Below are 48,337 nucleotides of genomic sequence, written 5' to 3' on the forward strand. Positions count from 1 at the left end.
GGCAACAACGCCGGGCACACGGTCGTCCTGCCCAGTGGTGAGAATTTCGCGCTGCACCTGATCCCGTCCGGGGTGCTGACGCCGGGGGTCACCAACGTGATCGGCAACGGGGTGGTGGTGGATCCGGGGGTGCTGCTCGACGAGCTGAAGGGCCTCGAGGACCGCGGCGTCGACACCACGAAGCTGCTGATCTCCGCCGACGCGCACCTGCTGTTGCCCTACCACGTGGCCATCGACAAGGTCACCGAGCGCTACATGGGCAACAAGAAGATCGGCACCACCGGCCGCGGCATCGGGCCGTGCTACCAGGACAAGATCGCCCGCCAGGGCATCCGCGTCGCCGATGTGCTCGACCCCGAGCAGCTGACCCACAAGGTCGAGGCCGCGCTGGAACTCAAAAACCAGATCCTGGTCAAGATCTACAACCGCAAGGCGCTGGACCCGCACCAGGTGGTCGAGGCCCTGCTGGAACAGGCGCAGGGGTTCCGGCACCGCATCCGCGACACCCGCCGGCTGCTCAACGCGGCGCTGGAGGCCGGCGAGACGGTGTTACTCGAGGGCTCGCAGGGCACCCTGCTCGACGTCGACCACGGCACCTATCCCTACGTGACGTCGTCGAATCCGACGGCGGGCGGCGCGTGCGTGGGGTCCGGGATCGGCCCGACCCGGATCACCGCGGTGCTGGGCATCCTCAAGGCCTACACCACGCGGGTGGGGTCCGGCCCGTTCCCCACCGAGCTGTTCGACGAGAACGGCGAATACCTGTCCAAGACCGGCGGCGAATTCGGCGTCACTACCGGGCGGCGCCGGCGCTGCGGCTGGTTCGACGCCGTCGTGGCCCGCTACGCCACCCGGGTCAACGGCATCACCGACTTCTTCCTGACCAAGCTCGACGTGCTCTCCAGCCTGGAGACCGTGCCGGTCTGCGTGGGCTACCAGATCGACGGGGAGCGCATCCACGACATGCCGATGACCCAGAGCGACCTGCACCGCGCCGAGCCGATCTACGACGAGCTGCCCGGCTGGTGGGAGGACATCTCGGACGCGCGGGAGTTCGACGACCTGCCCGCCAAGGCGCGTGACTACGTGTTGCGGCTGGAAGAGCTTGCCGGAGCACATGTTTCGTGCATCGGCGTCGGCCCCGGGCGTGACCAGACGATCGTGCGCCGCGACGTCCTGGCGGCCCGCCCGTGACGGAAGCGGACCCCAGAGAACTCGACCCCGAATACCAGCACCACGGCGGCTTTCCCGACTACGGCCCGGCCAGCCCCGGCCCGGGATTCGGCCGGTTCGTCGCGGCGATGCGCCTGCTGCAGGACCTTGCCGTGTCCGCCGACCCGGGCCCAGACCTTCAGGACGTCTGGGACGATGCGGCCGACCGTGCCGCGGCCCTGGTGGAAGTGCTGCGCCCGTTCCAGGCCGAGGAGGGCCGGGCGCCGGCCGGCCGCACGCCCGGCCTGCCGGGCATGGGCAGCCTGCTGCTGCCGCCCTGGACGCTGACGCGCTACGCCCCCGACGGCGTCGAAATGACGGGATATTTCAGCCGGTTCCACGTCGGGGGCAATCACGCCGTGCACGGCGGCGTGCTGCCGCTGCTGTTTGATCACATGTTCGGCATGATCTCCCACGCCGCGGGACGCCCGATCAGCCGCACGGCCTTCCTGCATGTCGACTATCGCAAGGTCACGCCGATCGACGCGCCGCTGGCGGTGCGCGGGCGCGTCACCAGTGCCGAGGGGCGCAAGGCGTTCGTCGCCGCGGAGTTGGTCGACGGGGACGACACCGTGCTGGCCGAGGCCAACGGGCTGATGGTGCGGCTGCTTCCCGGCCAGCCATAGGCTGAATTGGCCGTCCCAGCGCGGGCTGCATCGTCGGCGGCTTAGGCCAGATTGCCCGCCTCCTCCGCAGCCCGCCCCAGCGCGGGCTGCATCGTCGGCGGCCGGGCCTCCCCGGAACCGACCTATCCTTGAGCGGTGACTGACGGCTTGACCGAAGGGCAGGACGACAGGACGACCGCGATCGTCCTGCCCCCGCAAATTTCCCCGCGAGCTCCCTCGCGCGATCCCGATCCCCACGCCGACGGCAGGCCGAAGGTGATGCTGCTCGGTTCCGGTGAGCTGAGCCGGGAGCTGGCGGTCGCGCTGCGGCACCTCGGTGCGCGGGTGATCGCAGTCGGCGAGCCTCCGCCCGCGCCCGCGCGCGGGGCGCCCGACCAGTCGCTGACGTTCCCCCTGACCGACGCCGACGAGCTGTCGCGGGCGATTCGACAACACAAACCCCAGTTCGTGGTGACGGCCGCCGACGCGGTCGCCGTGGGCGCCCTCGAGGCGGCGGGCGCGGGTCCCGAGCACGAGCGCACCGAAGTCGTCCCGAACGCCCGCACCGTGCGGCTCACCGCGGATCGTGAGGCCCTGCGCCGGCTGGCGGCCGACGAGTTGGGGCTGCCCACCGCGCCGTTCTGGTTCGTCGGATCGGCCGGTGAACTGCAGTCGGTGGCCGCACACGCCGGGTATCCGTTGTTGGTGAAGCCGGTGTCCGGCCGGGGCCACTCGGTGGTCTCCGGGCCCGAGGACATCGAGCCGGCCTGGCAGCGCGCGGTCGGCAGCTCGGCGGGGCGGGTGATGGCCGAGACGGTGGTCGACGTCGACTTCGACGTCACCCTGCTCGCGGTGCGCAGGGAGGGTCCGAACGGTCCCGCGCTCGAATTCTGCTCGCCGATCGGCCATCGCGACGCCGACGGAACCGTGCTGGAATCGTGGCAACCCCAGCAGATGAGCGCGGCCGCGGTGGACGCGGCCAAGTCGATCGCCGCGCGAATCATCAAGGCGCTCGGCGGGCGCGGCGTCTTCGGCGTCGAGCTGATGATCAAGGGCGACGAGGTCTACTTCGCCGACGTCACCGCGCACCCGCACCCCAGCGTGTGGGTCACGCTGCGCAGCCAGCGGCTTTCGGCGTTCGAACTGCAGGCCCGGGCCATTCTGGGCCTACCGGTGGACACCATGATGATGTCGCCGGCCGCCGCCCACCTGATCGATGCCGGCCATGACGGCGGGTCGCCGGCCGCCGACGCGCTCAACGGTGCGCTGCAAGTGCCCGAGAGCGATCTCCGCATCTTCGGGCCGCCACGGCGATCCGCCAAGCTCGGCGTGGCACTGGCCACCGCACCGGACGTGGCGGCCGCGCGCGACCGTGCGCGCGAGGTCGCGAGCCGGCTCAGTATGCGAAATCCGCGCGCCTGAGTCCTCGGCCTTTCACCATCCGATCGGCCCCTCGGGCTTGCCTCGCAGCATCTCCAGCTCGGCGGCAACCTGTGTGAGCAGCTGAACGATCTCTCTGCCCATGCCCAGGCTCAGCGGCTCGTCGGGGCAACGAGTCTCCATCTTTGCGAGCAGTGCTTTGACGTCGGCGGTCAGCTTTTCGGACATCGCTCCCTCGCAAGCTCACTCGGGATTTCTTCTCAAGTTACCGCAGTGTTTTCCGGTCGGGCCAATGCCGACGCACCACACGTCGCCATACCCCCACATGGGTGCGGGCACGACCTCGCTACGCTCGAGCCATGAGTGCAAACCACGCACGCTCCTACGCAGGAGACATCACGCCCCTCGAGGCGTGGAAGCTGCTCAGCGACAACCCCAGCGCCGTGTTGGTCGACGTGCGCACCGATGCCGAATGGCGCTTCGTCGGGGTCCCCGACCTGTCGAGCCTGGGCCGCGACGTGGTCTACATCGAGTGGGTCACGGGCAACGGGACGCCCAACGCGAACTTCGCGGACGAGCTCAAGGGTCAGGTCCCACCCGCCGCCGAAGAGCGGCCCGTGATCTTCCTGTGTCGCTCGGGTAACCGCTCCATCGGCGCGGCCGAGGTGGCGACGCAGCTGGGCATCACGCCGGCCTACAACGTGCTGGACGGATTCGAGGGCCATCTCGACGCCAGCGGTCATCGCGGTGAAACCGGTTGGCGCGCGGTGGGATTGCCCTGGAAACAGGGATGAACCGCCAATGACGGATTCCGTCCGCACGCCCAAGGCGTTGCCCGACGGCGTCAGCCAGGCGACCATCGGCGTGCGCGGCGGGCTGCTCCGGTCCGGTTTCGACGAGACCGCCGAGGCGATGTTCTTGACGTCCGGCTATGTCTACGAGTCGGCGGCCGTCGCGGAAAAGTCGTTCACCGGCGAGCTGGACCGTTTCGTGTACTCCCGCTACGGCAACCCGACCGTGACGATGTTCGAGGAGCGGCTGCGCCTGATCGAAGGGGCGCCCGCGGCGTTCGCCACCGCGAGCGGCATGGCCGCGGTGTTCACCTCGCTGGGCGCGCTGCTGGCCGCCGGTGACCGGCTGGTCGCGGCGCGCAGCCTGTTCGGGTCGTGCTTCGTGGTGTGCAACGAGATCCTGCCGCGGTGGGGTGTGGAGACGGTCTTCGTCGACGGCGACGACCTCGCGCAGTGGGAAGAGGCGCTCTCGGTGCCCACGGCGGCGGTGTTCTTCGAGACCCCGTCGAATCCGATGCAGTCGTTGGTCGACATCGCCGCGGTGACCGAGCTGGCTCACGCCGCTGGGGCGAAAGTTGTGCTGGACAACGTGTTTGCCACGCCGCTGCTGCAGCAGGGCTTTCCGCTCGGGGTTGACGTGGTGGTGTACTCGGCCACCAAGCACATCGACGGCCAGGGGCGCGTGCTGGGCGGCGCCATCCTCGGCGACAAGGAGTACATCGACGGGCCGGTGCAGAAGCTGATGCGCCACACCGGACCGGCGATGAGCGCATTCAACGCCTGGGTGTTACTGAAAGGCCTTGAGACGCTGGCCGTTCGGGTCGAGCACGGCAATTCCTCGGCGTACCGGATCGCCGAATTCCTACAGGACCACCCGGCGGTGAGCTGGGTCCGCTACCCCTTCCTGCCGTCGCACCCGCAGTACGACCTGGCCAAGCGCCAGATGGCCGGCGGCGGGACGGTGATCACCTTCGCGCTCGACTGCGCCGAAACCGAGGCCAAACAACGGGCTTTCGAGGTGCTCGACAAGTTACGGCTGATCGACATCTCCAACAACCTCGGCGACGCCAAATCGCTTGTCACCCATCCGGCGACCACGACCCATCGGGCGATGGGACCCGAAGGTCGCGCGGCCATCGGGCTGGGCGACAACGTGGTTCGCATCTCCGTCGGCCTGGAGGGCACCGACGACCTGATCGCCGATATCGACCAGGCCCTCAGTTAGCCGGCTTGCTTTTCGGCCGCTTCGATGCGTTCGGCCGCCGCCAGCGTCCCCTCTTGCGCCTGCCGCTCCACCCAGTCCACCACCGGCCGGGCGTACATCATCTGGCTGGTGATGGCCATCTGGCCGCGGGTGCGGCCCAGGAAGGAGATGCCCCAGGAGAACATGGCGGCAATGCGGTTGCGGAAGCCGACCAAGTACAACAGGTGCAACAGCAGCCATGCCAGCCAGGCGATGAAGCCGCCGAACTCCAGCTTGCCGACCTTGGCGACGGCGCTGTACCGCGAGATCAACGCCATGCTGCCCTTGTCGAAGTACGTGAACGGCTTGCGGTTGGCCGGATCGTCGCGGCCCTTCACGGCCTGCTTGATCAGCGCGGTCGCGTAGTGAGCCCCCTGAATCGCGCCCTGGGCCATGCCCGGTACGCCGGGCACCGACATCAGGTCGCCGACGACGAACACGTACGGGTGGCCCTTGACGGTGAGGTCCGGCTCGACGATCACCCGTCCGGCGCGGTCGGTTTCGGTGCCGTCGGACTGCTCGGCGATCATCTTGCCCAGCGGGCTGGCCTGCACGCCGGCCGCCCACACCTTGCAGGCGCATTCGATGCGGCGCTCGCTGCCGTCCTTTTCCTTGACCGTGATGCCCATGTAGTCGACCGCGGTCACCATGGCGTTGAGCTGGACCTCGACGCCCATCTTCTCCAACCGCCGTTGCGCCTTGAGGCCGAGCTTTTCGCCCATCGGCGGCAGCACCGCCGGCGCCGCGTCGAGCAGGATGACCCGGCATTCGCTGGGCGTTATGGTCCGAAACGCCCCGGCCAGGGTGCGGTCGGCCAGCTGGACGATCTCGCCGGCCAGCTCGACGCCCGTCGGCCCCGCGCCCACCACCACGAAGGTGAGGCGGCGTTTCCGTTCGGCCGGGTCGGTGGCGACCTCGGCGGCCTCGAAAGCGCCGAGGATGCGAGCCCGCAGCTCCAGGGCGTCGTCGATGCTCTTCATGCCGGGCGCGAAGGCGGCGTACTCGTCGTGGCCGAAATAGGACTGCTGGGCGCCGGCGGCCACGATGAGGCTGTCGTAGGGCGCCACGGTCTCCATGCCCATCAGGTGCGACGTGACCGTCTTCGCCTTCAGGTCGATCCCGCTGACGTCGCCCCACAGCACCCGGACGTCTTTCTGCTTGCGCAGGACCAGCCTGGTGGTCGGGGCGATGTCGCCTTCGGACAGGATGCCCGTGGCCACCTGGTACAGCAGCGGCTGGAACAGGTGGCTGGTCGTCTTCGAGATCAGGGTGATGTCGACATCCGCCCGCTTGAGTGACCGGGCCGCATTCAGGCCCCCGAACCCGCTACCGATGATGACGACGCGATGGCGCGACATGGCTACCCCTTTTGTGTTCGTAGTCTCCGCAGCGCATGTTCAGCCTATGTTGTCACAGGCCCCACCTATAGTCGAACCCGCGTTCGACTGTGTCAGCGATGGCGGCGATTTGGCCTGAATCGGTTGGGGCGCAGTGAGATTCGAGCGGCGAGCGCGTGGGTGGCCTGGCAGGCGTGCTAGCCGGGCGGAGGGTTGTCGGTCGGGCACATGGACTTGTCCGGAAACCTCGCGCACGTCGGCGGGAGCGGCTGATCTGGGCCATAACCGTTGGCGCCGTTCGGCACGACGTGCAACCACCCGCGGTCCTGGCACAGGAAGACGTCACCACCGGAACCACCCCGGACGGTGCCGTTGACGCACGGATCGGCGTGCGCCACCGCCGGGACGCTGAGATACACCGAGACGATCGCGGAGGAGACCGCGACGACGATTGCCCTCATAACAGATCGATGGTAGTCCCAAGGCTGCCAAGACCAGTCAGCTAAGCGGTAGCGTCTGTGGTGGCGGCGATGTGAGGGGAGGCAACTATGAAGCGCTGCATCGTCGGAGGATCCGCTGCCCTGCTGATCGCGGCAGGGCTGATCGCCTCGGCGCCGCCGGCGGGCGCCGGCTGCCAGTACGGAGGACCCGTCCTCAGCAAGTGCGATGGACCCGTGCAGCCCGACGGCACCTGGCAGCGTTGCGTGGCATTTACCCGCTTGATTCCGAACGGCGCCAGCTCCTACCTCGTGCCCGACAGGCGCTGCGATGTGATGGGTCCTGACCAGCACCCCTCGGATCCCTCCCTCGCCGACCCGCCGGCGCACATCGACTGAGCCGGGACGTCCTCCGCCAGCAAACCCGGTGGCCGCGTGCACCTTCCGGCGCCGGCCGTCCCGACGGGCGCTCTGCGACCGATCCACCGCACTTCTAGCTGGCGACACGCGGAGTAAAGTGTTGCCTCTCGATGGAGGAGGCTCCCGTGACGGACCAACCGCCCAGCTACCCGCCCCCGCCGCCGGGCGGTTATGGTTACCCGCCGCCCGGGGGCGGTTATGGCTACCCGCCCCCGCCGCCGGGCGGTTATGGCTACCCGCCGCCACCCGGGTATCCCCCGCCACAGATGCCCGGTACCAACGGTTTCGCCGTCGCTTCTTTGGTGTGCTCCCTGTTCGGGTGGATCTGCATGTTCATCGGGGCATTTCTCGGGATCATCTTCGGCTTCGTCGCGCTGTCCCAGATCAAGCGAACCGGTCAAAAGGGCCGCGGTATGGCGATCGCCGGGATAGTCATCGGCACGATCGTGCTCGTCGCCGCCATCGCGTTATGGACCCTCGCGGCCCTCTTACCGCACACCCCGAGCACGGATTCGGGTGCGCCGGCCGTGGTGAAAATCGCTCAGCTGCAAGCGGTTTAGAACGGCCACGCAGCGGCGTTGGTCTTGTACTTCGCGTTGAGTGCGGTGCAGAAGTCGTCGGCCGTGCCGGCGAGGAAGATGTAGTAGGCCTCGGCACCGCTGCGGCGGCTGTCGAAGGAGTTGGGCGTGGTCCAGCCGCTGTTGCACATCGCGGTATCGCTGCCGAGGGTGGGCCGCCGCCAATTGGTCTTGGCGCACGCGGTCAGGGCGTCGACGTTCTGGGTCGCGCTCTTCGCGGCGACCAGCATCGCGCCTCCCCATTGCCCGTCGTTGCGGCGGTAGGCGCGCGCCCCGAACCCGGCGTTGTTGGTCTGGCACGCCATCGCCCGCTTGAGCAGCCCGAAGGGCGCCGCGAGCTGGGGGTTGCTCACCGCCGCCGCGCCGGTGATGAACTGTGCCGCGTCCGCGCCGTCGACCTCCTGGACGTTCGGGTTGCCGAGGCCGATCAGTTGCTGCGAGATCCCGGCGTTGTTGCCGCCGCCGATGATCGGTCCGCCGCCGCCCGTCGTCATCGCCGGCAGCGTGACCGGGTCGGCGGCTGCCGCGGGGGCGCACATCAGGCCGCACGCGGCGACAAGCACACCGATCCGATGGGCAACAGATTTCATGAGCCACCTCCCAGCATGTGTGCATACCCCGCGTGGCGGTGATCGGCAACTAACGAATCGAGCACGTGCCGGGTCCGGAACGCCAGTGCCTGGGCGCCGCAGTCAAAGGCTTCCGGGGCCATCAGATGCCCAGATCTTTGGCGATGATCGTCTTCATGATCTCGTTGGTCCCGCCGTAGATCGTCTGAATCCGGGCGTCGACGAACGCGCGCGAAACGCTGTACTCGCGCATGTAGCCGTAACCACCGTGCAGTTGCAGGCAGCGGTCGGCGGTGCGCACCTGCAGGTCGGTGGTCCACCATTTCAGCTTCGCGGCCCGCGCCGCGGTCAGCTGACCGGATAGGTGCTCGGCGAGGCAGTCGTCGAGATAGCTGCGCGCGATGTCGAGTTCCGTCGCCAGCTCGGCGAGCACGAATTGACTGTGCTGGAAGCTGGCGATCGGAGCGCCGAATGCCTTGCGCTGCCGCACATAGTCCAGCGTGCCGGCGAAGACGCCCTCCGCGGCGGCCACCGCGCCCACCCCCAGCGCGAGCCGCTCCTGCGGCAGGTTGCGCACCAGCTGGTAGAACCCCTCGCCCTCCTGCCCGAGCAGGTTTGCGGCCGGCACCCGCATGTCGATGAAGGTGAGTTCGCTGGTGTCCTGGGCGTGCAGTCCGATCTTTTCCAGGTTGCGGCCCCGGTGAAAGCCCGGCGTGTCCGCGTCCGCCACCAGGAGCGACAGGCCCTTGTGCTGATCGGGTGACGTGCGCACCGCGATGACGAACAGGTCGCCGCACTGGCCGTTGGAGATGAACGTCTTGGCGCCGTTGACGACGTAGTGGTCGCCGTCCCGCACCGCCGTGGTGCGAATCCCCGCGAGGTCGCTGCCGGTGCCGGGCTCGGTCATCGCGATGCCCAGCACCGTCTCGCCGGTCACCACCCCGGGCAACCAGCGTTGTTGCTGCTCGGGCGTCGTCAGATCGGTGAGATAGGGCAGCACCACGTCGTTTTGCAGCGTGAAGGCGATGGCCTCGGCCGCCGCGCCGGCCCGCTGTAGCTCGTCGATCACGATCGCGTTGTAGCGAAAGTCATTGATCCCCGGTCCGCCGAGGCTCTCCGGAACCGAAAAGCCAAGCAGCCCAAGCTTTCCCGCTTCGGTCAACAGCGAGCGCTCCCACTGGCCGCTTCTTTCCCACCCCTCATGAGACGGCACCACTGTCCGCTGCACGAAATCGCGCACCAATCGCCGGAATTGGTGATGCTCGGGGTTATAGGACAGACCGCTCATCAGCGGAAGGCGTCGCTACCGGTGAATGCCTGGCCGAGGACGAGCTGGTGCATCTCCGGCGTGCCCTCGTAGGTCAGCACTGATTCCAGGTTGACCATGTGCCGGATCACCGGGTACTCCAGCGATATCCCGTTGCCGCCCAGTATGGTCCTGGCGGTCCGGCAGATCTTGATCGCCTCGCGGGTGTTGTTCAGCTTGCCGAAGCTGACCTGCTCGGGCCGCAGCCCGGCGCCGTCCTTGAGGCGGCCGAGGTGCAGCGACAGCAGCTGCCCCTTGTGCAGCTCGACGGCCATGTCGACGAGTTTGGCCTGCGTCAGCTGGAATCCGGCGATCGGGCGGCCGAACTGGGTGCGCTGCGTGGCGTAGTCGAGCGCCGCCTGCCACGCCGACCGCGCCGCGCCCATCGAGCCCCAGATGATTCCGTAGCGCGCCTCCGACAGGCACGACAGCGGGCCGCGCAGACCCCTTGCCTCGGGCAGCATCGCGTCGGCGGGCACCCGCACGTCGTCGAGCACCAGCTCGCTGGTGATCGACGCCCGCAGCGACAGCTTGTGGTGAATGGTGTTGGCGGCGAAGCCCGGGGCCTCGGTGGGAACGAGGAAGCCGCGGATCCCGTCGTCGGTCGCGGCCCACACGATCGCCACGTCGGCGACCGACCCGTTGGTGATCCACAGCTTGCGCCCGTTGATCACCCAGTCCGAACCGTCCCGTCGCGCCCGGGTTTTCATCGCGGCCGGATCGCTTCCGGCGTCGGGTTCGGTCAGCCCGAAGCAGCCGAGCAGTTCGCCGGCGGCCATGCCGGGCAGCCACTGCTCCTTCTGCTCCTCGGATCCGAACTTCCAGATCGCGAACATCGCCAGCGATCCCTGCACGGACACCATCGACCGGATGCCGGAGTCGGCGGCCTCCAGCTCGGTGCAGGCCAGGCCGTAGTGCACGGCGGACGCCCCGCCACAGCCGTAGCCGTGCAGATGCATGCCGAGCAGGCCGAGCTCGCCGAACTGCTTGGCGAGCTGGCGCACCGGGAGGTCGCCGATCTCGAACCACTCGGCGACGTACGGGGTGACGTGCTCGGCGCAGAACTTGCGCACGGTGTCGCGCACCGCGAGCTCGTCGCCGGACAGGGAGGCGTCCAGGCCCAGGGGGTCGTCGCGGTCAAAGGCGGGGGGTGCATCGGTGCTCATAGGAGTCAGCCTGCCACTTACTCGCCGCTAACCTGCCATCGTCAGGCCGCCGCTGACGCTGATCACTTGTCCGGTGATGAACGACGCGGCGTCGGACGCGAAGAACAGCACCGGCGCGGCGACCTCCTCCGGGCGGGCCAGCCGGCGAAACGGGATCGCTTTGACCAGCGCTTCTTTCAGCTTCTCCGGTTGCGCGTGGAACAGCGGCGTGTCCGTCGGCCCGGGGCACACGCAGTTCACCGTGATCTGGTGGCGGGCCATCTCGCGGGCCAGCGACTTGGTGAGCGCGATGACCCCGCCCTTGGCGCCGGCGTAGATGGTCTCGCCCGCGCTGCCCACCCGTCCGGCGTCGCTGGCCACGTTCACGACGCGTCCGCCCGCCTGCGCGTCGATCATTCCCGGCAGGAACGCGCTGCAGACGTGCACCGGCCCCAGGTAGTTGATCGCCACCACCTTGGCCGCGAATTCCGGTGTGGCATTGAGGAATTGGTCCGTGCGGTCCCAGCCGGCGGCGTTGACCACGATGGTGGGCACGCCCAGCTCGGCGCGGATCCTTTTCCGCTGGGCGTCGACCCGGGCGGGGTCGGCCACATCGACCGGCAGCGCGGTGATCAGCCCGGGTCGCTTCGCGGCGGTGGCCGCCGCGGCCGCCTCGTCGAGATCGGCGGCGACGACGCGGTCGCCCCGCGCGGCAAACGCCAGGGCCACCGCCCTGCCGATGCCCGACCCGGCGCCGGTCACGACCGCGAGCCTGCCGGGTGAATCGGTAGTCATCGCCTGCCGAATCTAGGTTCACCGCCGCCGCGGGGTCAAGGATCCCCGGCTCGACCGGTACTCTCGCGGCATGCTGAGGCTCCAGCGGCTGGCCTGGCTCGCCATCGACGTCGTCGCGGTGCTGGTGTTCTGCGCCGTGGGACGCCGCAGCCACGACGAAGGGCTCAGCATTGGCGGCGTCGCGACGACGGCCTGGCCGTTCCTGGCCGGAACCGCCGTCGGGTGGCTGGTGTCGCGCGCCTGGCGGCAACCCACCGCGGTGGCGCCCACCGGGGTGATCGTGTGGCTGTGCACCGTGGTGGTCGGGATGCTGTTGCGCAAGGCCAGTTCGGCGGGCGTGGCCGCGAGCTTCGTGATGGTGGCCGCTTCGGTCACCGCGGTCCTGTTGCTCGGTTGGCGAGCGGTCGCCGGGCCGGCCCTGCGGCGCCGCATCGACGGCTGACCGGTGATGGCGCGGGCGGACGGTGACGGCTGGGACCCGGCCAGCGGTGCCGGGGCGACCGCGGCGTTCGGCGCGCTGGCCAGAGCGGTGGCCACCAACAAGGGGCTGATGAACGACACGTTCGCCGACCCGCTCGTGCGGGCCGCGGGGGTCGAGTACTTCATCCGGGTCGTCGATGACGGCCTGTTCTCGGACGACGGCGGCAACGATCCGATGATGACCGGCCTCATCGACATCCTCGCCGCCCACACCCGGTTCGTGGACGAGTTCCTCGCCGACGCGGGCAGGGCGGGCATTCGCCAAGTCGTGATCCTGGGCTCCGGGCTGGACACCCGCCCGTATCGGCTGTGGTGGCCGCAGGGAACAACCGTGTACGAGATCGACCACCCGCAGGTGCTCGACTTCAAGTCGGAAACGCTGCGCGCGCTGGGCGCCACGCTGGCGGCGAACCGTTGCGCGGTGGGCATCGATCTCCGTGAGGATTGGGTGCCGGGGTTGCGCCGGGTCGGCTTCGACGCCGCTCAACCGACCATCTGGATCGCCGAGCAACTGCTCGTCGGCTACCTTCCGCCCGGTGCGCAGAACCGGTTGCTGCAGAACGTCACGGCGGTGAGCGCCGCGGGCAGCCGGTTCGCCGCCGACCACATGCCCACCTGGACCCCGATGCACGTTGAGGCGGGCCGGGCGTTCGTCGACCGCTGGCGTCGGCGCGGCCTGGACGTCGACCTGGCCAGCCTGACCTACCCGGGTGAATACCGCTACGTTCCCGAGTATTTGACGTCCAGGGGCTGGAAAACGGTCGAACGCAACGTCATCGATCTGTTCACCGGCATGGGGCGGGCCGAGCTGTGGCGGGGTGGCCCCGACGACCTCGCCGTCATTCCGGGATTTGTCACCGCGACGCGAACGTAGCCGAGCCAACCTCGCCGTTGCGACTCGTTAATCCAACTTAATGGTTCACTCACTGAAATTTCTCGTTGCTCCCCCATCCGCGCGCGCCGCCGCTCCGAATGACCTGTGTTCCAGCAAAAGACGGCCACCCAGGGCCGCCTGTGACGAAGGAGTCGAAACGCAATGATGAGCATTCGTGCGAAAGCGCTTGCCGCCGCGGGCCTCGCGACCATCGCCGTCGCCGCGGTACCGACGGGTACGGCCACCGCCGATACCCCCGGTGACCTCATCGGGACGGGCTGCGCAGACTACGCCAAGCAGAATCCGAGCGGTCCGGGATCCGTGACGGGAATGTCGCGCGACCCGGTGGCAACAGCGACGTCGAACAACCCGATGCTGTCCACGCTCAACGCGGCGCTGTCGGGCAAGCTCAACCCCAACGTGAACCTGGTCGCGACCCTCAACAACGGCCAATACACGGTGTTCGCGCCCACCAACGCCGCTTTCGACAAGCTGCCGGCGGGCACCATCGACAAGCTGAAGACGGACTCGCAGCTGCTGACCAGCATCCTGACGTATCACGTGGTGCAGGGTCAGTTGAGCCCGGCGACGGTCGACGGCATACACCCGACGGTGCAGGGCGCGCCCGTGACCGTGGCCGGCCAGGGCAATGACCTGAGGGTGAACAACGCGGGCCTGGTCTGCGGCGGCGTGCACACGTCCAACGCGACGGTCTACATGATCGACACGGTGTTGATGCCCCCGGGCCAGTAAGGCGGATCCGTCCCCGGGGTGGAATGGGTGGGCGTCGGAAACGTTAGATGGTTACGTGACGCCCACCACCCAGCTCCGGTTCGTCGCGGCCGATTACGACGACCCGCTGGCGCAGCCGCTCCTGGCCGAGCTGGCCGTCGAGTATGCCCAGCGATATGGCGGCACGCCGGACACCCACCTGGCCTGGCTGCCCGTGCCGGCCGACGAGTTGGCGGCCCCGGACGGCGGCTTGCTGATCGGGTTGGTGGACGGCGTGCCGGTCACCGGCGGGGCGTTCCGGCGTTTCGATGGCCACACCGCCGAGCTGAAGCGGATCTGGACCGACAGCGCCCATCGGCGACGCGGTTATGCGAGGGCGCTGCTGGCCGCGCTGGAGGCGCAGATCGCCGACCGCGGGTACCGGCGGCTGTACCTGATCACCGGCAACCGCCAGCCCGAGGCGGAGGCGCTCTACGATGCGACCGGCTACACCCGCATCGCCGCCGAGCCGCTGCCGGACTGGGGGCCGTTTCGCCCCATCGCCTTCGAGAAGTGGTTGGCGTGACCGGTCAGTTCCATCTCGGCGTCGCGCTCGACGGATACGGTTGGCACCCGCAGGCGTGGCGGACCACGCTGGCCCTGGATCCCGCCACGCCCTCGATGCTCGGCGGCCGCTACTGGGCCGGGCTGGCGGCCACCGCCGAGCGCGGGCTGCTGGACTTCCTCACCATCGACGACAGCCTGATGCCGCAGATCGGGCGAAGCTCGCGGATCCATCCGGATCGGCTGACCGGTCGGGCCGACGCCGCCCTGGTCGCGGCCCGCATCGCCCCCGCCACGACGCACATCGGGCTGATCCCGGTGGCCACGGTCACCCACACCGAGCCCTTTCACGTCTCCAAATCCATTGCCACGCTTGACTTTGTGTCACACGGGCGGGCGGGCTGGCAGCCGCGGGTGAGCGCCACCGCGCACGAGGCGGCCCTGTTCGGCCGCCGCGACGTCTCCGGGATCCCCCTCTTCGACGAGGCCGTCGAGTACGTCGACGTGGTGCGCCGGCTGTGGGACAGCTGGGAGGACGACGCGATCATCCGCGACGTGGCCACCGGGCGCTACGTCGACGTCGACAAGCTGCACTACGTCGACTTCACCGGAAAGTACTTCTCCGTCAAGGGCCCCTCGATCACCCCGCGCCCGCCGCAGGGCCAGCCGGTGGTGGCCGCGCTGGCGCACGTCGGGCCCGCGTACGAGTTCGCCGCGGCCGGCGCCGACGTCGTGTTCATCACGCCCACCGAAGACGCGTCGGTGCAGAACATCCTCGGCGAGGTGCGCGCGGCGGGTGGCGCCCACCTGAAAGTTGTTGCCGACGTGGTGGTTTCGTTCGACGGCGACGGTGATTTCCGGTCGGATGCCCTGGTCTTCTCCGGCGGCGCAACCGAATTGGTGGACATGCTGCTGGGCTGGCAGCGGCTCGGCGTCGACGGGGCGCGGCTGCGGCCGGCGGTCAACGCCACCGACCTGCCGGCGATCGTCGACCAGGTGGTGCCGCTGCTACAGCGGGCCGGGCGGTTCCGCGACCGCTACCGGGATGGTGAGACCCTGCGCGCCCGGCTGGGCCTGCCGGCGGCGCCCAACCGATACGCGGCGGTGAACCGATGACCCCGGTTCCGCTGTCGGTCCTGGACCTGGCCCCGATCAGTTCCGGCGGCGACGCCGCGACGGCGTTGCGCAACACCGTCGAGCTCGCCCAGCACGCCGAGCGGTGGGGCTATCGGAGGTTCTGGATCGCCGAGCACCACTTCGTCGCCGTCGCCAGCGCGGCGCCGGCGGTGCTGATCGGGCGGATCGCGGCCGCCACCAAGACCATTCGCGTGGGCTCGGCGGCCGTGCAGCTGAGTCACACCACGGCCGCCGCTGTGGTGGAGAGCTTCGGCATGCTCGACGCGTTCTATCCGGGCCGTATCGATCTGGGCCTGGGCCGCTCCGCGCAGCGGCGGATCGCCAAGCCGCGATCGCCGAAACCCCCCAGGCCTGAGCCCTCCCGCGAATGGCGCGAGGTCGACGGCGTGGTCATCCCGCCGCCATTCGATTTGCGCAAGCTGCTGGGCAGCGGCCGGGTGCAGGCCACCCAGGCGATCCTGCAGCAGCCCGAGGCCGTCGCGCCCGACTTCGCCGAGCAGCTCGGTGACATCATGGCGATGCTGGCCGGAACCTACGAGGTCGACGGGTTCGACGTGCACGCGGTGCCCGGCGAGGGCGCTGCCCTGACACCGTGGATCTTCGGTAGCAGCAAGGGGCGCAGCGCCCAGGTCGCCGGCGCGCGGGGGCTGCCGTTCGTGGCCAGCTATCACCTCACCCCGGCTACCGCGCTCGAGGCCATCGACGCCTACCGGGAGGCCTTCGTCCCGTCGGCCGCGCTGCGGCGGCCCTATGTCGTGGTGTCGGCCGACATCGTGGTCGCCGACGACACCGCCACCGCCAAGCACCTGGCGTCCAGCTATGGCCACTGGGTGTATTCGATCCGGGCCGGCGGCGGCGCCGTCCCCTATCCCCACGCCGACGACTGCGCCCCGCTGACCGAGGAGCAGCTGGCGGTCGTGATCGACCGGGTGGCAACGCAATTCGTCGGCGACCCCGATGAGGTCGCCGAGCGGCTGGAGACGCTGCAGCGCGCGACCGGCGCCGACGAGCTCGTCGTCACCTCGGTCACCCACGGGCATTCCGATCGGTTGCGCTCGCACGAGCTGATCGCCAAGCGGTGGGGGCTGGAGGGTTGAGCGTTCGAGAGGGGCAGCGCCGCAAGCCGATTCACCTGGCCGCGCACTTCCCGGGTGTCAACAGCACCACGGTGTGGACCGACCCCACCGCCGGCAGCCAGATCGAGTTCGACTCGTTCGTTCACCTGGCCCGCGTGGCCGAACGCGGGCTGTTCGACTTCTTCTTCCTCGCCGAGGGGCTGCGACTGCGGGAGCACCGCGGCCGCATCTACGACCTCGACGTGGTGGGCCGTCCGGACACCTTCACCGTGCTGGCCGCGCTGGCGGGCGTCACGGACCGGATCGGGCTGGCCGGCACCATCAACACCACGTTCAACGAACCCTTCGAGGTGGCAAGGCAATTCGCGACGCTCGACCACCTGTCTGGCGGCCGCGCCGGCTGGAACATGGTGACCTCGTCGGACGCCTTCACCGGCGCCAACTTCCGCCGCGGCGGGTTCCTCGACCACGCCGATCGGTATTCGCGCGCCGAGGAGTTCCTCGCGGTGGCGCGCCAATTCTGGGACAGCTGGGCAGCCGATGCCGTGCTGGCCGACGTCGACGCCCGCGTCTACGTCGATCCCGACCGCATCCGCAGCGTCGCGCACCGCGGTCCGCAGTTCGACGTGCGCGGGTTCGCGACGCTGCCCGCCGGCCCGCAGGGCCACCCGATATTGCTGCAGGCCGGCGACTCCGCCGACGGCCGCGCGTTCGGCGCCCGCAACGCCGACGCCCTGTTCACCCTGCACTCGTCGCTGGAGGACGGCCGGCGCTACTACGCCGACGTCAAGGGGCGCGCCGCTTCGTACGGGAGAGATCCCAACCAGCTCAAGGTCTTTCCGGCCGCGACGTTCGTCATCGGTGACACCGGGGCCGAGGCGCAGGACCGGGCGCGGCACATCCGCCATCAACAGGTCAGCGGCGCGACGGCGATCGCGATGCTCGAGCAGGTGTGGGGCCGCGACCTGTCGGGCTACGACCCCGACGGCCCGCTACCCGATGTCGAGCCGGTGCCCGACAGCGACATCACCCAGGGGCGGGTCCGGCACGGCGACCCGGTCGCGGTCGCGCGCAGCTTCCGCGACCGGGCATCGGCCGACAACCTGTCCATCCGCGAGCTGGTCATCGCCGTCACCAGTCGCCAGCAGTTCGTCGGCACCCCGGCCCACATCGCCGACGAGATCGACACGTATGTCCAGGCTGACGCCTGCGACGGGTTCATCCTGGTGCCGCGCCTGACACCGCACGGGCTGGACGAGTTCGTCGACCGGGTGGTGCCGCTGCTGCAGGAGCGCGGCGCGTTCCGCACCGAGTACACCGGCGAGACGCTGCGGGATCATCTGGGGCTCGCGTCGCGATAGAGCCAGCGCTACTCGTGGTAGGTCTGCAGCGGACGCCCGCGTGCGGCAACCCGCCCGAGTGCATGCCGTAACTCGTTGTGCCTGTGGCACACCCCCGCCCTATCCCGATCGCGGTAGATGCGTTCGGCCGATCGCTCGAGACTTGTGTCGGCAGGCATGACCCTCCTTTCGCTTGCTGCGCAACAAGTACCGGGTGGGCATTCAGGCTGCGGAAAACCGTTCTGCTGGCCGAATTGCCCTTCGGGTCCGTGCGGACCGTCATCTGGGCGACGAAGAATCCCACAGCGCAGAACTTTTCGCCGACACGTTCGGTTCTACGCAGTTGTTTGCGGGCCGCCCCCTGTCGAGCCCGGCCTGCACTGCGAAAGCGGGGCGTAGGTCACGACCGATCAAGGCCCTTCGGCTCTAGGCGGCCCCAGCTGGAGCTGGGGATTCTTGCTGGGAAGCCAGATGGGAGGCCGACGCGTGCGTTTTATCGGTGACCTGCAAGAACGGGCACGCACGCCAATGCTGATCACCGCATTGCGCGACATACAGTGGCGACGGCGACGCTTCATCATCGCGGCCGTTGGCACCGGCATGGTATTCGCGATGACTCTCATCCTCACCGGGCTGACGCTCGGTTTTCGGGTCGAGGCTCGGCGTGTGGTCGACTCGATCGGGATTGACACCTACCTCATCAAGACGGGCGCAGTAGGTCCGTTCATGGGTTCATCGAGGTTCCCGGAGGCCGAAACGCAGGCGGTCGCCCTGCTCCCGGGCTTTGAATCGGCGATCCCGGTGGTCTACGGCAACACGATCCTGCAAGATCGGCGCTCACCGGAAAACCTGAACGTCTACGGTCTGCCCGAGCATGGGCTGGGGATGCCGCCCATCGCGGCGGGGCGGGCACCGTCGAACCCCGATGAGGTTGCCATGTCGAACACGCTGGGGCGTTCCATTGGCGACGACGTCGAGGTGGGCTCGCAGGTGCTGCGGATCGTGGGGCTGGTCGACAGGTCTACCACGCTCGCGGGCCAACCGAATGCGTTTCTGACAGTCGCGGGAGCTCAGCGGTTGATGTTTTCCGGGCAGCCGGTGATTTCTGCTATCGGCCTCCGCGGCAAGCCCACGCAAATACCGGACGGCTTCCGTCTCGTGGATCGCAACGCTGCGGTGGATGACATGGTGCGCCCGCTGCACGGGGCTCGCCTGGCCCTGTCGTACCTGGCAATTCTGCTGTGGGCAGTGGCGGCGCAGATCGTGGGATCGCTGATCTATCTCTCCGCGTTGGAGCGGACCCGCGACTTCGCGGTGTTCAAAGCCCTCGGTGTCGCCACTCACTCGGTGCTCGCCGGGCTCATCCTGCAGGCGGTGCTCGTCGCGTCGGTTGCGGCGATGCTCGGCGGGTTGCTGGCGGTGCTGCTCGGCCCGCTGTTTCCGATGCTCGTCGTGGTGACCACCGCCGCCTTCCTGTCGTTGGTGGCGACCGCGGTGATCATGGGGCTGTTGGCAAGCTTGGCGGGGTTGCGGCACGCGGTAGTGGTCGACCCGGTGCTGGCGTTCGGGGGTTCGTAGTCGTGGGGGATCTGCGCATCAAAGATCTCGTCGTCGAATACGCCATCGGTGGGGAGGCGCTCCGAGTCATCGACGGTCTGAATCTGGAGGTACCGGCCGGGTCCCTCGTGATCGTGCTGGGCCCCAGCGGGTGCGGAAAGACCACATTGCTGTCGTGTATCGGTGGCATCCTCAGTCCCACCGCCGGGCGTATCGAGGTCGGTGACGTCGACGTCACTACGATGGACCGCCGCAGGTTGACCACTTACCGGCGCCATACCGTGGGCTTCGTCTTTCAATCGTTCAACCTGGTGCCGAGCCTGACCGCATTGGAGAACGTGGCGGTGCCGCTGTGGGCGGCCGGCTGGTCGCGGCGCGCGGCGCGCGAACGCGGCGAGGAGTTGCTGACCCGCTTCGGGCTGCAGGATCGCATGACACATCGGCCCGGTGACCTCAGCGGAGGTCAGCGCGAACGGGTGGCGGTGGCCCGCGCGATCGCCTTGGACCCATCGCTGATCCTGGCCGACGAACCCACGGCCCACCTGGACCAAGCCCAGGTGCAAGGGGTGCTGCGGCTGCTCCGCGAGTTGGCCAGCGGTGACCGCATCGTCGTGGTCGCCACTCATGACACGCGGATCTTGCCGTTCGCCGACCACGTGGTCAGGCTGCTGCCGGATGTCACCGCCGTCGATTCCGAGCCCCAAACCGTCAGTCTGGCAAGCGGTTCGGTGTTGTTCGAGCAGGGAAGCATGGGGGACTTGATTTATGTCGTCGCCGACGGCGAACTAGAGGTCGTGCGCGAATCGGCGGACGGGGCCGAGGAACTGGTCAAGATTGTCACCCCCGGCGAGCATGTCGGCGAGCTCGGGCCGTTGTTTCGCATGGCCCGCTCGACAACGGTGCGCGCACGCACCGAAGCGACCGTAACCGGCTACACCGTCGAGGCGTTCCGCAGATTGCTCGAGACCTACACCGAGGGCCGCGTCATCGGACGACCCAAAAGTGTTATAACGCACGGAAATACCGATGCCGACCGCCCACCTGACGAAGCGACGCTGATGGCAGGAGTCCATAAGACAAGTGGCCGCCCCAAGGCCGATGAGGGGAGCGAGATGAGCGCCGCCGACAAAAACAATGCCGAGAGCGCGGAACACCGCATCGAATCAGGTTGGAAAATGGCGGATTACGCGCCGCTCACCGCGCCGACGCTGGTTGGGCAATTGCAGCAGCGAGCCGTACGCTATCGGGACAAGCTTGCATTCACCTTCTCTCGCGATGGCGAGGAAAAAGAAGTCAGCCGGCTGAGCTATCAGCAACTGGATGCCCACGCGCGGCAGATCGCGGCGGACCTACAGGGACTGGGCGCCGCCGGCGAGCGTGTCCTGGTCCTGTGCCCGCCAGGCCCTGACTTTATCGCCGGCTTGTTCGGGTGTCTTTACGCCGGAGCCGTCGCCGTACCGATGCATCCGCCGGTACGCGATCACCTGGTCCCGCGCGTCGAGGCGATCATCGCGGACGCGCAACCGGGCTTCGCTCTGTCCACCGCCGAGATGCAGACGAGAATCAGGGCCACGGTGGACGGGCTGGTCAAGGGGCGCCCGTTGCGCTGGTCCGTCACCGACACGGCGGGCGACGACCGGCCGTGGGTTCCACCGGACATCGACGCCGGCACAGTCGCCATGTTGCAGTACACCTCGGGCTCCACGGCCACACCGAAAGGCGTTGTGCTATCGCACGGTAACCTGGTCCACAACCTGGAAACCATCCGGCAGACGTGGAAGTCGGGATTCGACATGAATGCCCACGGGGTATTCTGGCTGCCGCCCTACCACGACATGGGTCTCATCGGCGGCATCCTCGAGACGCTCTACGTCGGGGGCACTTCCGCCCTAATGCCGCCGGGCGCGTTCATCAAGCGCCCAATGCGATGGCTGGAAGCGATGTCCCGGCATCAGGCCGTGATTACCGCCGCACCCAACTTCTCCTACGACCTGTGCGTCGAACTCAGTACCCCCGAAGAGCGTGCCTCGCTCGATCTGTCCAACTGGTCAATCGCCATGTGCGGTGCGGAGCCGGTGCGTCCCGCGACCCTGCAGGGTTTCGCCGATGCGTTCGCCCCGGCCGGTTTTCGGCCGGAGGCGTTTTATCCGGTGTATGGCTTGGCGGAGGCGACACTGCTGGTCTCCGGCGGGTCGGACGCCCCGGCACCGGTGGTTCGGCACATAGATCGCGTCGCACTACGCGAACGCCGGGTTGCGGAGGTCGCGCCGGAAAATCGAAGCGCGGCAACGTTGGTCGGTTGCGGTCGGCCGCAAGGGGGCCAGCGGGTCGTCATCGTCGACCCGGAGACCCGGCGGCCGAGCGAGGCTGACGAGGTCGGCGAGATCTGGGTCGCCGGACCGAGCGTTGCACAGGGCTATTGGCAAAAACCCGAAGAGACCGAAGCGGCATTCTCGGCGCATCTTGCGGACACCGGGGACGGCCCGTTCTTCCGCACCGGGGACCTGGGGTTCTTAGCTTCCGGGGAGTTGTTCGTCACGGGACGCCGCAAGGACCTCATCATCATCCGCGGCAGCAATCATTACCCCGAGGACATTGAGCTGACCGTACAGGCCTGTCATCCGGCACTGCTGCGCAGCCGGGGTGCGGTCTTCTCGGTCGCTTCCGGACCGGATGCCCCCGAACAGCTCGTCGTGGTGCAGGAGGTGAACCACCAGCAGCTCGGTGAGGCCGAACTCACCGAAATCGTGGACGCAATCCGGACCGCGGTCACCGAGCACCATGAGATCCAGGCAGACGCCGTTGTTCTGGTTGAGCCGTTGCGGATTCCCACCACGTCCAGTGGCAAGATCCAGCGGTCTGCCTGCCGGCAGCAGTTCATCGACAGCCGACTTGAAGCGGTCGCTGAATGGCACGTACCGCGGCCCGCCATCCGTCCTGCGGCCGCCTCGTCGGAACACGGCGGGCGCAGTGCCGCGGAAATCGCGGACTGGTTCGTCTCCCAGCTCTCGAGCGAACTCGGCATCCCGGCCACGGATATCGACCCGTCCCGTCCGTTCGCCTACTACGGCCTCGATTCCGTCCGCGCCATCCGGCTGACCGCCGCACTGGAATCCTGGCTCGGAAGCGAACTTTCGCCCACACTCGCCTACGAATACCCCACGATCGACCTGCTCTCCCGTCATCTGGCCGAGCAGGTCAGCGCCACCGACCGCACCGCCGCACCGGCCGGGGACGGCGCCTCGCGCGCCACGGACGAGCCGATCGCCATCATCGGCATCGGCTGCCGTTTTCCCGGCGCCGACGGGCCGGCGGCCTTCTGGCGTGAGCTGTCGGACGGCGTGGACGCGATCAGTGAGATACCGCCGGACCGCTGGGACGCCGATGCCTTCTATGACGCGGATCCGTCCGTGCCGGGCACCTCGGTGACCCGACGGGCCGGCTTCGTGCCCGGAATCGACAAGTTCGACTTCCGGTTCTTCGGCATCTCGCCGAGGGAGTCGGCGCAGATGGATCCCCAGCAGCGCCTGATCCTCGAGGTGGCCTGGGAGGCCCTGGAAGACGCCGGGCAGGTGCCCGAGCGCCTTGCCGGTAGCGACACCGGCGTCTTCGTCGGCATCTCCACCACCGACTACGCGAACCTCCGGGCCGGTCAGTTCCAGCTCGTCGACGCCTACACGGGCACCGGAAACGCGTTGAGCATCGCCGCCAACCGGCTGTCGTACTTTTACGACTTCCACGGGCCGAGCATGGCAATCGACACCGCCTGCTCGTCGTCGTTGGTCGCCGTGCACCTGGCTTGCCGCAGCCTGCGGGACGGGGAGTGCTCGCTGGCCCTGGCCGGCGGCGTGAACGTCATCCTGTCGCCGGCGCTCATGATCAACTTCACCAAGGCCAAGCTGATGGCGCCCGACGGCCGCTCCAAGACTTTCGACGCCGGCGCGGACGGCTATGTACGGGGCGAAGGCGCCGGGATCGTCGTCCTCAAACCGCTCAGTCGGGCGCTTGCCGACAACGACCCGATCTATGCGGTGATCCGCGGCACCGCGACCAACCAGGATGGCCGGACGAACGGGCTGATCGCACCCAGCCGGCAATCGCAGGAAGCCGTGCTGGCCGCGGCCTACCGCCGTGCCGGCCTTTCGCCCGGCACCGCCCAATACGTCGAAGCGCATGGGACCGGAACATTCCTCGGCGACGCGATCGAGGCGAATGCCCTGGGCACCATCCTGGCGGATGGTCGTCCGCCCGGGAGTCCGTGCCTGATCGGCTCGGTCAAGACCAACATCGGCCACCTGGAGGCGGCCGCCGGAGTGGCCGGGCTCATCAAGGTAGCGCTGGCGTTGAAGCACAAGGCGATCCCGCCGAGTCTGAACTTCGTTGAGCCCAACCCCGAGATCCCCTTTGACAGCCTGCCGGTGCGGGTGGCGCAAACCCTCACCCCGTGGCCGGAGAACGGCGGGCGAGCGGTTGCAAGTGTCAGCTCGTTCGGCATGGGCGGCACCAACGCGCACGCCGTCCTCACCGAAGCCCCGCAGGTGCGGCCCGCCGTTGCTGAGCCCGGCCCTGCGCCCGATCGAGCGGAGTTGCTGCCGCTTTCCGCGCGCTCCCCCGAGGCCCTGGCCGCACTGGCCGACCGGTACGAGTCGGTTCTGGGATCCGGGGTGGGGCTGGCCGACCTGTGCTACACGGCCGGTGCCCATCGCGGCCATCTCGAGCACCGGTTGTCCGTGGTCGCGGACTCTCCCGCCGCGATGTCGGAGTCCCTGACCGCCTATCGGCAGGGGCAGTCGCGGCCCGGGATCTCCGTCGGGCAATGCCGTCCCGGCCAGCGACCCAACGTGGTCTTCGTCTTTCCCGGCCAGGGCTCGCAGTGGCAAGGCATGGGGCAGCGACTGCAGGCCGAGGAGCCGGTGTTCCGCGAAGCCCTGGCGGCGTGCGAGCGCGCGATCCAACCCTATCTGGGAAGCTCGGTGCTCGAGGCGCTGGCCAAGGATGAGGAACTCACCGACATCGGCCTGATCCAACCCGCGATCTTCGCCATCCAGGTGGCGCTGGCCGCCCTATGGCGCTCATGGGGGGCCGAACCCACCGCAGTGGTGGGGCACAGCATGGGTGAAGTTGCGGCGGCGCACGTCGCCGGCGCGCTGAGCCTCGAGGATGCCGCACGGGTGATCTGCACCCGCGCCCTGATGCTCCGCACCGTGCGTGGCCGCGGAACCATGATGGCGGCGGAGCTGAGCCTCGCCGAGGCGGAGGAGCTCATCGCCGGCCGGGAGCGCGAGGTAGCGATCGCTGCCAGCAACAGCCACCGGTCGACGGTGTTGTCCGGGGATCAAACGGTCTTGGCGGAGCTGATGGCGGAGTTGCAGCAGCGGGAGCGGTTCTGCCGGTGGGTCGACGTCGATGTGGCCGCCCACAGCCCGCAGATGGACGCGTTGGTTCCCGCGTTGCGCGCGGGCCTCGCCGGACTGCGGGCCAGCGCACCGGCGATACCCATCTACTCCACGGTGACCGGCGACCTGCTGACCGACCGCTTATCCGACGCCGACTATTGGGCCCAGAACCTGCGCTCGTCGGTGCACTTCTCGCCCGCACTGCGGAGGCTGCTGGACGGTGGGCACGACGCGGTCGTTGAAATCAGCCCGCACCCGGTCCTGCTGACCTCGATCCGCGAGGACGCCGAAGACGTGCGGCGGCGTTGTACCGCGCTGCCATCCATGCGGCGTGACGCTGGGGGCCGAGCGACCGCACTGGCGTCGCTCGGCACCCTCTACACCCTTGGCCAGCCGATCGCCTGGGAGCGGCTGTACCCCGCCGGCAGCCACTTCGTGGCCGCACCGACCTATCCGTGGCAGCGTGTCCATTCCTGGATGGACGTCGGGATTACGGCGCCGTCCGGCGCCGGCGCCGACCTGCTCCGACAGGTCCCCGGTGAAACGACGGAGGCGGCGGGTCTGCGCGACTGGATGTACCAGCTGCGGTGGCAGCCCGCATCCCTGTCGGAACGGGACGGATCGGGCCCGGCGGTCGAACCCGGAAGCTGGCTCGTCTTGGGTGACGGCGGGATCACCACGGACACCCTCAGGGACCACCTCGAATCGCATTTTCAGACATGCGTGTTGGTCGAGCCTGGCCGAGATCATCAAGACTTCGAGCGCCTCACACCGAACAGTTACCGCCTTGACCCAACGCAACCCGAACACTTTCGGCGGCTGCTCGAAGACGCATTCACCGCCGAGCGGCCACCGTGCCGTGGGGTAGTGCACCTATGGAACCTGCTGGCCGCACCGCCGGCCGGCACGTCGCCTGAGTCGCTGGAGACGGCCACCACCCTTGGCCCGGTGAGCGTGCTGCATCTCGTGCAAGCGCTGGCGCGGGCGGGGTGGTCGACCCCGCCGCGGCTGTGGCTGGTGACCGGCGGAGCGCAGGTGACAGGGACCTCAGAAAGGACCTCAGAAACCCGAGCCGAACCCGTGTCGATCGCCCAGGCTCCGGTGTGGGGGATGGCCCGCACCATCGAGCATGAACACCCGGAACTGCGCTGCACCTGTGTCGACCTGTCAGCCGATGGCGGTCCGGACGAGGTCCCGCGGGAGAGCTTGGAAGAGGTCTCACAGGAGATAGGAGCCCTGTTCCAGGAGGTGTGGGCGGATCGCCGCGACGGTGACGTGGCGCTCCGGGGCAGCCGCCGCTATGTCGAGCGGCTCACCCACTACGACGCACCGGAACCTACCGAGACCGCGGCCTTCAAGAAAGAAGCCAGCTATCTCATCACCGGCGGGCTGGGCGCGATCGGACTCGTGGTGGCCAAATGGATGGCTGAGCACGGTGCCCGGCATCTGGTCGTGATGGGGCGCGGCGGCCCCTCGGCACCGGCGCAGGAGACGCTGGACACGCTGCGAGCGGCCGGCACCGAGGTGATCGTCGCGCAGGGAGACGTCGCCAAGGCCGACGAGGTTGCGGGTGTCCTCGAGTCGATTGGCGAGTCGATGCCACCGCTGCGTGGGGTGGTGCATGCGGCCGGGATCGCCGACGACGCCATCCTGCAATGCCTCGACGAGCGGAAACTCCGCAAGGTCATGGCGCCCAAGGTTCAGGGCGCCTGGAACCTGCACGCACTCACCAGAGACGCGGAACTGGACTTCTTCGTGCTGTTCTCGTCGGCCGCGTCCTTGCTGGGCCCGCCCGGGGCGGCGAACTACGCGGCAGCAAACGCTTTCTTGGACGCATTGGCGTGGCATCGACGTGGCGAGGGCCGGCCGGCGTTGAGCGTCAACTGGGGGCCATGGGCTGAGCTCGGCTTCTTCACCCGGTCCGAGCTGCAAAACTACTTCGCCCAATACGGCGTGGAGGCCATGTCCGCGGCTGACAGCCTCCGGGCACTCTCGTCTTTGCTGGCGCGGTCCGCTACTCAGGCCGTGGTCCTGGACATCGATTGGACGCGGTGGCAGCCCGACGTGCAGCCGCCGTTGCTCGCGGAACTGGGCATTGTGCGCTCGGTCGACAAGCAGCAAGGCAAGACGGCGGCCGGGCCGGGAAGCGGTCTCTACGACGCGCTGCAGGGTGCGGCACCGGAGGAGCGCCAACGACTGCTCGAGTCGTATCTGTGCGAGCTCGCTGCCGGCAAACTCGGTCTGACCCCATCGGCCCTGGACATCCAGGCGCCGCTCAACACCCTCGGCGTCGACTCGCTCATCACGTTGGAGCTGCGTATGCAGGTTGAACGCGACCTGGGCCTCGTCGTGCCGGTCACCCGGCTGCTGCAGGGGCCCAGCGTGGCCAGTCTCGCGAAATGGCTTCGCGACAACCTGCCCTTGGTAGCGGCCGGCACATCCGCGACGTCGCCCGACGGGGCGCCGCCGCAGCAGACTGCCCCGGCGAAACCGGCCCCGCAGCAAACCGACGGCGCGCCGTCACGCGGGATCGACCTGCTCACCCGGGTGCCTGAACTTTCGGACGACGCCGTGGAAGAAATGCTCCAGAAGGTCTTGGCCGAAAGAGGGGCTGAGCGACAGCTCGCCGCGAAAGAGGGTAGTGATGACGGATAAGTCCATCGACCTCTCCGGTCTGTCCGCCGAGAAAAAGCGGGCCCTGCTGTCCCAGTTGCTCATGGAGGAAGCGGAGGAGTCGGCCTCGGTGTATCCGCTGTCGTACGGACAGCGATCCATGTGGTTCATCCACAAACTCGCACCAGCCAGCGCCGCTTATACCGTCACGTATGCCGGGCGGATTCGCGGTGAGCTCGACGTGCCGGCGCTCGAACGCGCCGCCCAGGCACTCGTCGACCGGCATCCGACGCTCCGGACCACGTACGGCGAGCGCAACGGGCAACCGGTCCAACTCGTTCATCCGCACTGGCCGGTGCGCATCGCCGGGCACCGCCTCGGCCCCGGTGAGCCCGAGCTCGACGAGTGGATCCGCCGGGAGACCGATCGCCCTTTCGACCTGTACACCGGTCCGGTGTTGCGACTGACGCTGCTAGAGCGCACACCCGAGGAACACGTACTCCTCTTGGGCCTGCATCACATCGCCGTCGACTTCTGGTCCATCGACGTCATTCTCGACGAGCTGCGCCTGCTGTACGCCGCCGAGCACGGTGCGGCCCCGCCTCCGCCGCCCGCGGAAAGCTTCGTCGACTACGCAGAGCAGCAGACCCGGATGCTCGCAGGTGCCGAAGGCGAGGACCTCTGGGATTACTGGCGTGACCAATTGGCGGGTGACCTGCCGGTGCTCCAATTGCCCACCGACCGGCCGCGACCGGCCGTCCAAACCTACCCGGGCACCGTGCACCGCTTCACCGTCGACGACACGGTCACGGCCGGGGTCAAGCAGCTGGGCCGGAGCGTGGGGGCGACGCCTTACATGACACTGCTGGCGGCGTACGCCACGTTGCTGCACCGCTACAGCGGCCAGGGCGACCTGGTCATCGGCTCACCTTTCGCGTGCCGCGACCGGGTCGCGCTGGAGAGTCTGGTCGGCTACCTCACCAATCCGGTGGCGCTGCGCGCCGACCTGCACGACGATCCGGCGTTCATGACCCTGCTCGGCCGCGTCAAGGACACGGTGCAGGGCGCCCTTGAACACCAGGATTATCCCTTCGCGCTGCTCGTCGAGCGGCTTCGGCCGGAGCGCGACCCGGGCCGCACGCCACTGTTCCAGGTCTCGTTCGCCTGGGAACAGACCCGCCGCTTCTCCGACGACCCCGGCCCGGAACGCGGGGGGCTTCCGCTCGAGACACTGCACGTTGGGCAGGGCGGCGCGCCGTTCGACCTGATGATGGAGATAGGCGAACACGCCGGAAAGCTGTCCGGTGTATTGCAGTACAACACCGACCTTTTCGACGCCGGCACGATCGAGCGGATGGCCGGGCACTTCGCCACACTACTCGGCGGTATCGTCGCCGATCCCGAAAGGCAAGTCTCGCAGCTGCCGCTGCTCACCGAGGAGGAGCGCCGTCAGCAGCGCGCCTGGAATCAAACCGAGGTCGTCTATGACGCCCCGTCCTGCTTGCACGAGATGGTCGAAGCCACAGTCGCGCGCACCCCGGACGCCGTCGCGGTGACGTATGACGACCGCGAGCTGACTTATGCGGAACTCGACCGCCGGGCCAACGGTCTCGCGCACCGGCTGCGGCAGCTCGGCGTGGGGCCCGAGATAGTCGTGCCCGTCCTGTTGGACCGCTCCGAGGACCTGGTGGTGGCGGTGCTGGGCGTCCTCAAGGCCGGTGGCGCCTTCATGCCGCTGGACTCGGCGCAGCCCGCACAGCGCATGGCCGCGATGCTGGACGACGTATCGGACGCGCCGGTCTGCGTCACCCACGAGAGCAATCTGGTGCACCTGCCGCCCGGCTTCACGGGTCACCGGCTCTGCCTGGACCTGCCGCCGGCACCATGGGGCGGGGACGCCGCCCCCATCTCCGAGACGACATCGGCAAACCTCGCCTACGTCATCCACACGTCCGGTTCCACCGGTAAGCCGAAGGGAACGCTCAACACCCACGCCGGGATCCGTAACCGCCTGCTGTGGATGCAAGACGCCTACCGGCTGACCGCCGACGACCGGGTGCTGCACAAGACGCCGGTGAGCTTCGACCCGTCCGTCTGGGAGCTCTTCTGGCCGCTGATCATCGGCGCCCGGGTGGTCATCGCAAAACCCGAGGGCCACAAGGACGCCGCGTATCTGGTTCGGACCATCATCGAAAATGGCGTCACCACAATGCATTTCGTGCCGTCGATGATGCGCCGCTTCCTCGCCGAGCCCGGCGTGGCCGCGTGCACCGCGCTGCGCCAGGTGTTCTGCAGCGGCGAGGCACTACCGTATGACCTGCGGGACCACTTCATGGCCACGCTGGACGCCGAGCTCTACAACCTCTACGGGCCCACCGAGGCAGCGATCGACGTCACCCACTTCCATTGCCGGCGCGGCGAATCCGGCACGCTGGTGCCGATCGGGCGACCGATCGCGAACATCCGCGCCTACATTCTGGACGCGCACCTGCAACAGGTGCCGGTGGGTGTTCCCGGCGAGCTGTTCATCGGGGGTGTCGGGCTCGGCCGCGGCTACCTCAACCGGCCCGATCTGACGGCTGCCATCTTTGTCGCCGATCCGTTCGGCGGTGATCCTGCGGACCCCGGCCAGCGGCTCTACCGCACCGGCGACCTGACCAGATATCTGCCCGACGGCAACATCGACTACCTGGGACGCATCGACTTCCAGGTCAAGATCCACGGCTTCCGGATCGAGCCGGGCGAGGTGGAGGCCGCGCTGGCCAAACACCCCGCGGTGGCCGAGAACGCGGTGGTGATCAGAACCGACAGCCGTGGAAATCCCATCCTCGTCGCCTATATTGTGCCGGCCGGCGGCGGCGCGCCGTCGACAGCGGAGTTGCGCCGGTTCCTGATCGACCTGCTTCCCGCCGCCATGGTGCCCGCGGTCTTCGAGGTGACGGACGCGCTGCCGCTCACGTCGAGCGGAAAGGTGAATCGCAAGGCCTTGATGGCAGCCGACAGCGCATCGGGGCCGCAGGAGCCGGCATTCATCGCTCCGCGCACCCACACCGAACAGGTTCTGGCCGAGATCTGGTGCGCTGTAATGGGTTTGGAGCGGGTTGGCGTCAACGACGACTTCTTCGCTCTCGGTGGTGCCTCGACCCAGAGCCTGGAGGTCGCGGTGCGGGCGAACGCAGCGGGCCTGCCGCTGCGGCCAGAGTCGATGTTCGTCTACGGCACGATCGCTGAGCTCGCCGCCGAATACGGTCCGATCGCCTGCGAGGGAACGGATCACCACCCAAGCCCCGCCGAGGCGGTCGTCACAGCGCCCGCCCTTAAACCGGCGCAATTCACACCCGAGGAAAAGCGGAACACGGTGATCGAAAGCATTGGCGTGTACCTTCCCTCGCGGACGGTGGCGACGAAGACGGTTATGGCCGAGTGCGCCAACGAGATTCGCATCCCTCTGGAACGCCTGACCGGCATCAAGAACCGACGGGTGGTCGGCGAGGACGAGTTCTCGATCGACCTTGCCAGGAAGGCCGCGGACGATTGCCTGTCCCGGTCGAGCTACCGGCGCGACGAGATCGACCTGATCATCGCCTGCAACATCTCCCGTCGCGACGGAATCGGGCACCGGTTCACCTTCGAGCCCAGCACCGCCACGCGGCTGCGCGATCAATGTGGCCTTGTCAATGCGCTGGCCTTCGACATCAGCAACGCGTGCGCCGGGATGTTCACCGGCATCACGGTGGCGGACGCATTCCTGCAGACCGGACTGGTTCGGAACGCCCTGGTGGTCAGCGGCGAATACATCAGCCACCTCACCGAGACCGCGCAAAAGGAAATCGAGGGGCCGATGGACCCGCGACTCGCCTGCCTGACCCTCGGTGACGCCGGTGCGGCGGTGGTTCTGGAGCGCGGGCCCAACAGCCGTGTCGGCTTCCACGACATCGACATCGTCACCCTCAGCCGCTACAGCAAACTATGCATCGCGAAGGCGACCGAAGCCCCGCACGGCGGCGCCATCATGCTCACCGACTCCGTCACGCAGACCGCAATCGCGGTCAAGCATGCGGTGCCCTACGTGGCTGCGGTAATGCAGCGGCACGGGTGGCGGCCGGAGACCTGTGACCATCTGGTGATGCACCAGACATCCGAGGCGTCGCTCAACGACGCGGTCGTCGCCATCAACCACATGTTCGGAGAAGGCGCGGCCAACCGGGGCAACACTATCTACAACGTGGCGGAGCGGGGGAACACCGCCAGCACGTCACACTTCGTCGCGCTGAACGACTACATCCGCAGCAACCGGATCAAGTCCGGAGACAATGTGGTTTTTTCCATCACCGGCTCCGGACAGAGCGTCGGCGCAGCGCTGTACACCTTCGACGACCTGCCCGACCGAATGCGCCGGGGCACCAGCGACCGGCACGGCCGCAGCATTGGGACCGGCAGCAACCGCAAAAAAGAGGTATCGGCGACGCCCCGCGTGCGTATCGACAGCGTCGGCATCGCTCCCGCTGGGCAATCGACGCCTCCGAGCTCGATACAGTTTGCGGTTCAAGCGGCCACGGCGTGCCTTGATCAAAGTAGCGTTGATCGGGCAGCGGTCGGGCTGATCGTCCACGCCGGCGTCTACCGCGACGACTTTCTCAGCGAACCGGCAGTTGCCTCGCTCGTCGCCGGCGAACTGGGAATCAACGGCGACGTGGAGTCCCCGGACGGGCCCAAGACTCTCGCCTTCGACGTCCTCAACGGATCGGTCGGATTCCTCAACGCCTGCCACGTCGCCGTGGGAATGATCGGCGCGGGAAAGGCCGACCATGCGATGGTCGTGGCCTCGGAGATAGAAAACAACCCGCCCGAAAGCGGCTATCCGTTGAACGGCGTCAGCCAGATGGGCTCGGCCATCCTGCTCAGCCGAAGCGACGGTGCGGAAGGCTTCGGCCGCTTCATCTTCCAGCAGCACGCGGAGTACGCCGGGGCGCTCGCCACCTACACTCAGCAGCGGGACGGGCGGTGCCGGCTGCAGATCGAACGCGACCCCAACCTCGCCGCCATCTACCTGAGCTGCATCCCGTCGGCCGCCAAGGAACTGCTGACGCGGGAGGGCCTCGACCCCTCCGACATCGCGGTCGTGCTCCCGCCGCAGCTGCCGACGGAAGAACTGGACGAACTGGCCGCCCAGATCGGCATCCCGAGATCACGATTCGTCTCGTTCGGCCTCGATGACGAACCGGACACCGACCTGTTCACGTCGTCCCTGCCGTGCGGGCTGGATCACGCCCGGCGGCATGGGCTGGCACGGCCCGGCGACATCGCGCTCATACTGACGGTCGGCTCGGGTGTCACCGTCGGCTGCACCACTTACCGGTTCTGATGGCACGAACGATCGATGCAATTCCCGGCTTCACCGGCGACATAGTCCATCCCGACAGCGCCGCCTACGACGCAGCGCGGCTGGTCTTCAACGGCCTGATCGACAAGCGGCCCGCCGCCGTGCTGCGCTGCCGCTCCCGCGCGGACATCGTCGCCGCCGTCCGCTACGCCGTCGGCTCCGGAGCCGAGATCGCGGTGCGTTGCAGTGGGCACAGCGTCGCAGGACACTCCTCAACCGATGGCGGTATCCTCATCGACCTTTCCCTCATGCGTCGCGTAATCGTTGACCCCGAGCACCGAATCGCGGTCATCGAGCCCGGCGCGACCTGGCGCGACATCGACCAGGTCACCGCCCGTCACGGCCTGGCCTGCCCTGGCGGGGTGGTGTCGTCGACGGGCGTGGGCGGGTTCACGCTCGGCGGCGGGGTCGGCTGGTTGTCCCGGACATATGGGTTGACCTGCGACAACTTGATCGCCGCGAACCTGGTGCTACCTGGCGGGGAGGTGCTGTTCGTCAGCGAGTCGCAAAACCCGGAGGTCCTTTGGGGACTGCGCGGCGGCGGCGGCAATTTTGGGGTGGTGGCCCACTTCGTGTTCGACCTGCATCTCGTCGATCACGTGATCGGGGGTGTACGAGCCTATGACGGCACCGACGCCGAGGCCGTGCTCGAACACTTCCGCGCCCAGATGGACAACGCCGAGGACCACCTCGCGTCCCTCGTCGACTTCGGCACCGATGAGACTTCAGGACGCCGCATGGCCACGATCCTCGGCTGCTCGACGGCACCCGAACAAGTCGGTCAGGCCGCCATCGGTGCGTTACTGCGGGCCCGCGGGGTGACCACCGAGGCGGTGATATCGCTGCAGCGCGAAATCGCTTATCCCATTTGGCAACAGGCTCTCGACCACACGGCCCCGTTCGGCCGGTTGAACTATTGGAAGTCGCTCTTCCTGACGGAGCTGTCCAACGAAGCCATCAGGCGTATCGCGCTGCTCGGGTCGACTCGTCCCACGCCGCAAACACATCTGCACGTGATCCGGCTCGGCGGCTTTCCCAGCCGTGTTCCGCCGGAGGCGACTGCCTTTTCGGCCCGCAACCACCCATACATCGTGCATCTGATCACCACGTTCACCGACCCCGCTGACGCCGAACGATGTAAGTCATGGACCGATGAGGCGTACGAAACTTTGCGTCCGCTCGGTCCGGCAAGCACGTATCTCAACTTCGTCGGCGATGAGGGGCAGGCGCGCATCCGGGCCAGCTTCGGCGAAGTCACCTATCGGCGCCTCGCCAAGCTGAAGGCCCGCCTCGACCCGGACAACCGCTTCGCCCTCAATCAAAACATCGAGCCCGCTACGGGTCCGTGAACGCGAATCCAGGCGCCGGTCAATATTTGCACCGCACGTCGCGGCGTGGACTCTCCCCGGATGGGATCATGCCTCGCGCGCGAAACCATGTGACCGCGTTGCGGATTGCAGGCTCAACGGGGGCAACCACATAGCCCAGTTCTCGCACCGCCTTATCGCTGCGGTACCGGTATAGGTCGGTGAACGCATATCCGACGGACATCGAGTTCACCGTGGTTTCCCTGCGGGTGACGAACTCGAGGAGGTCGCCGGCCTTACCTCCGATCCATGCGACCGGATAGGGCAACCGTCTACGCGGCGGGTTGACCCCGACGACCCGCGCCACTCGATCGATGTACTCGCGATACGTCAACTCCTGGCCGCCCAGGATGTAGCGCTCGCCGCGCTTCCCGTGCAACCAGGCGGCGATCATTCCACGCGCCACCTCGCGCACATCCGCGAAATTGTTGTATCCCGGTGTCCAATAAGGAATTCTGTGGTTGGCGATCTCGATGATGAGGCGACCGGAACTGGGTCTGGCATCGCGCGGGCCGACCAGGTACGTGGGGTTGACGATGACCGCATCCAACTTGTCGCAGGCCCGCTGCACGAGGATCTCGCCACGCCGTTTGGTGACTGGGTAGGCCCCTGCCAGCCCGGCTTTGTCCCACCCCCATGGGGTCTGCTCGTCGGCGGGTGTGCCGTCGGGTGTGGGTCCGATCGTGTTCGCGGTCGAGGTGTGCACCACCCGCGGTGTACCGGCGGCAATCGCGGCCTCAACGACAGCGCGCGTCGCGTCAACATTGACGGCCGAGATCGCCGGTGTGATCTTTCGCCTGGTCGAAACGCATGCAGCGCAATGGAATACGACCTCGGCGCCGGCGAAAAAATCGCGTAGCTCAGCGGCCGAACCGAGATCGGCGCAGACCCACTTGACCGGGAGGTCGGCCAGGGAACTTGTATCGGTGCTCGGGCGCCGCGTGGCGGTCACGGTGTGGCCCTGCGCGATCAGTTCGGCGGTCAGGTTGGATCCCAGCAGTCCGCTTCCTCCGGTTACCGCAGCGTGTGCCATCGAGGTTTTCCGTTCGACGAGGGATGCAATGAGCGTCGGGCCGCCGCATCCAGCCGTTCAACCCTAAGCCGGTGTGGGGTACCGCGCGTCCGGTGGCCGGTGGTGGGCCCACGGACGCGCCGATTCCAGTTGCGCGGCAAGCGAAATCAGTGTGGCCCCATCGTGGGGCCGCCCCACCAGATGGACCGCTTCGGGCACGCCGCCGGCCGAGACTCCGGCCGGGATCGACATGGCCGGTTGCCCGGTGTAATTCTGCGGCGGGGTGAAAGGCATAAACGCCAATACGCGCGCCATGGCGCGGGTTGGCCCCAATCCCTCGAGGTGCCCGACAGGCACCGGCGGCTTACCCAGCACCGGCGTCATCAGCACGTCGCAATCGGCTATGGGCCGCAGCCCACGCTCGCTCATCCGGTCCCGGGCGGCCACAGCGCGGTGAGCCAGCCAGTCGGGGATCAGCCGGGCGGTGCGTCCCTCGGCCCGGATCCGCGGTTCCAGCAGCTCGGGTGTCGGCAGCCGCCCGATTTCATCGGCGAGGCCATGCATCATCAGCGCAAACACGGACAGGATCGCGGCCGGCGGATAGATCGGGTCACGCTCAACGACCTCGTGGCCGAGCGAGCGCAGCAACTCGGCGGTCTCCAACACCGGGCGGCGCACCTCGTCGCTGACCGGCACGGGAACCACCGGCTTGAACGACATCGCGATCCGCAGACGGCGCGGCGCGCGCGTTACCGCGTCCGTCAACGGCGGCGCGGGCGATTCTGAGGCGACCTCGTCGTTGGGCTCGGTACCGGCCATCGCGTCGTGCAGCAGCGCCGCATCGGCGACGCTGCGGGCCAGCGTTCCGATGTGATGCAGCCCGTGGAACCGGTAGGCCCGCTCGGGCGATTGCTTCGTGCTGATCCATCCGCGCTGGCCCTTGAGGCCCACTAGCCCGCAGCACGCGGCCGGAATGCGAACCGACCCGCCCCCATCGGTGCCGAGCGCCCCGGGCACCATGCCGGCTGCCACGGCAGCCGCCGAACCACCGCTGGAACCCCCGGTTGTCCGGTCCGGATGCCACGGATTGCGTGTCACGCCCCACGTGGGTGACTCGCACATCGGGACCGCACCGAACTCGGGCAGATGCGTCTTGCCGACGATCACCGCCCCGGCCGCCCGAAGGCGCCGCACCGCGGCGCTGTCGCTGCTCACCGGGCCCGTATCGATCCCTGTGCCGCACATCGACGAAACCCCCGTCACATCGGTGTCGTCTTTGACCGCAATCGGCACGCCCGCCAGCGGTAGCACCTCCCCGGCGGCGAGCCGCCGTTCGACCTGCGCCGCTTCTGCCATCGCCTGCTCGGGCAGCACGACGCGAAATGCGTTCAACACCGGGTCCAGTTGCGCGATCCGCTCCAGGTAGAGCGCCACCAACTCCCGGGGCGAAACCTCAAGGTCGCGCACCAACTGCGCCTGCCGCGCCACTCCGGCATAGACCAGGTCCTGGCCATCAACGGTGGTCATCCGTGCCCTTTCGCGCAAAGCCCTACGCGAGTGTATGCGCGCGTCCACCGGCTGGCCGTTGTGTCGAACCTACCGACAGCTTGCGTGCGCGTCATCCGCCGCGGGCCAGTGCGGTCGCCCGCTCGGTGGCTTCGCGAATCGGACCCTGCCACAAGTCGCCGTGGCCGGGTGCCAACATCTCGGTTTCCAGCAAGGACAGCGCACCCAGGCTGCGGACGCAATCGTGCTGGCTGTGACTGAACACCGCCGGCAGCAGCTGCGGCCCACCGCGGGACAGTAATGGATGCCCGGTGATCAGCGCGTCGCCGCTGGCCAGCACCCCGTCGACCAGATACGAGCAATGCCCGTTGGTATGCCCCGGAGTGGGGATGGCCATCGGGTGGCCCGGCAGCCCGGCGGCCACCTCGGCGGTCAGCGGCAGTGTCGAAGGGATGCCGTCTCGGATCAGGCCGCCGCTGCGCACCACGTGCAGGCCCCACACCGCCCACCGCGGCCGCCAAATGCGCAGTGCCACATCGAAAACCGAAACCTGCTCCAGGTACTCGCGCTTGGCGTGACCCACTTCGTCGGCGTGGCAGTACACCGGCGTGCCGTGCTGGCCGGCGAACCAGATCGCCGAGCCCAGGTGGTCGATGTGCGCGTGCGTCAGCAGGATGGCGCGCACGTCGCCCGCGTCGTAGCCCAGTTTCCGCAGCGAGGCCAGCACGTCCTCGCGATCCCCGGGATAGCCGGCGTCGATCAACATCACGCCCGTGCCGTCGACGACCAGAGTCCAGTTAACGGCGTGGCCCTGGGCGAGGTACACGGTGTCGGTGACCTGGACTAGCTGCGCCATGCCCGCGAGTCTAGGAGCGATCGCCGCGAGGAGTAGAAATGACCCGTGGCTGAACTGACACTTGGATACAAAGCTTCCGCTGAACAATTCGCACCGCGCGAGCTCGTCGAACTGGCTGTCGCCGCCGAAGGTCACGGCATGGACAGCGCAACCGTCAGTGACCACTTCCAGCCGTGGCGGCACGAGGGCGGGCATGCGCCGTTCTCGCTGGCCTGGATGACCGCCGTGGGCGAACGCACCAAGCGGATCGTGCTGGGCACGTCGGTGCTCACCCCGACCTTTCGCTACAACCCGGCGGTCATCGCGCAGGCCTTCGCCACCATGGCCTGCCTGTACCCGAACCGGATCTTCCTCGGGGTCGGCACCGGCGAGGCGCTGAACGAGATCGCGACCGGATACCAGGGCGACTGGCCGGAGTTCAAGGAGCGGTTCGCCCGGCTGCGCGAGTCGGTGCGCCTGATGCGCGAGCTGTGGCGCGGCGACCGTGTCGACTTCGACGGCGAGTACTACCGGCTCAAGGGTGCCTCGATCTACGACGTGCCCGAGGGCGGCGTCCCCATCTACATCGCGGCCGGCGGCCCGGCGGTGGCCAAGTACGCCGGGCGGGCCGGTGACGGGTTCATCTGCACCTCCGGCAAGGGCGAGGAGCTGTACAAGGACAAGCTGATGCCGGCGGTGCAAGAGGGCGCCGCGGCCGCCGGGCGCAACGTCGACGACATCGACAAGATGATCGAGATCAAGATCTCCTACGACCCCGACCCCGAGCTGGCGCTGGAGAACACCCGGTTCTGGGCGCCGCTGTCGCTGACCGCCGAGCAGAAGCACAGCATCGACGACCCGATCGAGATGGAAAAGGCCGCCGACTCGCTGCCGATCGAGCAGGTCGCCAAGCGCTGGATCGTGGCCTCCGACCCCGACGAGGCCGTCGAAAAGGTCAAGGACTACGTCGACTGGGGCCTCAACCACCTGGTGTTCCACGCCCCCGGCCACGACCAGCGCCGGTTCCTGCAGCTCTTCGAAAAGGACCTGGCGCCCAGGCTGCGGCAACTTGGCTGAAATCTCGGCGATATACATCGCCGCCCCCGAGCCGGAGACCGGCAAGTCGACGGTCGCCCTCGGGCTGCTGCACCGGCTGACCGCCACGGTCGCCAGGGTCGGTGTGTTCCGGCCCATTACGCGGCTCGGCGAGAACCGCGACTACATCCTCGAGCTGCTGCTGGAGCACACCACCGCGGGCCTGTCGTACGAGCAGTGCGTCGGGCTGACCTACCAGCAGCTGCATGCCGACACCGACGCCGCGATCGCCGGCATCGTCGACACGTATCACGCGATGACGCAGGCCTGCGACGTCGTGGTGATCGTCGGCAGCGACTACACCGACGTGACCAGGCCCGCCGAGCTCTCGGTCAACGCTCGGATCGCGGCCAACCTCGGCGCGCCCGTGCTGCTGACCGTGAGCGGGAAGGACAGGACGCCCGACGAGGTCGCCGGAGTGGTCGCGGTGTGCCTGGCCGAGCTGACCGCTCAGCACGCCCACACCGCGGCGGTGGTGGCCAACCGCTGCGACCCCGCGCAACTGAGCGAGGTTGCCGAGGCGCTGAAGGCCTTCCCCCAGCGCAGCTACGTGCTGCCCGAGGAGCCGCTGCTGTCGGCGCCGACGGTGGCCGAACTGGAGAAGGCCGTCAACGGGATGCCGGTCAGCGGCGAGGCGTCGCTGCGGGAACGCGAGGTGATGTCCGTGCTGGTCGCCGGGATGACCGCCGACCACGTGCTGGAACGGCTGGGCGACGGCATGGCGGTCATCACCCCCGGCGACCGCTCCGACGTGGTGCTCGCCGTCGCCAGTGCCCATGCGGCAGAAGGGTTTCCGTCGCTGTCGTGCCTCGTGCTCAACGGCGGGTTCGAGTTGCATCCCTCCATTGCGGCCCTGGTGAGCGGCCTGCGCTCGCGCCTGCCCATCATCGCCACCGCGCTGGGCACCTACGACACGGCCAGCGCGGCCGCCTCGGCCCGCGGCCGGATCACGGCAACCTCGCAGCGCAAGATCGACACCGCGCTCGAGCTGATGGAGCGCCACGTCGACATCATGGATCTCCTTGCGCAGCTTGCCATTCCCATCCCAACCGTGGTCACGCCGCAGATGTTCACCTACCAGCTGCAGCTGCGGGCCCGCTCGGATCGCAAGCACATCGTTCTCCCGGAAGGCGACGACGACCGCATCCTCAGGTCGGCCGGCCGCCTGCTGCAGCGCGGCGTCGCCGACCTGACGATCCTGGGCGACGAAGCCCGTATCCGCCTTCGTTCGGCGGAGCTCGGCGTGAACCTGGACGGCGCAGTCGTGTTCGATCCACTCAGCAGCGAGTTGCGCGAGCAGTTCGCCGAGCAGTACGCCGAGCTTCGGAAGGCGAAGGGGATCACCGTCGAGCACGCCCGCGAGATCATGCGCGACGGCACGTATTTCGGAACCATGCTGGTTTACAACGGCGCGGTCGACGGCATGGTGTCGGGTGCCGTCCACACCACGGCGCACACCGTCCGGCCGGCGTTCGAGATCATCAAGACGGTTCCCGACGTCTCCACCGTGTCGAGTGTGTTCTTCATGTGCCTGCCCGACCGGGTGCTGGTATACGGCGACTGCGCGATCATCCCGAACCCAACGTCGGAGCAGCTCGCCGACATCGCGATCAGCTCCGCGCGTACCGCCGCGCACTTCGGCATCGAGCCGCGGGTGGCCATGCTGTCCTATTCGACCGGCGATTCCGGTGCGGGTGCCGATGTCGACAAGGTCAAGGCGGCAACGGATTTGGTGCGTCATCGGGATCCGCGGCTGCTGGTGGAGGGTCCCATTCAGTACGACGCCGCGATCGAGCCGTCCGTCGCGGCCACCAAACTGGGCGATTCGCCGGTGGCCGGCCGCGCCACCGTGCTGATCTTCCCCGACCTCCACACCGGCAACAACACCTACAAGGCGGTGCAGCGCAGCGCCGGGGCGATCGCGATCGGCCCGGTGCTGCAGGGGCTACGCAAGCCGGTCAACGACCTGTCCCGGGGGGCGCTGGTCGAGGACATCGTGAACACGGTTGCCATCACCGCGATCCAGGCGCAGGGCAGCCATGACGGGTGACCGCCTCGTGCTGGTGATCAACGCCGGCTCGTCGTCGCTGAAATACAAGTTGCTGCAGCCCGATTCGGGCGCGGTTCGGGCGTCCGGCCACATCGAGCGGATCGGGGAGGACGCGTCGTCGGTTCCCGACCACGATGCGGCGCTGCGTCGCGCGTTCGACGAATTGGCGCAGGGCGGCATCGACCTGCGGACCTGTGGGCTGATGGCGGTAGGGCACCGGGTGGTGCACGGCGGCAACGAGTTCTACCGGCCGACGCTGATGGACGACGCGCGCATCGCCGCGCTCGAGAAGCTGTCCGAGCTGGCGCCGCTGCACAATCCGCCCGCGCTCAAGGGAATCGAGGTCGCGCGCAAGTTGCTGCCCGACGTTCCCCAAATTGCCGTGTTCGACACGGCGTTCTTCCACGACATGCCGCCCGCGGCAGCGACCTACGCGATCGACCGCGAAGTGGCCGAGCGGTGGCAGATCCGCCGCTACGGGTTTCACGGCACGTCGCACCGTTACGTCAGCGAGCAGGCCGCCGCCTTCCTGGACCGGCCGGCCGGCGGGCTGAAACAGATTGTGCTGCACCTGGGTAACGGCTCCTCGGCGTCCGCGATCGCCGGCGCCCGGGCGATCGACACGTCGATGGGCCTGACGCCGCTGGAGGGCCTGGTGATGGGCACCCGCAGCGGTGACATCGACCCCAGCATCGTCAGCTACCTGTGGCACCGGGCAAACATGGGCGTCGACGACGTCGAGGCCATGCTCAACGAGCGGTCCGGGGTGCTGGGGCTGTCCGGTGAGCGAGACTTCCGGCGGCTGCGGGAAATGATCGAATCGGGCGACGGGGCCGCCCAATTGGCCTACAGCGTGTTCATTCACCGGTTGCGAAAGTACATCGGCGCCTACCTGGCCGTGCTGGGGCACACCGATGTCATCACCTTCACCGCCGGGATCGGCGAGAACGATCCGGCGGTGCGCCGCGACGCGGTGGCCGGCTTGGAGGAGCTGGGCATCGTCCTCGACGAGCGCCGCAACCTCAGCGGGAGCCGGGGCGCCCGGCAGATATCCGCCGACGGATCGCCGATCGTCGTGCTGGTGATCCCGACCAACGAGGAACTGGCCATCGCCCGCGACTGCGTCAGCCTGTTAAGCGGTTAGGAATCCCGGGCTCTTTCGTCCCGCCCCGACGGACGGCGTGGGGTCGGCCCCGACCGTTCGGGCCAGCAGCTCGTGGTAGACGTCGCGAAAGTCGGTGGTGTACTTCAGGTCTCCATTGTCGAGGTCGGTGAGGACGGGCTCCTCGCCGTAGAAGCCGCCCCGAACGGGTGCGCCCGCCACGAAGACGGGACCGGCGGTGCCGTGGTCGGTGCCTTGAGAGGCGTTGGCGCGCACCCGGCGGCCGAACTCCGAGTACGCCATCAGGACCACATTGGAGTCGGCCACCTGCCGCAGGAACGAGGTGGCCGCCTCGTCGAACGTCAGGAGCAGGCGCTGCTGCGTCCCGCGTTCGTTGGCGTGGGTGTCGAAGCCGCCCAGCTGGACGGTATACACGCGCGTGGGGACGCGGGCCTGCACCGCAGCGGCGACCACGCCCAATTGCATCGTCAGCGGATTGTGTTGTTCACCGGGCGATCTGACGGAGGCGAACGTGGTATCCGTGGTGCGCGCGGCACGGTACGCCTTGCATACCGCGGCCATCGCCGGGGTGTCGTTCGGGTCGTCGGCGCCCAGCGCAGTCATGACGGTGTCAAATTTCTCCGCCGTGCCCGGCGCACCGCCCGGGGTAAGCGCCGCAGCCGTCTGCTTCTGCCCCACCGCCAAGGGCGGCAGGACCGCCCCGATGTTGACCGCACGCAACGGGTCCTCACCGGTGGCGTCGAGCCAGCGGCCGATCCAGCCGGTCGAGACGGGTTCGGCCGGCGACGCCGTCTGCCAGATGTCCATGGACCGGAAGTGGCTGTGGTCGGGTTGTGGGTAGCCCACCCCGCGCACGATCGCGAGCCGGCGTTGGTTCCACAGTTGGGCCAGGCCCTTCATCGCGGGGTTGAGGCCGAGTTGCTGGTCGAGGTGCAGGACATCGCCAGGCGCGTAGGCGAGTTCGGGCCTGGCGTCGTGATAAGCATTGTCCGCGTAGGGGATCAGGGTATTGATCCCGTCGTTGCCGCCGTACAGCGACACGATCACCAGGACACCGGCATTGGCCGGTAGCGGCCGGTCTTGTGCGGCGCGCTTCAGCTCGGGCCAACTCACCGCCACCGCTCCGGAAAGCAGGCCTGCGGCGCCGACGCCGGCGCTGGCGATCAGGAATCTGCGGCGGTTGATCTCGGGCATGCGCAATCCGCTCAGGAGGTGAGGTATTCGGGGGTGTTGACGGCGGCGGCGACCAGCTGCGGCGGTTGGCGCACCAGCGGCTGCAGCGCCTTGACGGTGCGGTCGGACCAATCTCCGATGCCGATCAGATACCCGACGGCGTCGATGCGGTCGCCGGCCGGGACGCTCTCGATGCTCGACAAATCGCCGGCGCGCGCCAGGTCCGTCGCGGCGCGCAGGCGGACTCCGGCGCTGGCGGTGGACAACCACACCTGCCCGCTGGGCCAGCCGCCGACGCTCGGTGGGTAAAACGGCCGTTGGCCCAGGGTTCTCAATGTCGAGTCGACCATCTTCAGCCGGGCGGGCTTGTCGATGGGCACCCGCAACGTCCGGATCGCACCGATCAGCCATTCGACCGGGGTGTTGACTCTGCTGTGTGGGGCGCCTCGCCCCGAGGTGAACTCGTCGTCCGTGAGGATCGTCCGGGTCAGCGCCCGCAGGTCGCGTCGCGGGCCGTACGCGGCGACCAGGCGGTCGAGCGCCCGCGGCGAAGGGGGGTCGTCCGAGGCCAACTGCTGCCACAGGCGTCCCGCGACATATTCCGCCGACTTGGACTGGCTCAGCACGGCGTCACAGAACCCGGCGGCATCGAAGTTCTGGGACCGGCCGAACAGCGTCTTGGCCGTCGAATCATGGCGTTTGGGCAGCACCGACGCCTGGCCGTCCGGGCGGATCACCCAGCCCGTCAGGGCCCGGGCGCCGTTGCGCACGTCGTCCTCGGTGTAGCCGTCGCCGTGGCCCAGCGCGAACAGTTCCATGAACTCGCGGGCGAGGTTTTCGTTGGGCGCCTTGGCCGTATTGCTCTGGCCGTCCAGCCAGCGCAACATCGCGGCGTCGGTCAGCATCGCGTAGGCCAGCGTGCGGAAGTCACCCAGCGATCCGGTGCGCAGCTTCTGGTTCTGCGCGGCCATATACGCCGCCACCCGTACCTTCTGCGCTGAGGTGGCAAAGTGGTTGTGCCACAACAACGTCAGCTTCTCGTGGATGGGCTGGCCGACGCCCACCATGCGGCTCAGCCACCAATCGGAGAGCACGCGCTGTTGCTCCGACAGCTGACCGTTGTATTGCTTGCGCGCCGCCGGTGTCGCGCGCCTGCCGGGCGCGCGTGGCGTCGCCAGGGAGGGTATCGGCGTGGCGATCGCACCCGGGTCGGCGTCGGGGTCGGCGCCCAGCATGGCGTCGACGCAACCCGTCCAGCCCCGGGCAACGGCCGCGTCGACGTCGGGTCCGGTCACCCCGAACCCGGCCCGGCGCAGCCCGCGCGCGGTGCTGATCCACTGCGAGGACTGCCCCGGCATGACCTAACTGTGCGGTACGAACCTGTGTTTTCGCTATGTGGGCCCCTGTGGACAGAGGTCGACACGTTCCGCGGCTGCTGTGCAACTCTGCGCCGCATGAGCGAACCGTTTATCGGCAGCGAGGCGTTGGCGTGTGGGGCGTTGAGCCGGTATCAGCTGCGGACCGGCTACCGCGCGGTCTATCCGAACGTCTACCTGCCCAACGATGTCGGGCTCTCGCTCGAACTTCGCATCGCGGCCGCGTGGCTGTGGTCGCGGCGCAAGGCGACCATTGTGGGCGCGGCCGCCGCGGCTTTACACGACTCCAAGTGGATTCCCGACGATGTCCCGGTCGAGCTGAATCACGCCAACACCCGCCCACCGCCCGGGGTGCTGATACGGCGCGATGTGCTGCTCGACGGGGAGAGGCAGGTGATGGCCGGGCGTGCCGTCACCACGCCCGAGCGGACGGCCTTCGACATCGGGCGGCGCGGCGCCATCCGCTCGGCGGTCGTTCGGTTGGACGCGCTCGCGCGCGCAACGGGTTTCAAGGGCGACGACGTGTTGCGCGTCGCGAAGTGCCATCCCCACGCGCCCGGTCTGCGGCGACTGGAGGCCGCGCTCGAGCTGGTCGACCCCGGGGCCCAGTCGCCGCGCGAGAGCTACCTGCGGCTGCTTCTCATCGACGCGGGCTTGCCGCGGCCCCAAACACAGATCGCGGTGCTCGCCGACCACGGGATTCCAGTCGCCTACCTCGATCTCGGGTGGGAAAAGCAGCGTGTCGCGGTCGAATACGATGGCGATCATCATCGAACCGACCGACGACAATATGTGAAAGACATTCGCCGGCAGGAGATGCTGGAACGGATGGGCTGGATCGTCGTCCGGGTCGTCGCGGAGGACCGGCCCGCCGGCATCGTGCACCGCGTCCGCGCCGCGCTGGCGGATCGAGTGTGAACTCAAGGCTTTTCAGTGTGAGCCGGCGGCGAAGTTGAGCGGCGTGTCGCCGCCCAGGATTCACACTCAAGGCAAAACCTAGAACGTGCTGGTGGGCCGCACGTTGTTCGCCATGTCCACCAGCGTGTAGCGGTGCCGCTGGGTGGGCGCGACGCGGGCCAGGCTGCGCAGCGACGCCTCGACGCCAAGTCGCAGGCCGTGTTCGGTGAACGGGAAGCCGAGGATGTGGTTGGTGCTGGCCTCGTTGTCCTCGAGCCAGTCCATCGCCCCGCCCAGCACCAGGGCGCGGATCTGCAGCACGCGCGGCTCGGTGGGCGGCAGCGCCTCCACGCGGCGGGCCGCGTCGCGGATCTGCGCCTCGGTGATCTCACCGGTGGACCGGCCAGACATCAGGGTCACCGCGCTGGTCAGGCGCGCGGTGGTGAAATGCCTTGAGGTGGGCGGCACTTCGTCCAGGGTGTTCACCGCGGCCTCCCGATCGCCTTCGGCCGAAAGGGATCGGGCGAGCCCGAATGCCGCGGAGATCACGCCGTCATTGGTCTTCCACACCGTCTGGTAGAACTTGTGCTCGTCGGTGTTGCCGGCCAGTTCTGCGGTGGCGGCCAAGGCCAGCTTGGGCGCGAGCTCGCCGGGGAAGGTGTCCAGCACCTCGGTAAAGTGCTTTGTGGCGGAGTCGTAGTCGCCGGTGAGCAGCTCGGCGACGGCCCGGTACCAGACCAGCCGCCACCGCCAGCCGACCCGCTCGGCCAGGTCGTCGAGTTTGCGGGTGGCCTTGGCCACATCGCCGAGGTCGAGCAGCGCGCGGACCTCCATCAGCGGCAGCTCGATCGACTCGGCCACCTCGATGCCGTCGGCGTCCAGCGAACCGTGGCGGGCCGCGCGTAACGAGTCCAGCGTCTGCACCGGCTGGGAGAGCACCGTCGCCTGCAGCACCGGGGCGGCGACGTCGGCCGGGTCCACCAGCGGCACCGGCAGGGCGGTCACAATCTCCCTGGCGGTCAGCCTCTCCGAGTGCACCTGCCCGTCCAGGTACACGTCGGTGTGCGCGACGAGCAGGTCCACGCCGAACGTCGAGCGGCTGGGGGAAAAGATCGTCGACAGGCCGGGCCGCGGGATCGCGGTGTCCTGGGCGACCACCTCGCGCAGCACGCCCATCAGCTGGGCGGACATCTCGTCGGCGGTGGAGAACCGGCGCCGCGGGTCGGGGTCGGTGGCGCGGCGCAGCAGCCGGCCGAAGGAGTCGTAGGTCTTCAGCACCGGATCGTCGTCGGGCAGCCCGTCCACGTAACGGCCGTTGCGGGTGCGCAGGTTCAGCGTAAGTGCCGCCAGCGTGCGCCCCACCGTGTAGATGTCGGTGGCTATCGTCGGGCCGGTCCGCACGATCTCCGGCGCCTGGAAACCCGGTGTGCCGTAGAGGTATCCGAACGAATTGATCCGCGACACCGCGCCAAGGTCGATGAGCTTGAGTTGCTCCTCGGTGAGCATGATGTTCTCCGGCTTCAGGTCGTTGTAGACCAGGCCGATGGAGTGCAGGTAGCTCAGCGCGGGCAGGATCTCCAGCAGGTAGGCGATGGCCTCGGCGACCGGCAGCTTCTCGGATTTCCCGTCCTTGAGGGCCCGCTTGAGCGACTGCCCGCCGATGTACTCCATGACGATGTAGCCGACGGGGTCCCCGTGGGAGTCGGTGTGCTCGACGAAGTTGAAGATCTGCACGATCTGCGGGTGGACCACCTCGGCGAGGAACTGGCGCTCGGCCATGGCGATGGCCTGCGCCTCGGCGTCACCGGAATGCACCAGGCCCTTGAGCACCACCGGGCGGTCATTGACGTTGTGGTCGAGCGCCAGGTAGACCCAGCCCAGCCCGCCGTGCGCGATGCAACCCTTGACCTCGTACTGGCCGGCGACGATGTCCCCCGGATTCAGCTGCGGCAAAAAGGAATACGGGCTGCCGCAGGACGGGCACCACCCCTCGGAGGCGCCCTCGCCGGCGTCCCCGGACCGCCCGACCGGCTTGCCGCAGTTCCAGCAGAAGCGCTTGGACTCCGGCACCACCGGGTTGGTCATCAGCGCCTCGAGCGGATCGATGTCCCGCACCCGCGGGATCTCGACCAGGCCACCGCCGAGCTGCCGGGTCGGCGGCAGCACGCGGGTGGCGACCGTCATCCGGTCGTGCCCGTCGGTGTCTATCCCGGGGATGAGGAAGTCGTCGTCATCGTCGTCGAAGTCGGGACGGAACAGGGCCTGGGTGGCCTGCGGCCGCGACTGAGCCTCTGAGACAGCCGAGGAGCCGGTCTGTACCTCCGGCGGCTGTTCGTCGGCGTCCTCGAAGTGGGTGGCTTCGGCCATCAGTCCACATACCTCGGTGTCGGCGGGGCGGGCGCGGGACCGAGAACCGTCAGCCACTTGCGGTACAACGTGTTCCACGTGCCGTCCCGGCGGATGCGTTCCAGCGTGCCGTTGACGAACCGTACCAGGCCGGTGTTGTTCAGGTTGACGCCGATGCCGTACGGCTGGGTGGCCATGTTCGGCCCGACGATGTGCAGGTAGGGATCCTCCTCGACCAGCCCGGCCAGGATCGAGTCGTCGGTGCTGACGGCGTCGATCTCGCGCTGCTGCATGGCCACCAGGCAGTCGGCCCAGTTCAGCACCGACACGATGACCGGTGGCGGGTCGATCTGCTGGATGCGGTGCAGCGACGTGGTGCCCCTGGCCACGCAGACCCGCTTACCGGACAGGTCGGCCACCTTGGCGATCGGCGAGTCCCGCGGGGCCAGGATGCGCTGGTTGGCGTCGAGGTAGACGGTGGAGAAGTTGACCAGCTTGCGCCGGTCGCAGGTGATCGTCATGGTCTTGACGACCACGTCGACCTCCGAGCTCTGCAGCGCGGTGACACGCTCTTCCGACGACAGGATCCGGTACTCGACGTGCGACGG

Annotated in this window: 36 protein-coding genes; 22 read left to right on the forward strand and 14 right to left on the reverse strand. The window is 68.3% G+C overall.

The features are described from left to right. The 3 genes from VMD50_RS14080 to purT all read left to right on the forward strand — a co-directional run. Positions 1–1,194: adenylosuccinate synthase (locus tag VMD50_RS14080; RefSeq protein ID WP_325428356.1), on the forward strand; the 1,194-nt coding region annotated here is incomplete at its 5' end. Continuing rightward, positions 1,191–1,838 carry a PaaI family thioesterase gene (locus tag VMD50_RS14085; protein ID WP_325428357.1) on the forward strand — a complete coding sequence of 216 codons (648 nt, stop codon included), beginning with the start codon at positions 1,191–1,193 and terminating at the stop codon, positions 1,836–1,838. The genes VMD50_RS14080 and VMD50_RS14085, both read left to right, overlap by 4 nt. A 135-nt stretch (positions 1,839–1,973) precedes the next feature. Then, the gene (purT, locus tag VMD50_RS14090; protein WP_414686068.1) at positions 1,974–3,239 is read left to right on the forward strand and encodes a formate-dependent phosphoribosylglycinamide formyltransferase; all 1,266 of its coding nucleotides are present in this window, start codon (positions 1,974–1,976) and stop codon (positions 3,237–3,239) included. A 12-nt stretch (positions 3,240–3,251) separates the two neighbouring features. Here purT and VMD50_RS14095 read toward each other — a convergent pair whose 3' ends face one another. Next, positions 3,252–3,425: a hypothetical protein gene (locus VMD50_RS14095; protein ID WP_325428358.1), complete on the reverse strand. Its 174-nt coding sequence runs from the start codon at positions 3,423–3,425 to the stop codon at positions 3,252–3,254. A 131-nt stretch (positions 3,426–3,556) separates the two neighbouring features. On the opposite strand from VMD50_RS14095, the gene VMD50_RS14100 reads away from it, so the two are divergent. Together VMD50_RS14100 and VMD50_RS14105 are read left to right on the forward strand one after the other, a co-directional pair. After that, positions 3,557–3,991: a rhodanese-like domain-containing protein gene (locus tag VMD50_RS14100; RefSeq protein WP_325428359.1), complete on the forward strand. Its 435-nt coding sequence runs from the start codon at positions 3,557–3,559 to the stop codon at positions 3,989–3,991. Between the two features lie 7 nt (positions 3,992–3,998). Next, complete coding sequence (locus tag VMD50_RS14105) at positions 3,999–5,213, forward strand: O-succinylhomoserine sulfhydrylase (protein ID WP_325428360.1); 1,215 nt, start codon at positions 3,999–4,001, stop codon at positions 5,211–5,213. On the opposite strand, the gene VMD50_RS14110 is transcribed toward VMD50_RS14105, so the two are convergent. Continuing rightward, positions 5,210–6,589, reverse strand: a complete 1,380-nt coding sequence (locus VMD50_RS14110) for an NAD(P)/FAD-dependent oxidoreductase (protein WP_325428361.1) — start codon at positions 6,587–6,589, stop codon at positions 5,210–5,212. The two genes, VMD50_RS14105 and VMD50_RS14110, sit on opposite strands and share 4 nt — an antisense overlap. A 176-nt stretch (positions 6,590–6,765) precedes the next feature. After that, on the reverse strand, positions 6,766–7,029 hold the full coding sequence (locus tag VMD50_RS14115; RefSeq protein WP_325428362.1) for a hypothetical protein: 264 nt from the start codon (positions 7,027–7,029) through the stop codon (positions 6,766–6,768). Between the two features lie 87 nt (positions 7,030–7,116). Here VMD50_RS14115 and VMD50_RS14120 point away from each other — a divergent pair, with 87 nt between their 5' ends. Beyond that, complete coding sequence (locus tag VMD50_RS14120; RefSeq protein ID WP_325428363.1) at positions 7,117–7,404, forward strand: CDGP domain-containing protein; 288 nt, start codon at positions 7,117–7,119, stop codon at positions 7,402–7,404. Between the two features lie 146 nt (positions 7,405–7,550). Next, the gene (locus VMD50_RS14125) at positions 7,551–7,985 is read left to right on the forward strand and encodes a DUF4190 domain-containing protein (protein ID WP_325428364.1); all 435 of its coding nucleotides are present in this window, start codon (positions 7,551–7,553) and stop codon (positions 7,983–7,985) included. Here VMD50_RS14125 and VMD50_RS14130 read toward each other — a convergent pair. The 4 genes from VMD50_RS14130 to VMD50_RS14145 form a co-directional block, all read right to left on the reverse strand. Beyond that, entirely contained in the window at positions 7,982–8,593 is a 612-nt protein-coding gene (locus tag VMD50_RS14130) for a hypothetical protein (RefSeq protein ID WP_325428365.1), read from the reverse strand. The genes VMD50_RS14125 and VMD50_RS14130 overlap by 4 nt on opposite strands. A gap of 121 nt (positions 8,594–8,714) precedes the next feature. Further along, positions 8,715–9,860 carry an acyl-CoA dehydrogenase family protein gene (locus VMD50_RS14135; RefSeq protein WP_325428366.1) on the reverse strand — a complete coding sequence of 382 codons (1,146 nt, stop codon included), beginning with the start codon at positions 9,858–9,860 and terminating at the stop codon, positions 8,715–8,717. Continuing rightward, positions 9,860–11,044, reverse strand: a complete 1,185-nt coding sequence (locus VMD50_RS14140; RefSeq protein WP_325428367.1) for an acyl-CoA dehydrogenase — start codon at positions 11,042–11,044, stop codon at positions 9,860–9,862. The genes VMD50_RS14135 and VMD50_RS14140 overlap by 1 nt, the downstream gene beginning before the upstream one ends. A 27-nt stretch (positions 11,045–11,071) precedes the next feature. Beyond that, positions 11,072–11,818 carry an SDR family NAD(P)-dependent oxidoreductase gene (locus tag VMD50_RS14145; protein WP_325428368.1) on the reverse strand — a complete coding sequence of 249 codons (747 nt, stop codon included), beginning with the start codon at positions 11,816–11,818 and terminating at the stop codon, positions 11,072–11,074. Between the two features lie 70 nt (positions 11,819–11,888). Between VMD50_RS14145 and VMD50_RS14150 the strand changes: the two genes are divergently transcribed. The 11 genes from VMD50_RS14150 (at position 11,889) to VMD50_RS14200 (ending at position 34,298) form a co-directional block, all read left to right on the forward strand. Then, the gene (locus VMD50_RS14150; protein ID WP_325428369.1) at positions 11,889–12,260 is read left to right on the forward strand and encodes a DUF3054 domain-containing protein; all 372 of its coding nucleotides are present in this window, start codon (positions 11,889–11,891) and stop codon (positions 12,258–12,260) included. A 6-nt stretch (positions 12,261–12,266) separates the two neighbouring features. Then, positions 12,267–13,172, forward strand: a complete 906-nt coding sequence (locus VMD50_RS14155; protein ID WP_325428370.1) for a class I SAM-dependent methyltransferase — start codon at positions 12,267–12,269, stop codon at positions 13,170–13,172. Positions 13,173–13,334: 162 nt separating this feature from the next. Beyond that, positions 13,335–13,925: a fasciclin domain-containing protein gene (locus tag VMD50_RS14160; RefSeq protein ID WP_325428371.1), complete on the forward strand. Its 591-nt coding sequence runs from the start codon at positions 13,335–13,337 to the stop codon at positions 13,923–13,925. Between the two features lie 55 nt (positions 13,926–13,980). After that, on the forward strand, positions 13,981–14,469 hold the full coding sequence (locus VMD50_RS14165; RefSeq protein ID WP_325428372.1) for a GNAT family N-acetyltransferase: 489 nt from the start codon (positions 13,981–13,983) through the stop codon (positions 14,467–14,469). Next, entirely contained in the window at positions 14,466–15,563 is a 1,098-nt protein-coding gene (locus VMD50_RS14170; protein ID WP_325428373.1) for an LLM class flavin-dependent oxidoreductase, read from the forward strand. The genes VMD50_RS14165 and VMD50_RS14170 overlap by 4 nt, the downstream gene beginning before the upstream one ends. After that, positions 15,560–16,681, forward strand: coding sequence for an LLM class flavin-dependent oxidoreductase (locus tag VMD50_RS14175; RefSeq protein ID WP_325428374.1), 1,122 nt, complete (start codon positions 15,560–15,562; stop codon positions 16,679–16,681). Before VMD50_RS14170 ends, VMD50_RS14175 begins: the two co-directional genes overlap by 4 nt. After that, positions 16,678–18,021: an NtaA/DmoA family FMN-dependent monooxygenase gene (locus VMD50_RS14180; RefSeq protein ID WP_325428375.1), complete on the forward strand. Its 1,344-nt coding sequence runs from the start codon at positions 16,678–16,680 to the stop codon at positions 18,019–18,021. The genes VMD50_RS14175 and VMD50_RS14180 overlap by 4 nt, the downstream gene beginning before the upstream one ends. Before the next feature lie 507 nt (positions 18,022–18,528). Next, positions 18,529–19,578 (forward strand): ABC transporter permease, encoded by a 1,050-nt coding sequence (locus tag VMD50_RS14185; protein ID WP_325428391.1) that lies wholly within the window; start codon positions 18,529–18,531, stop codon positions 19,576–19,578. 2 nt (positions 19,579–19,580) lie between these two features. Then, positions 19,581–27,608 (forward strand): SDR family NAD(P)-dependent oxidoreductase, encoded by an 8,028-nt coding sequence (locus VMD50_RS14190; RefSeq protein ID WP_325428376.1) that lies wholly within the window; start codon positions 19,581–19,583, stop codon positions 27,606–27,608. Continuing rightward, the gene (locus VMD50_RS14195) at positions 27,598–32,931 is read left to right on the forward strand and encodes a non-ribosomal peptide synthetase (protein WP_325428377.1); all 5,334 of its coding nucleotides are present in this window, start codon (positions 27,598–27,600) and stop codon (positions 32,929–32,931) included. Before VMD50_RS14190 ends, VMD50_RS14195 begins: the two co-directional genes overlap by 11 nt. Then, positions 32,931–34,298, forward strand: coding sequence for an FAD-binding oxidoreductase (locus VMD50_RS14200; protein WP_325428378.1), 1,368 nt, complete (start codon positions 32,931–32,933; stop codon positions 34,296–34,298). Before VMD50_RS14195 ends, VMD50_RS14200 begins: the two co-directional genes overlap by 1 nt. A gap of 19 nt (positions 34,299–34,317) precedes the next feature. Here the strand turns inward: VMD50_RS14200 and VMD50_RS14205 are convergent, their stop codons facing one another. The 3 genes from VMD50_RS14205 to VMD50_RS14215 all read right to left on the reverse strand — a co-directional run bounded on the left by VMD50_RS14205 (position 34,318) and on the right by VMD50_RS14215 (position 37,690). Further along, complete coding sequence (locus tag VMD50_RS14205) at positions 34,318–35,349, reverse strand: NAD-dependent epimerase/dehydratase family protein (RefSeq protein ID WP_325428379.1); 1,032 nt, start codon at positions 35,347–35,349, stop codon at positions 34,318–34,320. 63 nt (positions 35,350–35,412) lie between these two features. Beyond that, positions 35,413–36,855 (reverse strand): amidase, encoded by a 1,443-nt coding sequence (locus tag VMD50_RS14210; RefSeq protein WP_325428380.1) that lies wholly within the window; start codon positions 36,853–36,855, stop codon positions 35,413–35,415. A 91-nt stretch (positions 36,856–36,946) separates the two neighbouring features. Next, complete coding sequence (locus VMD50_RS14215; RefSeq protein ID WP_325428381.1) at positions 36,947–37,690, reverse strand: MBL fold metallo-hydrolase; 744 nt, start codon at positions 37,688–37,690, stop codon at positions 36,947–36,949. A 45-nt stretch (positions 37,691–37,735) separates the two neighbouring features. Here VMD50_RS14215 and fgd point away from each other — a divergent pair, with 45 nt between their 5' ends. The 3 genes from fgd to VMD50_RS14230 are packed head-to-tail and all read left to right on the forward strand — an operon-like array spanning position 37,736 to position 41,958. Then, positions 37,736–38,746, forward strand: a complete 1,011-nt coding sequence (gene fgd, locus VMD50_RS14220) for a glucose-6-phosphate dehydrogenase (coenzyme-F420) (RefSeq protein WP_325428382.1) — start codon at positions 37,736–37,738, stop codon at positions 38,744–38,746. Next, positions 38,739–40,814: a phosphate acetyltransferase gene (gene pta, locus VMD50_RS14225; protein WP_325428383.1), complete on the forward strand. Its 2,076-nt coding sequence runs from the start codon at positions 38,739–38,741 to the stop codon at positions 40,812–40,814. The genes fgd and pta overlap by 8 nt, the downstream gene beginning before the upstream one ends. After that, the gene (locus VMD50_RS14230; RefSeq protein ID WP_325428384.1) at positions 40,804–41,958 is read left to right on the forward strand and encodes an acetate kinase; all 1,155 of its coding nucleotides are present in this window, start codon (positions 40,804–40,806) and stop codon (positions 41,956–41,958) included. The genes pta and VMD50_RS14230 overlap by 11 nt, the downstream gene beginning before the upstream one ends. Here VMD50_RS14230 and VMD50_RS14235 read toward each other — a convergent pair. After that, the gene (locus tag VMD50_RS14235; RefSeq protein ID WP_325428385.1) at positions 41,947–43,131 is read right to left on the reverse strand and encodes a DUF1501 domain-containing protein; all 1,185 of its coding nucleotides are present in this window, start codon (positions 43,129–43,131) and stop codon (positions 41,947–41,949) included. The genes VMD50_RS14230 and VMD50_RS14235 overlap by 12 nt on opposite strands. Positions 43,132–43,142: 11 nt before the next feature. After that, on the reverse strand, positions 43,143–44,468 hold the full coding sequence (locus tag VMD50_RS14240) for a DUF1800 domain-containing protein (RefSeq protein WP_325428386.1): 1,326 nt from the start codon (positions 44,466–44,468) through the stop codon (positions 43,143–43,145). Between the two features lie 96 nt (positions 44,469–44,564). Between VMD50_RS14240 and VMD50_RS14245 the strand changes: the two genes are divergently transcribed. Continuing rightward, positions 44,565–45,404, forward strand: a complete 840-nt coding sequence (locus tag VMD50_RS14245) for an endonuclease domain-containing protein (protein ID WP_325428387.1) — start codon at positions 44,565–44,567, stop codon at positions 45,402–45,404. Between the two features lie 78 nt (positions 45,405–45,482). Here the strand turns inward: VMD50_RS14245 and VMD50_RS14250 are convergent, their stop codons facing one another. Both VMD50_RS14250 and VMD50_RS14255 read right to left on the reverse strand, forming a co-directional pair. Then, entirely contained in the window at positions 45,483–47,750 is a 2,268-nt protein-coding gene (locus VMD50_RS14250; RefSeq protein WP_325428388.1) for a serine/threonine-protein kinase PknG, read from the reverse strand. After that, positions 47,750–48,337, reverse strand: a 588-nt coding sequence (locus VMD50_RS14255; protein WP_325428389.1) for a glutamate ABC transporter substrate-binding protein, incomplete at its 5' end; no start/stop codon positions are given. The genes VMD50_RS14250 and VMD50_RS14255, both read right to left, overlap by 1 nt.

The sequence above is a fragment of the Mycobacterium sp. genome (assembly GCF_035506235.1).
In the GTDB taxonomy this organism is placed as follows: domain Bacteria; phylum Actinomycetota; class Actinomycetes; order Mycobacteriales; family Mycobacteriaceae; genus Mycobacterium.

What these genes read in the sequence shown, in the direction of transcription:
- VMD50_RS14095 (WP_325428358.1), bottom strand. Translation starts at nt 3,425, where the DNA reads ATGTCCGAAAAGCTGACCGCCGACGTCAAAGCACTGCTCGCAAAGATG.
- VMD50_RS14100 (WP_325428359.1), top strand. Translation starts at nt 3,557, where the DNA reads ATGAGTGCAAACCACGCACGCTCCTACGCAGGAGACATCACGCCCCTC.
- VMD50_RS14105 (WP_325428360.1), top strand. Translation starts at nt 3,999, where the DNA reads ATGACGGATTCCGTCCGCACGCCCAAGGCGTTGCCCGACGGCGTCAGC.
- VMD50_RS14110 (WP_325428361.1), bottom strand. Translation starts at nt 6,589, where the DNA reads ATGTCGCGCCATCGCGTCGTCATCATCGGTAGCGGGTTCGGGGGCCTG.
- VMD50_RS14115 (WP_325428362.1), bottom strand. Translation starts at nt 7,029, where the DNA reads ATGAGGGCAATCGTCGTCGCGGTCTCCTCCGCGATCGTCTCGGTGTAT.
- VMD50_RS14120 (WP_325428363.1), top strand. Translation starts at nt 7,117, where the DNA reads ATGAAGCGCTGCATCGTCGGAGGATCCGCTGCCCTGCTGATCGCGGCA.
- VMD50_RS14130 (WP_325428365.1), bottom strand. Translation starts at nt 8,593, where the DNA reads ATGAAATCTGTTGCCCATCGGATCGGTGTGCTTGTCGCCGCGTGCGGC.
- VMD50_RS14135 (WP_325428366.1), bottom strand. Translation starts at nt 9,860, where the DNA reads ATGAGCGGTCTGTCCTATAACCCCGAGCATCACCAATTCCGGCGATTG.
- VMD50_RS14140 (WP_325428367.1), bottom strand. Translation starts at nt 11,044, where the DNA reads ATGAGCACCGATGCACCCCCCGCCTTTGACCGCGACGACCCCCTGGGC.
- VMD50_RS14145 (WP_325428368.1), bottom strand. Translation starts at nt 11,818, where the DNA reads ATGACTACCGATTCACCCGGCAGGCTCGCGGTCGTGACCGGCGCCGGG.
- VMD50_RS14150 (WP_325428369.1), top strand. Translation starts at nt 11,889, where the DNA reads ATGCTGAGGCTCCAGCGGCTGGCCTGGCTCGCCATCGACGTCGTCGCG.
- VMD50_RS14155 (WP_325428370.1), top strand. Translation starts at nt 12,267, where the DNA reads ATGGCGCGGGCGGACGGTGACGGCTGGGACCCGGCCAGCGGTGCCGGG.
- VMD50_RS14160 (WP_325428371.1), top strand. Translation starts at nt 13,335, where the DNA reads ATGATGAGCATTCGTGCGAAAGCGCTTGCCGCCGCGGGCCTCGCGACC.
- VMD50_RS14175 (WP_325428374.1), top strand. Translation starts at nt 15,560, where the DNA reads ATGACCCCGGTTCCGCTGTCGGTCCTGGACCTGGCCCCGATCAGTTCC.
- VMD50_RS14185 (WP_325428391.1), top strand. Translation starts at nt 18,529, where the DNA reads ATGCTGATCACCGCATTGCGCGACATACAGTGGCGACGGCGACGCTTC.
- VMD50_RS14195 (WP_325428377.1), top strand. Translation starts at nt 27,598, where the DNA reads ATGACGGATAAGTCCATCGACCTCTCCGGTCTGTCCGCCGAGAAAAAG.
- VMD50_RS14200 (WP_325428378.1), top strand. Translation starts at nt 32,931, where the DNA reads ATGGCACGAACGATCGATGCAATTCCCGGCTTCACCGGCGACATAGTC.
- VMD50_RS14205 (WP_325428379.1), bottom strand. Translation starts at nt 35,349, where the DNA reads ATGGCACACGCTGCGGTAACCGGAGGAAGCGGACTGCTGGGATCCAAC.
- VMD50_RS14210 (WP_325428380.1), bottom strand. Translation starts at nt 36,855, where the DNA reads ATGACCACCGTTGATGGCCAGGACCTGGTCTATGCCGGAGTGGCGCGG.
- VMD50_RS14215 (WP_325428381.1), bottom strand. Translation starts at nt 37,690, where the DNA reads ATGGCGCAGCTAGTCCAGGTCACCGACACCGTGTACCTCGCCCAGGGC.
- VMD50_RS14230 (WP_325428384.1), top strand. Translation starts at nt 40,804, where the DNA reads ATGACGGGTGACCGCCTCGTGCTGGTGATCAACGCCGGCTCGTCGTCG.
- VMD50_RS14235 (WP_325428385.1), bottom strand. Translation starts at nt 43,131, where the DNA reads ATGCCCGAGATCAACCGCCGCAGATTCCTGATCGCCAGCGCCGGCGTC.
- VMD50_RS14240 (WP_325428386.1), bottom strand. Translation starts at nt 44,468, where the DNA reads ATGCCGGGGCAGTCCTCGCAGTGGATCAGCACCGCGCGCGGGCTGCGC.
- VMD50_RS14245 (WP_325428387.1), top strand. Translation starts at nt 44,565, where the DNA reads ATGAGCGAACCGTTTATCGGCAGCGAGGCGTTGGCGTGTGGGGCGTTG.
- VMD50_RS14250 (WP_325428388.1), bottom strand. Translation starts at nt 47,750, where the DNA reads ATGGCCGAAGCCACCCACTTCGAGGACGCCGACGAACAGCCGCCGGAG.